This is a genomic window from Nonomuraea sp. NPDC002799 (genome assembly GCF_053592075.1).
In genome coordinates, this window is the sequence record NZ_JBSFVA010000030.1 from 56,074 (window position 1) to 113,744 (window position 57,671).

52 protein-coding genes (2 of these 52 only partly in view) are annotated in these 57,671 nt (G+C 69.8%); 38 read left to right on the plus strand and 14 right to left on the minus strand.

Features of this window, described 5'->3' with window-relative positions; translation table 11 throughout:
* On the minus strand, positions 1-415 hold the 5' portion of the coding sequence (locus ACWD0F_RS38415) for a TetR/AcrR family transcriptional regulator (RefSeq protein WP_449885289.1). The gene continues 269 nt to the left of window position 1, outside the view; 415 of the gene's 684 nt are visible here — the first part of the coding sequence; the start codon lies at positions 413-415; the stop codon falls past the left edge of the window.
* A gap of 100 nt (positions 416-515) precedes the next feature.
* Between ACWD0F_RS38415 and ACWD0F_RS38420 the strand changes: the two genes are divergently transcribed.
* Genes ACWD0F_RS38420 through ACWD0F_RS38430 form a run of 3 tightly spaced genes read left to right on the plus strand, consistent with a single transcriptional unit; the run spans position 516 to position 2,548 of the window.
* Positions 516-1,454: an NADP-dependent oxidoreductase gene (locus ACWD0F_RS38420; protein WP_449885291.1), complete on the plus strand. Its 939-nt coding sequence runs from the start codon at positions 516-518 to the stop codon at positions 1,452-1,454.
* Positions 1,455-1,468: 14 nt separating this feature from the next.
* Complete coding sequence (locus ACWD0F_RS38425) at positions 1,469-2,125, plus strand: SDR family NAD(P)-dependent oxidoreductase (protein WP_449885293.1); 657 nt, start codon at positions 1,469-1,471, stop codon at positions 2,123-2,125.
* 51 nt (positions 2,126-2,176) lie between these two features.
* A complete protein-coding gene (locus tag ACWD0F_RS38430; RefSeq protein WP_449885295.1) occupies positions 2,177-2,548 on the plus strand; it encodes a DoxX family protein in 372 nt (123 codons plus the stop codon).
* Between the two features lie 169 nt (positions 2,549-2,717).
* On the opposite strand, the gene ACWD0F_RS38435 is transcribed toward ACWD0F_RS38430, so the two are convergent.
* Positions 2,718-3,191: a MarR family winged helix-turn-helix transcriptional regulator gene (locus ACWD0F_RS38435; RefSeq protein WP_449885298.1), complete on the minus strand. Its 474-nt coding sequence runs from the start codon at positions 3,189-3,191 to the stop codon at positions 2,718-2,720.
* Entirely contained in the window at positions 3,170-4,405 is a 1,236-nt protein-coding gene (locus ACWD0F_RS38440) for a cytochrome P450 (protein ID WP_449885301.1), read from the minus strand. Before ACWD0F_RS38440 ends, ACWD0F_RS38435 begins: the two co-directional genes overlap by 22 nt.
* A gap of 196 nt (positions 4,406-4,601) precedes the next feature.
* Here ACWD0F_RS38440 and folP point away from each other — a divergent pair, with 196 nt between their 5' ends.
* From folP to ACWD0F_RS38480, 8 genes are all read left to right on the plus strand, one after another.
* Positions 4,602-5,462, plus strand: a complete 861-nt coding sequence (gene folP, locus ACWD0F_RS38445; RefSeq protein ID WP_449885303.1) for a dihydropteroate synthase — start codon at positions 4,602-4,604, stop codon at positions 5,460-5,462.
* The gene (locus tag ACWD0F_RS38450) at positions 5,459-6,160 is read left to right on the plus strand and encodes a hypothetical protein (RefSeq protein WP_449885305.1); all 702 of its coding nucleotides are present in this window, start codon (positions 5,459-5,461) and stop codon (positions 6,158-6,160) included. Before folP ends, ACWD0F_RS38450 begins: the two co-directional genes overlap by 4 nt.
* A 93-nt stretch (positions 6,161-6,253) precedes the next feature.
* Positions 6,254-6,940, plus strand: coding sequence for a TetR/AcrR family transcriptional regulator (locus tag ACWD0F_RS38455; RefSeq protein WP_449885308.1), 687 nt, complete (start codon positions 6,254-6,256; stop codon positions 6,938-6,940).
* A gap of 183 nt (positions 6,941-7,123) precedes the next feature.
* Positions 7,124-9,571, plus strand: coding sequence for a CaiB/BaiF CoA transferase family protein (locus ACWD0F_RS38460; protein ID WP_449885311.1), 2,448 nt, complete (start codon positions 7,124-7,126; stop codon positions 9,569-9,571).
* Positions 9,572-9,693: 122 nt separating this feature from the next.
* Entirely contained in the window at positions 9,694-10,683 is a 990-nt protein-coding gene (locus ACWD0F_RS38465; protein ID WP_449885314.1) for a DUF2889 domain-containing protein, read from the plus strand.
* Between the two features lie 28 nt (positions 10,684-10,711).
* A complete protein-coding gene (locus ACWD0F_RS38470; RefSeq protein ID WP_449885316.1) occupies positions 10,712-11,842 on the plus strand; it encodes an amidohydrolase family protein in 1,131 nt (376 codons plus the stop codon).
* A gap of 2 nt (positions 11,843-11,844) precedes the next feature.
* A complete protein-coding gene (locus ACWD0F_RS38475; RefSeq protein WP_449885319.1) occupies positions 11,845-12,090 on the plus strand; it encodes a hypothetical protein in 246 nt (81 codons plus the stop codon).
* Positions 12,091-12,103: 13 nt separating this feature from the next.
* Positions 12,104-14,152 (plus strand): tannase/feruloyl esterase family alpha/beta hydrolase, encoded by a 2,049-nt coding sequence (locus ACWD0F_RS38480; protein ID WP_449885322.1) that lies wholly within the window; start codon positions 12,104-12,106, stop codon positions 14,150-14,152.
* A gap of 103 nt (positions 14,153-14,255) precedes the next feature.
* Here ACWD0F_RS38480 and ACWD0F_RS38485 read toward each other — a convergent pair whose 3' ends face one another.
* Positions 14,256-15,053, minus strand: coding sequence for a thioesterase family protein (locus ACWD0F_RS38485; protein ID WP_449885325.1), 798 nt, complete (start codon positions 15,051-15,053; stop codon positions 14,256-14,258).
* 281 nt (positions 15,054-15,334) lie between these two features.
* Between ACWD0F_RS38485 and ACWD0F_RS38490 the strand changes: the two genes are divergently transcribed.
* Positions 15,335-17,491: an acyl-CoA dehydrogenase gene (locus ACWD0F_RS38490; RefSeq protein ID WP_449885327.1), complete on the plus strand. Its 2,157-nt coding sequence runs from the start codon at positions 15,335-15,337 to the stop codon at positions 17,489-17,491.
* A gap of 40 nt (positions 17,492-17,531) precedes the next feature.
* Here the strand turns inward: ACWD0F_RS38490 and ACWD0F_RS38495 are convergent, their stop codons facing one another.
* Positions 17,532-18,776 (minus strand): acyl-CoA dehydrogenase family protein, encoded by a 1,245-nt coding sequence (locus tag ACWD0F_RS38495; RefSeq protein ID WP_449885330.1) that lies wholly within the window; start codon positions 18,774-18,776, stop codon positions 17,532-17,534.
* 104 nt (positions 18,777-18,880) lie between these two features.
* Here ACWD0F_RS38495 and ACWD0F_RS38500 point away from each other — a divergent pair, with 104 nt between their 5' ends.
* Complete coding sequence (locus tag ACWD0F_RS38500) at positions 18,881-19,639, plus strand: SDR family oxidoreductase (RefSeq protein ID WP_449885333.1); 759 nt, start codon at positions 18,881-18,883, stop codon at positions 19,637-19,639.
* A gap of 9 nt (positions 19,640-19,648) precedes the next feature.
* Here ACWD0F_RS38500 and ACWD0F_RS38505 read toward each other — a convergent pair whose 3' ends face one another.
* A complete protein-coding gene (locus ACWD0F_RS38505) occupies positions 19,649-20,434 on the minus strand; it encodes a FadR/GntR family transcriptional regulator (protein WP_449885336.1) in 786 nt (261 codons plus the stop codon).
* Between the two features lie 91 nt (positions 20,435-20,525).
* On the opposite strand from ACWD0F_RS38505, the gene ACWD0F_RS38510 reads away from it, so the two are divergent.
* From ACWD0F_RS38510 to ACWD0F_RS38520, 3 genes are read left to right on the plus strand one after another with little or no spacing between them, the layout of a single operon-like run.
* Positions 20,526-22,064: an AMP-binding protein gene (locus ACWD0F_RS38510; protein ID WP_449885339.1), complete on the plus strand. Its 1,539-nt coding sequence runs from the start codon at positions 20,526-20,528 to the stop codon at positions 22,062-22,064.
* 44 nt (positions 22,065-22,108) lie between these two features.
* Entirely contained in the window at positions 22,109-23,203 is a 1,095-nt protein-coding gene (locus tag ACWD0F_RS38515) for an acyl-CoA dehydrogenase family protein (protein WP_449885341.1), read from the plus strand.
* Between the two features lie 10 nt (positions 23,204-23,213).
* A complete protein-coding gene (locus tag ACWD0F_RS38520; RefSeq protein ID WP_449885344.1) occupies positions 23,214-23,534 on the plus strand; it encodes a hypothetical protein in 321 nt (106 codons plus the stop codon).
* Position 23,535: 1 nt separating this feature from the next.
* Here the strand turns inward: ACWD0F_RS38520 and ACWD0F_RS38525 are convergent, their stop codons facing one another.
* The 3 genes from ACWD0F_RS38525 to ACWD0F_RS38535 are packed head-to-tail and all read right to left on the minus strand — an operon-like array spanning position 23,536 to position 27,539.
* A complete protein-coding gene (locus tag ACWD0F_RS38525; RefSeq protein WP_449885346.1) occupies positions 23,536-24,924 on the minus strand; it encodes an amidohydrolase family protein in 1,389 nt (462 codons plus the stop codon).
* Positions 24,918-25,982 carry an enoyl-CoA hydratase/isomerase family protein gene (locus tag ACWD0F_RS38530; protein ID WP_449885349.1) on the minus strand — a complete coding sequence of 355 codons (1,065 nt, stop codon included), beginning with the start codon at positions 25,980-25,982 and terminating at the stop codon, positions 24,918-24,920. Before ACWD0F_RS38530 ends, ACWD0F_RS38525 begins: the two co-directional genes overlap by 7 nt.
* A gap of 3 nt (positions 25,983-25,985) precedes the next feature.
* Entirely contained in the window at positions 25,986-27,539 is a 1,554-nt protein-coding gene (locus ACWD0F_RS38535; protein WP_449885352.1) for an AMP-binding protein, read from the minus strand.
* A 106-nt stretch (positions 27,540-27,645) separates the two neighbouring features.
* Here ACWD0F_RS38535 and ACWD0F_RS38540 point away from each other — a divergent pair, with 106 nt between their 5' ends.
* Genes ACWD0F_RS38540 through ACWD0F_RS38555 form a run of 4 tightly spaced genes read left to right on the plus strand, consistent with a single transcriptional unit; the run spans position 27,646 to position 32,541 of the window.
* The gene (locus tag ACWD0F_RS38540) at positions 27,646-28,899 is read left to right on the plus strand and encodes an FAS1-like dehydratase domain-containing protein (RefSeq protein ID WP_449885355.1); all 1,254 of its coding nucleotides are present in this window, start codon (positions 27,646-27,648) and stop codon (positions 28,897-28,899) included.
* A gap of 44 nt (positions 28,900-28,943) precedes the next feature.
* Positions 28,944-29,726, plus strand: coding sequence for an enoyl-CoA hydratase/isomerase family protein (locus ACWD0F_RS38545; protein WP_449885358.1), 783 nt, complete (start codon positions 28,944-28,946; stop codon positions 29,724-29,726).
* Positions 29,723-31,276 carry an AMP-binding protein gene (locus tag ACWD0F_RS38550; protein ID WP_449885361.1) on the plus strand — a complete coding sequence of 518 codons (1,554 nt, stop codon included), beginning with the start codon at positions 29,723-29,725 and terminating at the stop codon, positions 31,274-31,276. The genes ACWD0F_RS38545 and ACWD0F_RS38550 overlap by 4 nt, the downstream gene beginning before the upstream one ends.
* A complete protein-coding gene (locus tag ACWD0F_RS38555; RefSeq protein WP_449885363.1) occupies positions 31,273-32,541 on the plus strand; it encodes a CoA transferase in 1,269 nt (422 codons plus the stop codon). Before ACWD0F_RS38550 ends, ACWD0F_RS38555 begins: the two co-directional genes overlap by 4 nt.
* A gap of 24 nt (positions 32,542-32,565) precedes the next feature.
* On the opposite strand, the gene ACWD0F_RS38560 is transcribed toward ACWD0F_RS38555, so the two are convergent.
* Positions 32,566-33,408, minus strand: coding sequence for an enoyl-CoA hydratase/isomerase family protein (locus tag ACWD0F_RS38560; protein ID WP_449885366.1), 843 nt, complete (start codon positions 33,406-33,408; stop codon positions 32,566-32,568).
* Between the two features lie 97 nt (positions 33,409-33,505).
* Here ACWD0F_RS38560 and ACWD0F_RS38565 point away from each other — a divergent pair, with 97 nt between their 5' ends.
* The 15 genes from ACWD0F_RS38565 (at position 33,506) to ACWD0F_RS38635 (ending at position 49,801) form a co-directional block, all read left to right on the plus strand.
* A complete protein-coding gene (locus ACWD0F_RS38565) occupies positions 33,506-34,525 on the plus strand; it encodes an LLM class F420-dependent oxidoreductase (RefSeq protein WP_449885369.1) in 1,020 nt (339 codons plus the stop codon).
* Between the two features lie 145 nt (positions 34,526-34,670).
* The gene (locus ACWD0F_RS38570; RefSeq protein ID WP_449885371.1) at positions 34,671-36,143 is read left to right on the plus strand and encodes a class I adenylate-forming enzyme family protein; all 1,473 of its coding nucleotides are present in this window, start codon (positions 34,671-34,673) and stop codon (positions 36,141-36,143) included.
* Positions 36,144-36,308: 165 nt separating this feature from the next.
* Positions 36,309-36,839, plus strand: coding sequence for a DoxX family protein (locus ACWD0F_RS38575; protein ID WP_449885373.1), 531 nt, complete (start codon positions 36,309-36,311; stop codon positions 36,837-36,839).
* Positions 36,836-37,252, plus strand: coding sequence for a hypothetical protein (locus ACWD0F_RS38580; RefSeq protein ID WP_449885375.1), 417 nt, complete (start codon positions 36,836-36,838; stop codon positions 37,250-37,252). Before ACWD0F_RS38575 ends, ACWD0F_RS38580 begins: the two co-directional genes overlap by 4 nt.
* Positions 37,253-37,352: 100 nt before the next feature.
* The gene (locus tag ACWD0F_RS38585) at positions 37,353-38,498 is read left to right on the plus strand and encodes a thiolase family protein (RefSeq protein WP_449885377.1); all 1,146 of its coding nucleotides are present in this window, start codon (positions 37,353-37,355) and stop codon (positions 38,496-38,498) included.
* A gap of 212 nt (positions 38,499-38,710) precedes the next feature.
* On the plus strand, positions 38,711-39,898 hold the full coding sequence (locus ACWD0F_RS38590) for a thiolase C-terminal domain-containing protein (RefSeq protein ID WP_449885379.1): 1,188 nt from the start codon (positions 38,711-38,713) through the stop codon (positions 39,896-39,898).
* A complete protein-coding gene (locus ACWD0F_RS38595) occupies positions 39,895-40,344 on the plus strand; it encodes a Zn-ribbon domain-containing OB-fold protein (RefSeq protein WP_449885382.1) in 450 nt (149 codons plus the stop codon). The genes ACWD0F_RS38590 and ACWD0F_RS38595 overlap by 4 nt, the downstream gene beginning before the upstream one ends.
* A 381-nt stretch (positions 40,345-40,725) precedes the next feature.
* Positions 40,726-43,143, plus strand: a complete 2,418-nt coding sequence (locus ACWD0F_RS38600) for a CaiB/BaiF CoA transferase family protein (protein ID WP_449885385.1) — start codon at positions 40,726-40,728, stop codon at positions 43,141-43,143.
* Positions 43,144-43,297: 154 nt separating this feature from the next.
* Positions 43,298-44,047, plus strand: coding sequence for an enoyl-CoA hydratase-related protein (locus ACWD0F_RS38605; RefSeq protein ID WP_449885388.1), 750 nt, complete (start codon positions 43,298-43,300; stop codon positions 44,045-44,047).
* Positions 44,044-45,207, plus strand: a complete 1,164-nt coding sequence (locus ACWD0F_RS38610; protein WP_449885390.1) for a thiolase family protein — start codon at positions 44,044-44,046, stop codon at positions 45,205-45,207. The genes ACWD0F_RS38605 and ACWD0F_RS38610 overlap by 4 nt, the downstream gene beginning before the upstream one ends.
* 13 nt (positions 45,208-45,220) lie before the next feature.
* Positions 45,221-45,607 (plus strand): Zn-ribbon domain-containing OB-fold protein, encoded by a 387-nt coding sequence (locus tag ACWD0F_RS38615; protein ID WP_449885393.1) that lies wholly within the window; start codon positions 45,221-45,223, stop codon positions 45,605-45,607.
* A gap of 30 nt (positions 45,608-45,637) precedes the next feature.
* Entirely contained in the window at positions 45,638-46,549 is a 912-nt protein-coding gene (locus ACWD0F_RS38620; protein ID WP_449885396.1) for a LysR family transcriptional regulator, read from the plus strand.
* Between the two features lie 99 nt (positions 46,550-46,648).
* Positions 46,649-47,266: a TetR/AcrR family transcriptional regulator gene (locus ACWD0F_RS38625; RefSeq protein ID WP_449885398.1), complete on the plus strand. Its 618-nt coding sequence runs from the start codon at positions 46,649-46,651 to the stop codon at positions 47,264-47,266.
* Positions 47,267-47,318: 52 nt separating this feature from the next.
* Positions 47,319-49,430 carry an acyl-CoA dehydrogenase family protein gene (locus tag ACWD0F_RS38630; RefSeq protein WP_449885400.1) on the plus strand — a complete coding sequence of 704 codons (2,112 nt, stop codon included), beginning with the start codon at positions 47,319-47,321 and terminating at the stop codon, positions 49,428-49,430.
* 50 nt (positions 49,431-49,480) lie between these two features.
* A complete protein-coding gene (locus ACWD0F_RS38635; protein ID WP_449885464.1) occupies positions 49,481-49,801 on the plus strand; it encodes a restriction endonuclease in 321 nt (106 codons plus the stop codon).
* Positions 49,802-50,023: 222 nt separating this feature from the next.
* On the opposite strand, the gene ACWD0F_RS38640 is transcribed toward ACWD0F_RS38635, so the two are convergent.
* The 4 genes from ACWD0F_RS38640 to ACWD0F_RS38655 all read right to left on the minus strand — a co-directional run bounded on the left by ACWD0F_RS38640 (position 50,024) and on the right by ACWD0F_RS38655 (position 53,937).
* Complete coding sequence (locus ACWD0F_RS38640) at positions 50,024-50,617, minus strand: TetR/AcrR family transcriptional regulator (protein WP_449885403.1); 594 nt, start codon at positions 50,615-50,617, stop codon at positions 50,024-50,026.
* Between the two features lie 35 nt (positions 50,618-50,652).
* Positions 50,653-51,846 (minus strand): cytochrome P450, encoded by a 1,194-nt coding sequence (locus ACWD0F_RS38645; RefSeq protein WP_449885405.1) that lies wholly within the window; start codon positions 51,844-51,846, stop codon positions 50,653-50,655.
* Positions 51,847-51,998: 152 nt separating this feature from the next.
* Positions 51,999-52,436, minus strand: coding sequence for a hypothetical protein (locus tag ACWD0F_RS38650; RefSeq protein WP_449885408.1), 438 nt, complete (start codon positions 52,434-52,436; stop codon positions 51,999-52,001).
* A 172-nt stretch (positions 52,437-52,608) separates the two neighbouring features.
* Positions 52,609-53,937: a hypothetical protein gene (locus tag ACWD0F_RS38655; protein WP_449885410.1), complete on the minus strand. Its 1,329-nt coding sequence runs from the start codon at positions 53,935-53,937 to the stop codon at positions 52,609-52,611.
* A gap of 378 nt (positions 53,938-54,315) precedes the next feature.
* On the opposite strand from ACWD0F_RS38655, the gene ACWD0F_RS38660 reads away from it, so the two are divergent.
* The 3 genes from ACWD0F_RS38660 to alr all read left to right on the plus strand — a co-directional run.
* Positions 54,316-55,791, plus strand: a complete 1,476-nt coding sequence (locus ACWD0F_RS38660) for a UDP-N-acetylmuramoyl-L-alanyl-D-glutamate--2,6-diaminopimelate ligase (protein WP_449885413.1) — start codon at positions 54,316-54,318, stop codon at positions 55,789-55,791.
* Positions 55,792-55,861: 70 nt separating this feature from the next.
* Positions 55,862-57,256: a UDP-N-acetylmuramoyl-L-alanine--D-glutamate ligase gene (gene murD / locus ACWD0F_RS38665; RefSeq protein ID WP_449885416.1), complete on the plus strand. Its 1,395-nt coding sequence runs from the start codon at positions 55,862-55,864 to the stop codon at positions 57,254-57,256.
* A 6-nt stretch (positions 57,257-57,262) separates the two neighbouring features.
* Positions 57,263-57,671, plus strand: partial view of an alanine racemase gene (gene alr / locus ACWD0F_RS38670; RefSeq protein WP_449885418.1) — the 5' end (the start) only. Its footprint extends 716 nt past the window's final position; the window shows 409 of its 1,125 coding nt (coding positions 1-409); its start codon is at positions 57,263-57,265; the stop codon falls past the right edge of the window.

Consider the following 57,671-nt stretch of genomic DNA (forward strand, 5'->3'; position numbering starts at 1 on the left):
CGATGAATCCCTCGTACGCCCGACCACGCTTGTCCTCCAACGCCTTGGCGGTGGGGAAGGTCATGGTCAGCACGGCCGCGAAGCCGCGGTCGGCGGCCTGCATGGCGCAGACGGCCTCGATGTAGCCGGTGAAGGCGCGCCAGGGATCGGGGTCGGCCGCCGCGGTGGTGATCGCGCCCAGGTAGGCGTCCATGCGGTCGGCGAAGACCGCGTCGATGAGGTCCTCCCGCGTGGGGAACCGGCGGAACACGGTGGCGATGCCCACCCCGGCCCGGCGGGCGACCTCGGCCATCGACACCTCGAGACCGTCCTCGGCGTACGCCTGGCGGGCCGCCGCCAGGACGCGCTCGCGGTTGCGCTCGGCGTCCTTCCGCAGCGCGCCGACACCGTGTTCGGGGCCGTCATCGGAGGTCATGGCCCTCATCGTAACCCGTAAGTGGAAAGGCCTATCCAGTCGTGCTGCTAGAGTCCTGCATAGAATCGGAAAGACCTTTCCATTTATTCAGAGGACGCTCATGCGCGCCGTGACCTTGCCGTCGGTTCCCGCGACCCCGCAGGTGACCGACCTGGAAACCCCCACCCCGCAGCCTGGGGAGGTGCTGGTCCAGGTGACCGCCTCCTCGGTCAACGGCTTCGACGCCGCGACCGCCGCCGGCTACCTGCAGGGCATGATGGAGCACCGCTTCCCGCTGGTGATCGGCAAGGACTTCGCCGGCACCGTCACCGCGCTCGGCGACGGCGTCGCCGGCTACGCCATCGGAGACGCCGTCTTCGGGGTCGTGACGAAGCCGTCTCTAGGCGCCGGGTCGTTGGCCGAGTACGTCACGGTGCCCACCGCGGTCGGGCTCGCCCCGATCCCGCAGGGCCTGAGCGCCGCCGAGGCTGGCGCGCTGGGGCTGGCGGGCACGGCCGCGCTCACCGCGATCGAGGCCGTCGGCCCCGCCGAAGGCGAGAGCGTCCTGATCGTCGGCGCGACCGGCGGGGTCGGCCTGATCGCCCTGCAGTACGCCGTCGCGCGCGGCGCCCGCGTGATCGCCACCGCCCGGCCCGGCGCCGAGGCCGATCTGATCACCGAGCTGAGCGGCGGCAAGGCCGAACTGGTCGACCACAGCGGCGACCTGGCCGCCCAGGTCCGCGCCCTGGCCCCGGAAGGAGTGGCCGCGGCCCTGCACCTGGCGGGCGACGGCGAGCAGGTCGCCGGCCTGGTCGCCGACGGTGGCCGCCTGGCTTCCACCCTGGGCCTGAGCGCCGAGGCCGTGCCCGGCCGCGACCTGACTGTGGTGGCGGTGATGGCCCACCCGGACGAGGCCACCCTCACCCAGCTGGCCGCCGACGCCGCCTCCGGTGCGATCCGCGTCCCCATCACCACCACCTACCCGATCGAACAGACGCCGCAGGCGTTCGCCGACTTCGGCGCCGGCGCACTCGGCAAGCTCGCCATCACCGTCCGCTGAGGAGTTCACGAATCATGCCTGTCATCGCCATCGTCGGGGCCGGCCCCGGCATGGGCCTGTCCATCGCCAAGCTGTTCGGCGGCCACGGCTTCGAGGTCGCCCTCGTCGCCCGGGACGCCGCCAAACTCGCCACCCTCGTCACCCAGCTTGAGGAGCAGGGCGTGAGCGCGGCGGCCTTCACCGCCGACGTCACCGACCGGCCCTCACTGGTGGCCGCGTTCGAGGAGATCAACAAGCGCTTCGGCCGCGTCGACGTACTGGAGTACTCGCCCGCCACCCGCGAGGTAGAGATGGCCGGGCCGCTGGAGACCACGCCCGAGAACATTCAGCCACAGATCGAGTACTACCTGTACGGGGCGATCACCGCCGCCGCCCAGGTGCTGCCCGCGATGCGCGAAGCAGGCGCGGGCACGCTGCTGTTCACCACCGGCGGCGGCTCGATCACCCCGCACCCCGCGATGGGCAACATCAATGCCGCCGCCGCGGCGCTGCGCAACTGGGTGCTCAACCTCAACCAGGTCCTGGACGGCACCGGCGTGTACGCCGCGCACGTGGCCATCAGCGCCTGGATCGGCTCCGGCCCGCCCGAGGCCGAGCCCGACACCATCGCCGCCGCCTACTGGGACCTCCACCAGAGCCGCGACCGCGCCGAGATCAACTACATCGCCTGACCGGCCATCGGCCGCACCCCCCACCCCCGTGCATGAAGAGAGAACCAGACGATGAACGTGTTCCTGTGGATCCTGCAAGCAGTCCTGGCCGCGATGTTCGCCATGGCCGGGGTGATGAAGTCCACCCAGCCCAAGGAGAAGCTCGAACCCCGGCTGCCGTGGACGGCCGACTTCTCGGCCGGCACCGTCCGCTTCATCGGGATCGTCGAACTGGCGGGCGCGCTCGGGCTCATCCTGCCCGCCGCCACCGGCATCGCCCCGATCCTCACCCCGTTGGCCGCGTCCGGCCTGGCGATCGTCATGGTCCTGGCCGCGCTGACCCACGCCCGCCGCAAGGAGCCGTCAGCGATCGCGTTCAACGCCGTGCTCTTCGTCGCGGCGGCCGTGATCGCCTGGGGCCGTTTCGGACCGTACGCCCTGTAGCCCCGCGCCACACGGCCGGTCATCCCTCCGGTACTCGCTGCCTGCGGGCCATGCCGCCACGTCTTCGCACTGGGCGAGCACCGCAGGCGGTCACCTGGCTGGTTGCGGCGTGGATGGAGTCATCGACAGGCACAGAGCCCGAGGGGATGCCAAGTCGGATTCTGCGCTGTCAGACAATGTCGCTCTCACGGAGCTGCCGCAGTAACCGGGTCAGTTCGCGCAGGTCGGAGGTGCTCCAGCTGCTCAGCGCGGTCGTCCACATCTGACGCTGTTCGGCGAGGAGCGCTGTCACCCGGCTCCTGCCCTCCTCGGTGAGGCGCACCAGCCGGGCGCGCGCGTCGGCCGGGTCGGGCAGCCGTTCGACCAGGCCGAGCCGCGCTACCGCGTCGACCTGCCGGGTGGCCGTCGACTTGTCCAGCCACAACGCCTCGGCCAGCTCGGACATGCGCAGCGGCTCTCGGCGGGCCAGGACCAGCAGGACCGGCAGCGCCGTGGGGTCGAGATCCGGATGCAGGGCGCGCGCCTGGTCGCGGTGCACGCGCCGGGACCGGCGGGCGATGGCGGCCATCTCGTCCTGGACGGCCGAGTAGGCGTCCTCCTCCGGCCCGTGCGCGCCCAGGTTCAGCGGCTGGTCCGCGACCATGTGACGGGCAGGGAATGCACGCCGTAGACGACGTGGTGCGGCCGGAAGCGGATCTCGTCGGCGGGCACGGCCAGGGCCAGGTCGGGGAAGCGCCGCAGCAGGGCCGGGAACGCGATCCGCATCTCCGCCCTGGCCAGCGGGGCGCCGAGACAGTGGTGCGCGCCGTGCCCGAACGCGACGTGCGGGCCGGTGTCGCGGGCCAGGTCGAGCCGGTCGGGGTCGTCGATGAAGCGCGGGTCGCGGTTGGCCGGGGCCAGCGCGAACAGCACCTGCTCACCCGCGCGGATGGTCTGGCCGCCGATCTCGACGTCCCGGGTCGCGGTGCGCGGGATGCCGGAGTGGGCGACGCTGAGGAAGCGCAGCAGTTCTTCCATCGCGCGTTCCACCTGGGCGGGGTCGTCCAGGGCCGCGCGCAGCCGGGCCTCTTCCTCCGGATGGGTCAGCAGCGCGAAGGTGCCGACCGCGAGCATGTTCGCGGTCGTCTCGTGGCCGGCGGTGAGCAGCAGGCCGGCGATGTTGGTAAGGGCGTCGGCGTCGAGTTCGTCGCCGTGCTCCGTGATCAGCATGCCGAGGATGTCGTCGCCGGGTGCGGCCTGCGCGCGGGCGACCAGCTCGGCCATGTAGGCGTGGCTCTCCTGGCTGAGCTTGCTGCGTTCTTCGGCGGGCAGGGAAGTGTCGGTCATGCGCGAGGTGCGGTCCTGGAATTCGGCGCGGTCGTCGTACGGCACGCCCAGGAGTTCGCAGATGACCAGGGACGGGATGGGCAGCGCGAAGTTCTCCACCAGGTCGGCCCCTGGCCCGGTCTGCTCCACCAGGTCCAGGTGCTGCTCGACGATCTCGGCGATACGCGGGTCGAGCCGCCGCATCCGCCGCATCGTGAACTCCGGCGTCAGCATCCGCCGCAACTGGGTGTGCTCCGGCGGATCGAAGGCCAGAAGCTGCCCCTTACGCATCCGGGCCATCGCTTCCGCGCTGATCCCGGCCGCCTCGGCACGCTGCCTGGCCTCTGGGCCCATGACGTTGTTGCTGAAGGCGGCGGAGTCCGACAACACGGCGCGGACGTCGGCGTACCGGGTCACCAACCAGGCCTCGCCGCTGCCGAGCGTCACAGGAACCTTGGCCAGGCTGCCGCTCTCCCGCAACGCCACCACCTCGGGGGCAGGGTCCAGGCCCTGGCGCGCCATGTACAACGGCACCGCAGCTTGCTCCACCATCGCCACTACCTCCAAGATGAATTAATTGATACTTGCAACTTTATGCCTCCTATTTCGCAATCCGCAAACCCGAGAGTCAGGCTCCATGTGCCTGTCGGGCCGTCTTGACGCCGCTTCGGTCGCATAATATAGATGAATATTATTTCTGTATTATGGAGGTTCTTTCTATGCCGGAATACGCCACCCTGGTAAGCGGATGACGCTCGTGCTTGGCGCCCGGGCCTTCAACGAGGCGCCGCTCGTCATGGCGATCGTCAACCGGACCCCTGATTCCTTCTACGACAAGGGTGCGACCTTCGCTCGGGAGGAGGCGATGCGGCGGGTGGACCAGGTGGTCGCCGAGGGCGCGGACATCGTCGACATCGGCGGAGTCAAGGCCGCTCCCGGTGCCGAGGTGGACGTATGCGAGGAGATCGAGCGCACCGCGCCGTTCGTCGCCGAGGTCCGTGAGCGCCATCCGGGGCTGGTCATCAGCGTGGACACCTGGCGGCACGAGGTGGGCCGCGAGGTGTGCAAAGCGGGCGCCGACCTGCTCAACGACGCGTGGGGAGGCGCCGACCCGCGACTGGCCGAGGTCGCGGCCGAATACGGTGCCGGACTGGTGTGCACGCACGCCGGCGGGCTCGCGCCGCGCACCCGTCCCCACCGCGTCGAGTACGACGACGTGGTGGCCGACGTCATCGCCCGCACCACCGCACTGGCCGAGCGGGCGGTGGCGGCCGGGGTGGCGCGCGAGCGCATCCTGATCGATCCGGCCCACGACTTCGGCAAGAACACCTGGCACTCGCTGGAGGTGACCCGCCGCGTCGAAGAACTGGTGGCGACGGGCTGGCCGGTGCTGATGTCACTGTCCAACAAGGACTTCGTGGGCGAGTCGCTCGGCCTGCCCGTGGATCAGCGGGTGACGGGCACCCTCGCCGTCACCGCTCTGTGTGCCTGGCAGGGGGCGCTCGTGTTCCGCGCCCACAACGTCGCCGAGACGCGGCAGGTCCTGGACATGGTGGCGGTCGTCCGCGGCGTCCGGCCGCCCGCGCGCACCGTACGCGGGCTGGCATGATCGTCGCGGCGGCCACCGTGCCCGGGGCACCCCTGCTGCTGCCAGGACTCACCGGCCGGCCCGTCCCCGAGGCGGACAAGGCGCGGCAGGCGATGGCCGGAGCCGTGGCCACCCTGCTCGATCAGGGGGCCGAGGAGTTGATCGTGGTAGGGGGCGCGCCCACCACCATGACCTATCTCGACGATGCCCTGGGGCCGGAAGGTCGCCTGGCTCCCGGCGTGGCCCGTCGTCCCTCTGAGGGAGGGCGGCTGGTGTTGCCACTGTCGCTCGCCGTCGGCCGCTCACTCCTGGCAGGATGCGCGGTGCCGTGGGTGCTTCAAGGCGTCGGACGGGTGGCATCGCGCGATCACTGTCGCGGCCTCGGTGCCCGAATCGGGGCACGGGCACGTTCCACCGGGCTGCTGGTGGTCGCCGACGGCAGCGCCAGGCGTGGGGAGAAGGCTCCCGGCCACCTCGACCCCGGAGCCGTGCGTCTAGACACCGTGATCGCGGACGCACTCGGCTCGGCCGACCCGTGCCGTCTGCTGGATTTCGACGCCGACCAATGCGAGAGCGCCTTGGTCGCCGGACGGGCGGCCTGGCAGGTCATGGCAGGGGCCTGCGAAGGAGAGCGCTGGCTGGCGCATGTCCTGTACGAGGACGATCCGTTCGGTGTGGCCTACTGGGTGATCACGTGGACGCGACACGCGCTCCTCTAGCCACAAATCAGATCTATATATATTCTGATTTTCCGTAAGGCGGTAGGAGAGAGGTGGTCCCCATGACCGTCGCCGGCCGCCGTTATCCTGTTGGTGAACGCCAGCCGTGCGGTCGAGGTCCGCGGAGAGGGGGCCGGGCTCGTGCACGAGGGTGCCTCCGAGCGGGAGCGGATCATGACGGCCGCCTACCGGTGCCTGATCGCCCGCAACGGGGAGAGCGTGCCGGTCACCGAGATCCTGGCCAAAGCGGGGTTGTCGACGCGGGCGTTCTACCGTCACTTCGACTCCAAGGACAGCCTGTTCCTCGCGCTGTTCAGGCGCGACAGCGAGCGGGTGCTCGCCGAGCTGCAGTCGGCGTCGACCAGGGCGGCCTCGCCTGCCGACGCCCTGCGCGAATGGGTCGAGGGCTTCATGCGTCTGCCTGCGGAGCCCAGACGCCGCAGGCGAGTCCTGGCGCTGACGTCCCCCGAGGTCCAGCATGCCGGGGGATATGCGTCGGAGCTCGCCCGGTTCATGGCCGCCCAGGAGGCGGCGCTGGCGCAGATCCTGCACCGCGGTCTGGACGACGGCTCCTTCCCGTGGGCCGAGCCGGAGGCGGATGCCCGCGCCATCCGGGCGGTCCTCGGCCAGGCGTTCGACGAGCAGATGAGGAGGTCGGCCACCCGGAGCGCGGCCGACGCCGCCGCACACGTCGTCGCCTTCGCCTATCGCGCGCTCGGCATGCGGCGGCAGCAGCCTGCCACGCCGGACTCGTGTCAGACGGCCGGATCGGCCATCTGACACCCACCCTCACCGCTGAGCACCACCTGCACCGGTCGGTCGTGTCTCCACGTGCCGGATGACGCCGGTCCCCTTCGGTCCGGCCGGATGAGGCCGATGGCCGTCCCCGCCGTTCCAGCGAACGCCTGACGTGTCAGACGTTCCCGAATCGAAAATAGCGTTTTCGATCAGGAGGTAGTCGTGGTGAGTTCGACTCCGGATCCCGTTCAGCAGCAAGGGCCCTTGGCAGGGCTGTCGGTCGTCGATCTGTCGACCACCGCTCCAGGGGCGTTCGCGACGCAGTTCCTCGCCGACGCGGGGGCGGACGTCGTCCACGTGGAGCCGCCGGGAGGCAGCCCCATGCGTCGCACAGCGGGCTGGCCCGCTCTGGCTCGCGGCAGCCGCAGCGTGGTGCTCGACCTGCGGCAGGATCGCGCGACCCTCGATGGCCTGATCTCCGATGCCGACGTCTTGGTCACCACTCTGCGCCCACAGGCGGCGGAGGGACTCGGCCTGACGCCGGAGAACTTGGCGCGGCTGAACCCGCGGCTGGTGAGCGCCGCGATCACCGGCTGGGGTCCGGCGGGGCCGTGGAGCCGGCTCAAGGGCTACGAGGGCCTGGTGATGGCCAAGCTCGGCATGTTCGGAGTCAAGCGGCGCATCGCCCCGCGCCCTGGCCCCGCTTTCGTCTCGGTGCCCTTCGCCTCGTGGGGCGCGGCGCACACCGCCGTACACGGGATCCTGGCCGCACTGCTGGAGCGGGAGTCCAGCGGGGTCGGCCAGCATGTGGCGGCAGACCTGGTCAGGGGCGTGGGCGCCATGGACACCTGGAACTGGTTCATGGGCCTGGTCGGGCAGCGGTGGCCGGACGCCTTCGAGATCGTCCCCGCTTACACCGACGACGCCCAGCCCCTCGGCAAGCTGGTCTACGCCCTCCTGCTGGCTCCCACCAAGGACGACGTGTGGCTGCAGTTCGCCCAGGTCGAGCCCAGGTTGTTCATGGGGCTGCTGAAGGAGCTGGACCTGCTCAGCCTGCTGGCGGACCCCAAATGGAAGGGGTTCCCCGAGTTCGAGCGTCAGGAGCTCCGTACCGAGTTCTGGGAGATCATGCTCAAGAGAGTCGGCGAGCGGACGCTGGAGGAGTGGCAACGGGTCTTCGACACCAATCCCGACATCAGCGCCGAGGCGTTCGTCACGGCCGGGCAGGCGCTCGGCCACCCGCAGCTCCAGTACGACGGGCGCGTCGTCACCGGCGACGACCCGGATCTGGGACCGGTACGGCAGCCGTCCACGCTCGTGCACGCCGACGACGCGCCGCTGATGCCCCCGCGCCCCGCCCCGAGGCTCGACGAACACGGCGAGGAGATCAGGGCGCAGGCCCGCATGCCCGCAGTCCCGGATGCGGCCGAAGCCCCTTCGGGTGAACTGCCCCTGGCCGGGGTGACGATTCTTGAGCTCGGACTGATGTACGCCGCCCCGTACGGCGCGACCCTGCTCACCGACCTCGGCGCGCGCGTCATCAAGATCGAGAGCCTCACCGGCGACACCATCAGGGGTGTCGCGGAGTTCCCTGAGGCGGGCGGCGCCAAGGTCATGCAGGGCAAGGAGAGCATCGCGCTGGATCTGGGCACCGAGGAGGGCCTGCGGATCGTTCATGAGATCGCCCGCCGCGCCGATGTCGTCCTGCAGAGCTTCAGGGCCGGGGCTGCCGAGCGCGCCAAGGTCGACGCGGCGACGCTGAAGGCGCTTAATCCTCGTCTGGTCTACGTCCAGGCCCCCGGCTACGGCACCGCCGGTCCGTACGGCGCCAGGCCGGCCTACGCGCCGTCGATCGGTGCGGCCTCCGGCGTCGCGCTCACCGACGCCCCGCATGCCGCGTTCGGCACCGGGTCCATCGGGGAGATCAGGGCCTCCTCGGCGCGCCTGTTCGCCGCCGCCGCGGTCATCCCCCTTCAGGCCGACGGGATCGCCGCACTCGGCGTGGCCTCGACCATCCTGCTCGGGCTGCTCGCCATCCGGCGCGGGCGCCGGATGGGAACGCTGACCACCACGATGCTCGCCACCGCGTCGCACGCCCTGATCGACCGCGTCGTCGACTACGAGGGCTGCCCTGGCTCTCCCGCCGTCGATCCCGGCATCCACGGCTTCTGCGCGCTCTACCGGCTCTACCAGGCCGCCGACGGCTGGGTCTTCCTCGCCGCCCCGGCGGAGAAAGAATGGCAGGACCTGACCGCCGCGCTCAAGCCGTACTCCGCGCTGGCCGACGATGGGCGCTTCGCCAGCGCCGCGGGGCGGCGCGAGCACGATGAGGAACTGACGGCGGCGCTCGCGGAGATCTTCGCCGGGCTTCCCGCGGCTGAGTGGGAGGAACGGCTCACCGCGGCCGCGGTGGGCTGCGTCGCCGTGACCGAGGAGCCGCCCGAGCTTGTGCTGCAGAGCGATCTCAGCATGGAGGCCGGGTATTGCGCCGTCGCGCACAGCCCCATCTTCGACGAGCACCGCAGGCCGGCGCCGACCGTGAGCTTCTCCCGATCCGCCACCCAGGCCAAGGGCGGCTGCCTGTCGGGCGAGCACACCGACGCGATCCTGCGCGAGCTGGGCCACACCGAGGAGGAGATCGCGGGAATGCGCGAGCGCGGTGTCGTCGCCTGACCGTTGACAAAGCGGAACTTCCGCCACACGATGAAAACGACGTTTTCATAGGGAGAGGTTCTGAAACCCATGCCCCGCATTTCGGATGTGCCGCGGTTCGCGCCGCGAGGGCGTAGCCGGTCATGACGTCTCGGCTGCACCCCAGACATGGCATCCACGAACCGGTCGCGGGCACGCCGGCGCGACGTCCCGGCTCGCTGCGCCGTACCGCGACCGTGGACATGCTGCGGCCGGACGGGCTGTTCGGGCCGCTGATGCTGGCCGGGCGCGGGCGTGACCTGCTGACGGACGGCACGGGCGCGGGGCAGGTGGTCGCTCGCGCATTCTGTGAGGGGACGATCGACTACCTGAGCGGGCGCACGCTGACCACTCTGAAGACCGATCCCGAGCGGCCCGGTCTCCAGGAACTGCTGGGGGCACGGGTGGCGTCGGGGTTCCGCGCCGCGCTCGACGCCGCGGATCCGGATCTGATCGGTGACCACGACCTGCTCTATCTGCTCCTGGACGACTTCCCCGTCACTGCGCTGGTCTCAGGACACGCCATCGGAGCGGGCATCGACCGTGCCGGGCGGCCCGCCCTGCCGGTCATGGCAGGGCGGCCGCGGTTCTACGGCGGGCTCTGCGCCGGCTTCGCCGACGGAGGCACGATCATGACGGGCGTCGAGCGGGACGGATACCCGCCCACCGTCACCGGGCCGGACGCGCCGTCCCTGGCCGAGCCGTCCGACCCGCTCGCCTGGCACGACATGCCTTCCCTGCCCGCCCATGCCATGCGCAGGACCCGCCGCCTGGACGTCACGGACGGCGCCGTCGAGGCCGTCTTCCGCGATTCCTACGTGCGCCCGGACGGCGTCGAAACGATCATCCACGAGTACACCCTTGAGGCCGTGCTCGAGGGAGACGTGGTCGCCCGCTGTGAGGCCCGCCCGAGAGTGCTGCCCTGGGTCGAGTGCCCCGTCGCCGCCGCCAGCGCCGGGCGGCTGGCGGGGCAGCCGCTGGCCGGGCTGCGCAAGCACGTCAGAGACACCTTCACCGGGGTCCCCACCTGCACGCACCTGAACGACATGCTCAGAGCCCTGGAGGACGTTCCCTCCCTGCTCGCCGCACTGTGACATCCCTCTGTGAAAAAGGAGAGAAGAGATGGAAAAGATCTGGGCGAACTCGGGCGACTCCCACTTCCTGGAGCCCGAGTCGTTGTGGCGCGAGAACCTGCCCCCTCACCTGGCCGAACTGGTGCCGAGGTCGGAGCGGGACCCCGACGGCCAGTGGGAGACGGTCCACATCGACGGAATGTCCTTCCGTCGTAAGCTGCCCACCGGCAAGCAGCTGGAGTTCCTGGAGGCCTCCAACCGGGCGCCCGGCGCACGTGACATCGGCCTGCGCCTGAAGGATCTCGACAACGAGGGCATCTGGGCCGAGCTGGTCTTCCCGTCACTCGGCATGTGGAGCTCGTCCCTCCGCACGCCCGAGGTCATTCGCGAGGCGCTGCGCGTCAGCAACGACTGGGCCTGGGAGACGATCGAGAAGGCCTCACCCCGCCTGGTGACGACCGCGCAGGTCTCCACCCTCGTCATCGAGGACGCCGTGGCGGAGCTCGAGCGGGTCGCCGAGATCGGATACCGGGCCGTGTTCATGCCCGTCACCCCGCATCCCCTGCAGAAGGACTACAACCAGGACGTCTGGGAGCCGTTCTGGGCGGCGGCCGAGGCCGCGAACATCGTCATCGCCTTCCACATCGGCACCGACCCGATCAACCTGTCCTCCAAGGCCGGGCCCGGCATCATGTACCGGGGTCCCGGCGGCGCCGTGCTCAACTACACCGAGACGACCTTCGGCGGGCAGCGCGCGGTGATGAAGCTGGTGGCCTGCGGCGCGCTCGACCGGCACCCCGACCTCAAGGTCCTGGTCTCGGAGGGTGGTGCCACGTGGGTGCCGTTCGTCGCCGACCGCATGGAGGAGGGGTACCGGCAGCACGCGATGGCCGTCCGGCCCAAGCTGAGCCGCTCGCCGCGAGAGATCATCTACTCCCAGGTGTACGCCTCCTTCCAGCATGACGAGTCCGCCGTCGCCGCGTGCACGGCGATGGGCTTCAACAACGTGATGTGGGGGAGCGACTACCCGCACATGGAGGGCACCTTCGGGCACACCCAGGAGACCTTGCACCACCTGTTCGACGACGTCGACCCGGCCGTCAGGCACCGCATCACCGTGGGCTCGTTCACCGAGCTCTTCCCCGGTACCCCGTCACTGCCGCAAACGGCGGGTGTCTGAGCATGGCCGAGGAGAGTGTGCTGTACGACTCGCCGGTCGAGTTCATGCAGAACGTGGCGTCGGCGAACGGCGCCTGCGTGGCGCAGTCGGTGATGCCCGAAGAGGACGGTAGCTACGTGTGCGCCTGCTCGTGCGATGAGTGGCTGGTCACCGCCTCCACCAGAGACGAGGGTCTGCACCTCTGTCGTCTCCACACCGGCTCGGTCACCGGAGCCGACGGCTCGCGATCCGCCCTGATCTCTCACTGACTGTGAGCACATCATGAACGAAAAAGTGCTGCCCTCACCGCACGACTACGCCCCGGCACAGAAGGGGTTCGGCCGCGCGTTCATCGACGTCGACGAGTGGAGGGAGGGGCCTGAGCCGCACCGTTTCCTGCACGGAAGATTCGAGGGCACGCAGACGCTGTTCTCCCTCTACCTGCCGCCGGCCGCCTATTACCGCGGGCGGCTGCTGCAGTACCTGGAGGGCGGGGCGGGCGGCCATGAGAACGTTCTGCAGGCGCAGGTGTTCGGCCCCGCCTGGCAGTTCGGCTACGCCTTCGGCGAGCTCGGCGCGATCCTGGCGGAGTCGAACCAGGGACATCCCCCGAACGCCGGGCACACCGGCTTCCACGACGACGTCTACCTCTTCGGCGCCAGCGCGGAAACCGCCAGGTTCGCCAAGTGGCTGGCGGAGCAACTGTACGGCGAGCCCGTCCACCACACCTACGTCTTCGGCGCGAGCGGCGGCGGGCACCGGTCGTTCCAGTGCCTGATGCGGGCCCCCGACGTCTACGACGGGGCGGTGCCCGAGGTGTTCGGGGTCAACCCGGGAGCGCACTGGTCGGCGCTCGGCAACGCCGTCAGCCTGCTGGGCGAGGACGCGCGACCGGTCCGTGACGCCCTGGAACCCGGCGGTAGCGGCGACGCCTTCGCCGGTCTGACCTTCGGCCAGCGCGAGGCGCTGCGCGACCTGTTCCACATGGGCTTCCCGCGTGACGCGGCCACCCAGCTGGCCAATCTGCCCGTCTTCCCCTTCGCGCTCTACAACACACTGGAACACAACCCCCGGTACTTCACCGACTTCTGGCACACCCGCGGGTACATCGGCGCCGACCAACCGGAACGGCTCGCCGGCCGCCTGGTCCGCACGACCACGACCGTGCGCGAGGTCACCGCGGCCTCCGAGCTGTCCTCGGAGCTGATGGTCGCCATGCAACTGGCGACGGCGGGGGCATCGCCCCAGACGCCGTACGGTGCCGTGCTCGACCACGACGACCCCGGCAGCCTGTTCATGGCCACGCTCACGATCACCTCGGGCAAGGCGGCCGGGCGGCGCATGGTCGTCGCCAACGTCGTGCACGGCCGGGTGCTCCTGCCCTTCGGCGAGAAGTGCCCCGAACTGTTCGAGGGGGTGGAGCCCGGCGACGAGGTCGAGGTCGACAACTCCGACTGGCTCGCCTTCTGCCACCTGTACCAGCACAACGTCGAGTTCAACGTCCCCGGCCTGCACGGGCTGCCGGACCGCGTCCCCGCCGGCTACGGTCGCTTCGCCGTGCATGGCCACCCCGTGCACGCGCAGACCGGCACCGCGCTGTACGACCTGGACGTGGTGGAACCTTTCCCCGGCAAGATGATCTACATAGGCGCCACTCATGACGCCTTCATCTGGCCAACCAAAGTCACACTGTTCGACCGGTACGTCCGCTATGTGCTCGGCGACGCCGCCTCGGAGCACTACCGGATGTGGTGGGTGGAGAACAGCTCGCACGCACAAGCGGAGATCGGCCTCATGTTCACCGAGGACCAGGACCCGGCGCTGTGGCGGACCAGGCTCGTCGACTACGAAGCGGTCAGCGCCGCCGCGCTCAGTGCGCTGCGCGCCTGGGTGGAGGAGGGCACCGAGCCCCCCGCCGACTCCGCCTACGACCTGAGCGCGGACATGCGACTCCTGCTGACCGGCGACGCGGCCGCAAGGGGCGGAGTCCAACCCGTCGTCCGGTTGACGGTCAACGGCGGGGAGCGCGCGGACATCCGGGCCGGTGAGTCGGTCGTGTTCGAAGGCTCAGGGGAGGTCCCGCCCGGCGGTGGCTCCATCGTCGAGGTGGCGCTGGACGCCGAGAACGCCGACGCCTGGCCCTACGTCGATACGGCACTCGACGGTGGGCGCACCGCCGTCGCCTTCACCGCCTCCCACGTCTACACGACGCCCGGCACGTATTTCCCCGTGTTCAGGGTCGGCGCCCATCGGGATGGTCATGACCGGAAGGGCGAGGCGGTCCGCAATATCGCCCGGGTCCGGGTCGTGGTCGGTCCTTCAACTGAATGACTGACCTCGGCCACGTCGTCCACCCCGGCGGCGGACGGGTCCTGTGCTCCTGAGCCGGCCGGCGCGGTCCAGAACCGCGCCGGCCGGAGCCGGATGTCGCGGGTCACCCCTGCTTACGGCGCGGGTCGGTCAACAGACCCGCCGGGCTGGCCAGCGCGGTGACCGCGCATGAGCCGAGAACCCCTGCCTGGTCGTACATGGTCGCCTGTCCGGTGGAGATGCCGTCGGCGCTCTGGTGGTCCAGCGCCTCCAGGCCGAAGAACTCACCGACCGGCGGGCGGACGAGTGAGAGCGTGAAGTCGGTGTTGATGAACCGCAGCCCGGTGGAACCAGTGTTCGTGAGCGGGCTCGCCATGTCGGCGGCCAGTGCCGCGCGTACCAGTGGGGTCGGCTCCGTGTTCGCGACGAGTGGCCACAGTTCGCGGACCCAGCACCGATGACGGCCGGCCGGAGTCCACTCCGGGGAGCCGTCGGCGCTGGATTGCCGGATGTCCATGACCGGGTTGGCCGGGGAGAGTGAGGCGTCCGGTGGGGCCTCTTCCCAGCGGGGACCGTGCCAGATCTCGCCCGGTGGGTTGCGTGAGGGACGCAGGAACACGGCGACGGCGCGTGCGACCCCCTCCCCGCCCTGGCTGATCTCCGCGTCGGCGACGCGGATACGCCCTCCCTTGCGGACCAGCGTCGTCCGCACCGCCAGCGGAGCGAAGGCGACGGTCCTGAACAGGTCCACGGTGAGGCGCGCCAGGTGAAAGTCAGACTCGGGCTGCTCCTCCTGCAGGACCTGCACGGCCAGCGCGCCGAGCAGACGCCCGCTGACCGTGTTCGGGGCCCACCCGCCGGCGGCAAGGGGTTGAGGGGCGAACAGCCCGCTCTCCCGCCGGAAGTAGGCCTGGTCGCTCACTCGCCCCGCCACACGGGCGCGCGATTGTCCGCGCTACGCGCTCGATGGCGGCTCGTCGCGATGATCATGACTCCAGTGGCGAGATCGACGAGCACTTCGTCAGACATTCGCACCTCCCGGGTGGATATAAATTAGCTCTATATATACTCTGATTTAGGACGTTGAGAAAGGCCGAGTGGCCCTTGGCCACCGTGGTTCCGACGGTCGCACGTGGCCGACGTCGACCGCCGCATCCACGAGCGCTGGCCGGTCGCGGCCGCGCCCAACAGACCGGAGGACTCATGGCCATCGCCATCAGCGACGAACACCGCGAGCTGGCCGCCACGACGCGTTCGTTCCTGCAGTCGCACAAGGCCAGAGCGGCCAACCGTGCCCTGCTGGAGGCGGAGAAGGAGACGCTGCCCGACTTCTGGACCGAGTTCGCCGATCTCGGCCTGCTCGGTCTGCACCTCCCCGAGGAACACGGCGGTGGCGGGGCGGGACTCCCCGAGCTGGTGGTCGTGGTCGAGGAACTCGGCCGCGCGCTTGCTCCGGGGCCCTTCGTGCCCACGATGGCCGCCGCCGCGGTGATCGCCCGGCGGGGGAGTGAGGAGCAGCGTGCCCGGTTTTTACCCGGAATGGCGAGCGGTGCCAGCCCGGCCGCAGTCGGCCTGAGCGGCTCGCTGTCCCTGGAGAACGGGCGAGTCAGCGGCGACGGCGGCGTGGTGCTGGGAGCGGGCCTGGCCCGCCTGCTCGTCCTGGCCGCGGGCGAGGACCTCGTGGTGCTCGACGCGGCGGCGCCGGGCGTCTCCGTCGAGGTCCCGCCGAACCTCGACCCCTCGCGCAGGTCGGCGCGTGTCCGCTTGGACGACGTCGCCGTGCGCGGCGTGATCTCCGGCGCGCGTTCCCATGCCGAGGCCGTGGCCCGCACGCTGGTAGCCGCCGAGGCCGTGGGCGGCGCCCGCGAGTGTGTCGAGACGGCGAGCGGCTATGCCAAGGTGCGCGTGCAGTTCGGACGGCCGATCGGCACCTTCCAGGCGGTCAAGCACCACTGCGCCGACATGCTCGTCGCCGCAGAGCTCGGTACGGCGGCGGTGTGGGACGCTGCGCGGGCGGCCTCGGGGCCCGAGGACCAGTTCGAGCTGGCCGCGGCCGTCGCCCTGACGCTGTCGGTGCCCGCCTTCGCCGACAACGCGCAGCTCTGCATCCAGGTGCACGGTGGCATCGGTTTCACCTGGGAGCACGACGCGCACCTCCTGCTACGCAGGGCGACCACGCTTGCGGCGATCTTCGATGCCACCGCCGGGGCCGCGGCGGTCACCCGGCTCGGCGCGGCGGGCGTGTACAGGGAGGTCAGCCTCGATCTGCCCCCTGAGGCCGAGGCCGCGCGCCCGCAGGTGCGCGCCCTCGCGGTGGAACTGGCCGCGCTGCCCACCGCCGAGCAGCGGCGCAGGCTGATCGAGACCGGCTACGTGCAGCCGCACTGGCCGCGGCCCTGGGGGCTGGCGGCGGACGCGGGCCTGCAACTGGTCATCGACGAGGAGTTCCGGGCGGCCGGCGTCAAACGCCCGCAGTACGCCATCACCGGCTGGGTGATCCTCACCCTCATCCAGCACGGCACTCAGGATCAGATCGATCGATACGTGCGCGCGGCCCTGGCGCAGGAGGAGATCTGGTGCCAGCTCTTCAGCGAGCCGGACGCGGGATCCGACGCCGCCGGGATCAAGACCAGAGGCGTGCGTGCCGACGGCGGCTGGGTGGTCAACGGCCAGAAGGTATGGACCAGCGGCGCGCAGTACTGCAAGCGCGGCCTGGCCACCGTACGCACCGACCCCGACGCGCCCAAGCACGCGGGCGTGACGATGATGGTGATCGACATGAACGCGCCGGGAGTCGAGGTGCGTCCGCTGCGGCAGATCACCGGTGGTGCGGAGTTCAACGAGGTCTTCTTCACCGATGTGTTCGTGCCCGATGCCGACGTGGTGGGCGAGCCGAACAAGGGCTGGACGGTCGCGCGGGCCACACTGGGCAACGAACGGGTCAGCATCGGCGGCGGAGTGAGCGGAGGCTACGAGCTGAACGACGTCATCGCCCTGCTGGACAAGCACGGTGACCGGCTTCCGGGCGGGGCCGTGCGGGTGGGCCGCCACCTGGCCGAGCGGCAGGCCCTGCGCCTGCTCAACCTGCGGCGGGCGGAGCGCGCGGTGGCCGGTGGCGAGCCGGGCCCCGAGGGCAATGTCACCAAGCTGGTGCTGGCGGAGCACGGTCACGAGGCCGCCGCGTTGCTGGCCGCCTTCGCCGGGCCTGAGACCGCGTTCGCCGATGGGCTGGGCAGGGCGGCCGGACTGATGACCCTGGGCACCAGGGGCATGTCCATCGCGGGCGGCAGCTCGGAGATCACCCGCAACCAGATCGCCGAGCGCATTCTCGGCCTGCCCCGTGATCCGTTGATCAAGTAGCCGTGGAGAAGGGCGGTTCAGCGAACCGCCCTCTCCCTTGTCAGCGGCTCTGCGTGCCGATCCTCAGCTCGCGGTACGGAATATCCTTGCTCGGATCCGCGTCCCTCGGCAGCCCCAGGACCTGCTCGGCGATCACGTTGCGCTGAATCTCGTCCGTGCCGCCGCCGATCGTGCCCGCGAAGCTCCAGTAGAAGGCGGCGTGGACGCGGCCGTCCTCGGGCGCGTCGTCCCCAGCGAGCGCCGCCTCCGGCCCGAGGATCCGCAGCACGAGGTCGCGGTAGCGTCGCCCGTGCTCACTCATGGCCAGCTTCATCGTGGAGGCCTCGGGGCCCGGAGTGTGTCCCCCGGCCGCCTTCACGCGCAGGACCGTCAGCCGCAGCAGCTCGGCGTGCACGTAGAAGTCGGCCAGCTCCTGGCGCAGGGCCGCGTCGGAGGTCAGGCCGCGCTCCCTGACCAGACGAATCATCTGGTCGGGGGACAGGAAGAAGCCCGTCCGCTCGGCCGGGGCGGGGGCGGCGAGCAGGTCGCCGACCAGCCGGTCGAGGTTGCCGGTCCTGCGGCCGGCCTCCACCGTCCGCAGGCCTGGGACCGGCTCGCCGCCCAGGCCGCCGCGTTCAAGGGCCAGCGTCGTACGGGCGACCCGCCATCCGTCGTCCACCTGGCCCACCACGCAGTCGGCGGGGACCCTCGCCTCATTGAGGAACACCTCGCAAAAGTGCGCGTCGCCGCTCATCTGCCGCAGCGGGCGCACCTCCACACCGGGCTGGTCCATGTCGATGATGAAGTAGGTGATGCCGCGATGCTTGGGCACGTCCAGGTTGGTCCTGGCCAGGAGCATCCCGCGATCCGCCGTCATGGCTCCGGAGCTCCAAACCTTCTGGCCGGTCACCACCCACTCATCGCCCTGTGCGACGGCGCGGGTGGATAGGCCGGCCAGGTCGGACCCGGCTCCGGGTTCGCTGAAGAGCTGGACCCAGGCCTCTTCGCCACGGGCGAGCGGGGGCAGGAACCGCGCCTGCTGCTCGGCTGTCCCATGAGCGAGCAGCGTCCCGCCCCCCAGCGCCTGACCGACGCCCGCAGGCGCGCCGATGGCGGCCGCCACACCCAGTTCGCGCATGATCAGACGTGTGTCGTCCCGCGGCAGCCCCAGGCCGCCCATGCCCTCCGGCCACGAGGGGAAGGCATACCCGCGGGCGGACAGGCGGCGCCACCATTCGCCCAGCGTGATCGACTCGGCCCAGTTCTCGCGCAGCCACGCGCGGACCTGCTCGGGCGACGGGCTCATCAGGCTCCCTCGATTCGGTGGAGAATCGACCATAAATCCGGCTACTGATTCTACTCTTAAATGGCTAGAGTGTCTTGCAGCGGACCGAAAGGAGATGCATTCCCATGGAGATCGCGGGCAAGAAAGCCATGGTCGTCGGCGGGGCGTCGGGGATGGCTCGGGCGACGGCCGAGCTCCTGCGCGAGAAGGGGGCCGAGGTCGCGATCCTGGACCTGCCCACGTCGCAGGGGGCGAAGGTCGCGGCGGAGCTCGGTGGGAGCTTTCACGCCTGCGACATCACCGACGCGGCCGGCGTGGAAGCGGCGATCGACGAGGCCGCCGCCACTCTCGGGGCAATGCACATCGCGGTCAACACGGCGGGCGGAGGCATGGCCAAGCGGACGCTGACCAAGGAAGGGCCCCACCCGCTGGAGGAGTTCCGCAGGGTGGTCGAGCTCAACCTGATCGGCACCTTCAACCTCAACAGGCTGCAGGCGTGGAAGATGAAGGACAACGAGCCCGAGGACGGCGAGCGCGGCGTCATCGTCAACACCTCCTCCATCGCCGCCTTCGAAGGCCAGATCGGCCAGGTGGCTTACAGCGCGGCCAAGGGCGGCATCGCCGCGATGGCGTTGGCCATGGCGCGCGACTTGGGGAGCATGGGCATCAGGGTCGTCGCGATCGCGCCGAGCCTGTTCAGCACGGGCATCACGCACGGGATCCCGGAGGAGTTCGCCAAGGCGCTGACCCGCGACGCCGCCTTCCCCAAGCGGATGGGCAAGCCGGCGGAGTACGCCCGCCTCGCCTTGGCGATCATCGACAACCCGATGCTCAACGGCGGGACGGTGCGGCTGGACGGCGGTCAGCGCTTCGCTCCCAAGTAGGCCCACGCATCACGAATAGAGGTCCACGGGCTCCTGGCTGCTCGCGCCCTTGGCTGTGTAGGACATCTGGAGGCTCCAATGCGCCCGTGTGCCTTCGACGTCGCCGGCCTCCACCAGTTTGTAGAACTTGCGATAGGAGCGGACCGCTCGCTTGCGATCCTCGCTCTTGGCGAGCGCGCCGGTGCGGCGGTAGAACTGGGTGACGACCTCGTGCAGGAGTCTGGCGAAGATGGACAGCGAGGCGTTGCCCGCGTGCTCGGCTATCTTCTCGTGCACCTGGGCTGCCGCCTCGCCGAACGCCACCCCGTCGTCGGCGTTGGCGGCGTTGGCCGCCGCCTCGATGGCCGCCTTCAGGTCGGCCAGCGCCAGGTCGGTGCGGTTGGCGGCCAGCATGCCCGCGAGCTGCGGCTCGATGGCTGCACGGGCGTCGTAGACGTCACCCATGGTGACGCTCTCGATCTGCAGCAGCAGCGCGAACATCCGTGCGATGTGCTCCACCGTCGGCCGGGTCACCCGCGGGCCGCCATGCCGGCCGCGCACCACTGTGACCAGACCCTCGGACTCCAGGATGCGCAGGGCTTCACGCAGGGTGGTCCTGGCGATCCCGAAGACCTCCATCAGCTCGTCCTCGGCGGGGAAACGATCCCCGGGCTGCAGCTCGCCGCGGGCGATCTGGGACCTGATGGAGCTCGCGACCAGTTCGGAGGTTCGTGCGCTGCGTTCGACGGGCCGTGGAACCCGCATCGGCTCCACGGCGGGGGTGGAGCTGGAATTGCCGGCGGATCCCGATGTCATGCGGCCTCCTTGAGACACCGATACTTTCCTGTCAACTCCAGAATAACAGCGTAATCATTAGGTTATTTCTAGTGTAGATGAGGAGCCGCCGATGCATCCGGCAGCGTTCGCCGTGTCCGCCCCCGACCGCCCAGCCGTGATCATGGGAGGAAGCGGTGAGGTCGTCGTCTACGGTGAGATGATCGCACGGGCTAACCGCCTCGGCCGGCTTTTACGCAGCCTCGGGTTGCCCCGCGGCGGGGTGCTCGCCGTCCTCATGGAGAACCATCCGCGTTACCTGGAGATCCTCTGGGCCGCCCAGTCCTGCGGCCTGCGGTACACCACGGTCAACTCCCACCTCACCGTGGAGGAAGCGGCCTACATCGTCGACGACAGCGATGCCACCGTACTGATCTCCTCGCTGGCCTCCGCGGACGTCGCCGGGCAGCTCGACGCGCGCCGGGCGCCCAAGTTACGCGCGAGACTGCTGGTGGACGGCACCCTGCCCGGCTGGCAGTCGTACGAGAGCACGCTGGCCGGTCAGTCCGATGCCCCGGTCGCCGACGCATGCGAGGGCGCGTTCATGCTCTACTCCTCCGGAACGACCGGCCGCCCCAAGGGCATCGCCAGGCCGATGGGCTTCGAGCCGCTGGGTGAGGGGACGCCCGGGGTGGAGACGTTCCTGCGGATGCTCGGACTGACGGAGGGTGACGTCTACCTCTGCCCCGCGCCGCTCTATCACGCGGCCCCGCTCGGATGGTCCATGGCAGCGCACCGACTGGGCGCCACCGTCGTGGTGATGGAACGGTTCGACGCCGCCCACGCCCTGGAATTGATCGAATTGCACCGGGTGACGCACGCGCAGTTCGTACCCACCATGTTCGTCCGCATGACCAAGCTGCCCGAGCAGGTGCGTTCCCGGTTCGACCTGTCCAGCCTGCGCGCGGTCGTGCATGCCGCGGCGCCCTGCCCGGTGGAGGTCAAACGCGCCATGATCGAGTGGTGGGGGCCGATCGTGCACGAGTACTACTCCTCCACCGAGGCGGTCGGCTTTACCTTCATTACCGCGCAGGAGTGGCTGCGCCGGCCCGGATCCGTCGGAAAGGCCCTGGTCGGACAGCCGCACATCCTCGACGACGCGGGCAGGGAACTGCCGCCGGGCGAGGTCGGCACGGTGTGGTTCAGTGAGATCGCGGACTTCGCCTATCACAAGGACCCGGAAAAATCGGCGCAGGTTCGGCGTCCGGACGGGGCAGCCACCGTGGGCGACATCGGCTACCTCGACGATGAGGGGTACCTCTACCTGACCGACAGAAAGAACTACGTGATCATTTCTGGCGGCGTGAACCTCTATCCCAGGGAGATCGAGGACGTCCTCGTCACGCATCCGAAGGTGATCGACGTCGCCGTGCTCGGGGTGCCCGACGCCGATCTCGGCGAGACGGTGAAGGCGGTGGTGGAGCCCGTGAACTGGGCGGAGGCCGGTCCGGGGCTAGAGGCGGAACTGATCGCCTACTGCAGGCGGCGTCTGTCGCATCACAAATGTCCGCGCTCGGTCGACTTCGAGCGCCGGTTGCCGCGCTTGGACAACGGCAAGCTGTACAAGCGCGCCCTCGTCGAGCGCTATCGGGCCGCCCCTTCTCGCTCCTAGCAAATCCGACTATAGTTTACTCTATTAAGTGGGGAGGGTGGCGAATGGAGTTCGTCTTCACCGACGAGCAGCGCGAGCTGCGCGCCATGGTCCGCGCGTTCCTGCGCGACAGGGTGCCAGAGTCCGAGGTCAGGCGGTCGATGGAGACCCCCGAGGGGTACGACCGCGCCCTGTGGGAGCATCTCGCCCGCTTGGGCCTGACCGGGCTGGCCGTCCCCGAGGAGTACGGCGGAGCCGGCTACGGACCGGTGGAGGTCGGCATCGTGATGGAGGAGGCGGGGGCGGCGCTGCTGTGCGCGCCGTACCTGTCGACCGTGGTGCTGGCGACCACGGCCCTGCTGGAGTGCGACGACGAGGAGGTCCGTAAGGCGTACCTGCCCGGGATCGTCGAGGGATCGCTGACCGCCACCCTCGTCCTCGGCGACACGCCAGGCCCGTGCGGCCCCGGTGTGACGGCCATGCGCACGGCGCAGGGCTGGCGCCTGGACGGTGTCGTGGGTCAAGTGATCGACGGCCACACCGCCGACCTCGTCCTGGTGCTGGCGGGCTCCGCCGGGGAGCGCGCGGTGTTCGCGGTGGACGGGCAGGAGCAGAGTCTGGAGCGGGTCCCGCAGTCCACCATGGACCTCACGCGCAAGCAGGCCCGCCTGACCTTCGCGCAGACACCCGCCCGCCTGGTCCACGCCGGCGGCACGCTGAGAGCCCGGGTGCTGGCCACGGCCGGCGCTCAGCTCGCCGCCGAGCAACTGGGCGGCGCACAGCGAGCGATGGAGATGGCGGTGGAGTACGCCAAACTGCGCGTGCAGTTCGGCCGGCCGATCGGCTCGTTCCAAGCGATCAAGCACAAGTGCGCGACCATGCTGCTGAAGGTCGAGGGCGCAAGGTCGGCGGCTCACCACGCGCTGTGGACGGCCGCCGGCTCTCCGGCGGAACTGCCGCTTGCGGCCGCCGTGGCGCAGGTCGCCTGCTGGCAGGCCTTCTACCACTGTGCGGAGGAGAACATTCTCATCCACGGCGGCATCGGCTACACCTGGGAACACCCCGCCCACCTGTACTTCAAGCGCGCGGCCGCGGGCCGTTCGACGCTCGGCGACCCGGCCGCCCACCGCGAAGCGCTCGCCCATCTGCTCGGCATGTGAAGGAGACACTGTGGCACAGCCCAAGCTGAAGATCGGTTCCCGCTGGCGCAGCGTCGTCTCGGACACCGAAGTCGTGATCGTCCGCCCGCCCGCCGGGGAGGAGGTCCTGACCTGCGGGGGGACTCCCATGGTGCCTGTCGGCGACCCCGTCACGCCCGTCGCCGAGGCTCCCGGGCCGGCCGATGACGAGCCGACCCTGCTCGGCAAGCGCTACCACGACGGGTCTTCGGGGCTGCAGGTGCTGTGCAACAAGGGCGGGGAGGGGCGGCTCAGGGTGGGCGGTCGTGCGCTGGAGATGGCCGGGGCCAAGCCGCTGCCCTCGTCCGACTGAGTCACCCTGCGTAGACGACCTTCCCGTCGATCACGGTGAGCGCGACCGACACCGCGGACGGATCGGCCAGTGCCTCCGCCAGCGGTTGCCGCAGCAACACCAGGTCGGCGGGGCTGCCCAGCGTGACACGGATGGCGGGCCCGCCGGGGGAGAGCGGGTGCGAGAGCGCGCCGCCGAGGACGCGGCCCGGAGCGACCCGTTCGTCGGGGCCGAGCACGAACCCCGACGGCGTGCGGCGGTCGCGTGCGTCCGCCATCGCCTTCCACGGACTCAGCTCGCCGTAGGGGGCGTCGCTGCTCGGCGCCACGCGCACACCCGCCCGCAGCAGGCTTGCGTACCGCCACAGATCGGGCAGATCCGCCCTGTCACAGCGGTGACGATAGTCGTCGCCCCGGCGGGCGGGCAGGGTCGGCTGCGTGACAACCGTGACGCCATGGCGGGCGAGGAAGGCGACGGCGTCGTCGTCCGCGACCGCGCAGTGCTCGACCCGGTCACCGGCCAGCACCCCGGCCTCGCCGAGTGCGGCGATCGTCAGGGCGAGCGCCTCCCGCGTGACGCAGTGCAGAGCCACGGACCGCAGGGCCTGGTGAGACTCCCGCACGTCCTGGATCAGGTGATCGAGAGCCGGCAGATCGTGATCGCCGATCACGATCTTCCACGGGCCGAGTGCTGCCCGTGTGGCGCTCCCGGGCAGGTCGCGCACGCCCAGGAACGTCACATGCTGGGGCAGCCGCCCGTCGGACATGGCTCGCACGATGCGGTCGACGCCGCCTTCCCGTAATTCGGGGGTCGCCTCGGTGACGGAGGTGACGCCGTAGGAGGCCAGAGCCGCGCCGACCGCCGCCAGGTCGGGTTCGTGGGGTGGCAGGCGGTCGGCCAGCAGCGCGTCGGCCCGCCACAGCCGGCCGGTCGGGCGCCCCTCCTGGTCGCGTTCCACTCCCTCGACCAGGGGGCCGGTGTCCAGCCCGAGGCGGCGCAGACCGGCGGTGTTGACGACCCACAGCGAGCCGCCGCGGTGCTGCAGTCGCACGGGGACGTGTGGCTGCACGCGGTCGAGCGTCGCCCGGTCCACCGCGCCGTGTCTCACCTCGTCGTATCCGAGCGCCCTGATCCAGCCGTCGTGCCGTGCGGAGGCGCGGGCGATGGCACCGACGCCATGCCGCTCGTCCAGCTGTACGGACTCCAGCGCGGCCGCCGTGGCCAGCAGGTGCAGGTGGTGGTCGGTGAGGCCGGGCAGCAGGGCGCCGCCGCCGCCGTCGACCACCAGATCGCCGGCCCGGGAAGGCAATCGGGCGTGTACGGCCTGGACCTCGCGCCGCCGTATCCGGCAGTCACTTCGGCCGCGGCCCTCGATCTCGACGTCGCGCAGGACCAGGTCCGGCGTCACCACGCCGGCGTCCGTTCGACGGCGTCGACCAGGCCCCAGGCGAGGGCGCGGGAGGTGCCGACACGTGCTCCCGTCAGCGCCATCCACGCGGCCCGCCAGCGGCCTATGCGCTGGGGGACACTGACGGTGCCGCCCGCCCCCGGAACGAGACCCATCGCCACCTCGGGCAGCATGAAGAACGACTCCGGCGCTGCGCTGACGTGCTGGGCGAACAGCGGTATCTCCAGCCCGGCGCCGATGCAGGCGCCGTGCAGGCGGGCGTGGACACGGTCGCTCAGGAGGTGGACGAGCCAGCCGGGATTGCGTTCCAGGCGGACCAGGTAGGCGGCGACGTAGTCAGTGGCGGTCCCGAACTCGTCCAGGTCGCCGCCGCTGCAGAAGCCCGGCCCCACCCCTCTGAGTTCCACCTCCTTGATCCCGTCGTCGAGCAGGGCGACCTCCAGCGCCGCCACGAGATCCTCGCGCATCCGGGCGTCCATGGCGTTGCGCCGGTGCGGGCGGTCCAGGGTGATCATCAGTCGCTCGTGCTCGCGCGTGAGCCGTACTCGCTGCTCGTCCTGATCGGGGCGCGGGGTGCGGCGGACGCGCGCCGCCAGCAGCCGGGGGAACTCGGGACCGCCCAGGAGCATCGAGTAGACCGCGGCCTCGGCGGCCAGCCCGGATCGGACGTCCAATTGCGCCGTCTGTCTGAGCAGGCGGTTCAGCGCTAGAGCAGCGCCCGGTGCTTGGCGGATCGCGCAGTGGATCCGCCCGGCGGCCGCGGTGAGGTCGGGCACGCCGACGCACTCCCGGGGGAGCGCCTGTCGTTCATCCGCCACGACGAGCGACACCGTGAGCGCGCGCAGCAGGGACCGCAGCGGGTCTGGCGGCCGGGTCGTCGCCAGGCCCACCATCAGTGGGAGTCCCTGGCTCGCCGCCAGGGCCGCCGTCTCGATGACCGCGTGCGGGGCGTCCACACCGGAGTCGAGATCCACCAGCAGCAGCGGCCGGGCCGGCCGTCCCGCACCGTCGAGTTCGAGCTCGGCCCCGGGACGTCCGGCGAGGTCGGACACCGACAGCACGAGTCAGACCCGCCGGTCGGTGCCGGCCCACAGTTCGTCGCGGAGCAGACGTTTGTAGAGCTTGCCCGTCTCGGTCCGGGGCAGCGTGTCCCTGAACTCCACCACCCGGGGACACTTGAAGCTCGCCAGCCTGTCGCGACAGTAGGCGATGAGCTCGGAGGCCAGCTCGTCGGAGGGTTCGCCGCCGTTGGAGAGCTGGACGACCGCATGCACCCGCTCACCCCATTCGAGATCGGGAGCTCCGACGACGGCGGCGTCCTGGACGGCGGAGTGGCCGAGGATCACCGCCTCCACCTCGGCCGGATAGACGTTGACGCCCCCGGTGATGATCATGTCCTTGATGCGGTCGACGATGAACAGGTAGCCGTCCTCGTCGAGGTAGCCGACGTCGCCGATGGTGAAGGCCGATCCCTTGTAGACGGCCGCGGTCTGCTCGGGGTCGCGAAGGTAGGAGAACTTCGGGCCCGCCGATTCGAGGTAGACGCTGCCGATCTCACCCGGGCCCAGCTCGGCGCCGTCTTCGTCAAGAATCTTGATGGCCATGCCCCTGATGGGCCGGCCCACGGTGCCGGGCTTGGCCAGCCAGCGGTGTGGCTTGGCGATGGTGGCGGCTCCCTCGGTGCCGCCGTAGGTTTCCCAGATGACCGGCCCCCACCAGGCCATCATCTGCTTCTTGATCTCCATGGGGCAAGGCGCGGCGGAGTGTGCGACGGTCCGCAGGCTGGAGTGGTCGTAGCGGGCGCGGACCTCCTCCGGCAGCCGGAGCAGGCGGACGAACTGCGTGGGCACCATGTAGCCGGTGGTGATCCGATGCTTCTCGATGAGGCGGAGCGTCTCCTCGGGATCGAACTTGCGCATGATCACCAGGCCCTGGCCGACATGCAGAGCGCCCATGTAGAAGCTCTGGCAGCCGGCGTGGTGCATGCCGGCGGAGACGAGGTGCGCGCCGGTCAGCGGCTCGAACCTGAAGGCGTGCCCGAAAGTCTTCATGGCGTCCGCCACGTCGGAGGGATCGGCGTCCGGCATCGAACGCGCGATCGCCTTCGGTTTGCCGGTCGTGCCCGAGGTGTAGACCAGCGGCATGCCGTACCGCCGGTCCGGGGGAGCGGAGAAGGGGTGGCCGTCCAGCACCTCCTCCTGTGGAATGAACCCCGGTATCGGCCCACCGACGCTGACGCGGATCGGCGGACCGTCCGCGGCGCCGGCCCTCGCCGCGTACTCCACGTGGACGACGAGCGCGGCCGCCTCGGCGTGCGCGACGATCGCGGTCACCTCCTCGGCCGAGGACATGGGGCTGAGTGAGATGTGCCGCCAGCCTGCCTCGGAGGCCGCGAGCTGCCACAGCACGATGTCCACGTCGTTGGGCAGCGCCACTGCTATCGCGTCGCCGTGGGAGAGGCCGAGCGAGCGCATGGCATGGACGATCCGATGGGCTCTGCCGGCCAGTTCGGCGAAGGTGAGTGACTCGCCCGCCGGGCAGGCGATGATCGCCGCGAGGCCGGGATGCTCCTCCGCGATGCTCCACACACCCAGGCGTCTGTCCCACGGATGCTTCATCGACCGGCCCCCGTCTCGGGTCTGGCGGACGCGAATAAATTAGACATATATTTACTCTACTAATAGCTTCAGCGTCCACACCAGAGCACACGCATGAGGAGGCGCCGTGACGGAGACCGCGCGTGAGTTCGACTACGAGATCAAAGACGAGGACATCGAACGCTCCAAGCTGCTGATCGGCCTGGACCAGGCACACGGGGTGCGGGAGTTCTACTCGGTGGCGGGAGCCGACGGCCTGCGGAACTTCGCGCGTGGGTACGGCGACGACAACCCGCTGTTCTGCGATCCCGACTACGGACGCACCACCCGGTGGGGTGGCCAGATCGCGCCTCCGATGATCGGGATCGCCCTGGCCACGCCGCTGCTCGGCGACCGGTTGCCCGAGGACGTGAGAAAGGCGACCAAGGGCCTGTTCTCCGGCGTCCACCTGTTCGTCTCCGGCCAGTCCACCGAGTGGCACCGGCCGGTGTATCCGGGCGATGAGCTGTACTCCTTCGGCGGGCTGGAGTCCGTGCAGGAGAAGCGCTCGGAGTTCGCGGGCCGCTCGGTGATCCGGGTGTCCCGGCAGGTGCGGATGAACCAGCGCGCCGAGGTCGTCTCCGTCTCCAGGACCATCCTCATCGCGACCGAGCGCAAGAAGTCGCGCGAGCGCGGCAAGTACATGGCCATCGAGCCGGCCACGTACACTCCCGAGCAGATCGCCGAGCACGACGCCATCTACGCCGCAGAGAAGCCCAGAGGTACCGAGCCGCGCTACTTCGAGGACGTCGAGGTTGGCGAGGAACTGCCGAAGATGGCCAAGGGCCCACTGACGCTGACCGAGATCATCTGCTTCCACGCCGGAGGGTACGGCTTCGCGCCCTACAACATCTCCGCCTCCCGCCTCGGCTACCAGAACCGGCGGCGCATCCCGAAGTTCTACATCGACAACGCGGCCGGCATCCCCGACGTGGCACAGCGTCTGCACTGGGAGAACGACTGGGCACAGTCGATCGGCAACCCGATGGCCTACGACTACGCGGTCATGCGGGAGTGCTGGCTGACCCACTTCCTGACCGACTGGATCGGGGACGAGGGGTGGATCCTCAGGCAGCACGACGAGATGCGCAAGTTCAACTACGTCGGCGACGCGCACGTGATCAGCGGCGAGGTCGTGGCCATGCGGTTCACCGATGGCAGGGGCGAGGTCGACATCGAGTTCCGGGCGACCAACCAGCGGGGCCAGGTCACCGCGCCGGCCTCGGCCACCGTGCTGCTGCCCAGCCGTGAGCACGGCCCGGTGCCGCTGCCCGAGCCGCCGGACGAACTCCAGCGCAGGGCGCTGTCGATGATGGTGCGGCATCGCGAACTCAGCCGGTGATCGCTAAGTTCAGCAGTCCGGATTCTGCCGAGGGATGGGCCTGGATGGAGACCGAGACCATACTTTTCGAGGTCGGCGACGACCGCGTCGCGACCATCACACTCAACCGGCCCGAGGCTCTCAACAGCTTCACCGCCCGGATGGCCGAGGAGATGACCTGGGCGTGGCGGACCGTCCGTGACGACGACGGCGTCCACGTCGCCGTCCTGCGGGCCGCGGGCGAACGGGCCTTCAGCACCGGCATCGACATCAAGTCGGACGCGAGCTGGGTCTTGAGCTCCAACGTGTGGAACAGCGTCGACCCTGGGGCCGCCCTCTCGCCGAAGCAGCACCACAAGGTGTGGAAGCCGGTGGTCGCGGCGGTCCACGGTCTGTGCGCGGGCGGGGGACAGTACTTCATCAACGAGGCCGACATCGTCATCTGCTCCGACGACGCGGTCTTCTTCGACCCGCACATGAACGGCGGCATCACCTCGGCGCTGGAGCCGATCGGCATGCTGGCCCGGGGTGTGCCGCTCGGCGACGTGCTGCGCTGGGCGCTGATGGGCACCGAGGAACGCATCACCGCGCAGACGGCGCTGCGGCTCGGTCTGGTGACCGAGGTCGTTGCGCGGGAGGACCTGTGGGGGCGGGCGCAGGCCCTCGCCGCCTCGATCGCCGCCCGCCCCACCAAGCCGGTCCAGGGCACGGTCAGGGCGATCTGGGAGTCTCTGGACATGACCCGCCAGATGGCGTTGCAGAACGGCATGGCCTACACTCACCTCGGCAACGACTACCCCCGTGGTGCTCCTCAGCCGCGCGCCGGCAAGCCGCCGGAGTTCCGGTGATCACACCGGAGGAGCGAGAGGCGCTCCGCCGCCGCTGGTACGCCGAAGGCCGGTACGGCACCGCCGACCTGGCCGAGGAGCTGCGCCGCGGCACCGGCGGCCGCCTCGTCTTCGCCGCCCGTGACCGGCGCGTCACGATGGAGGCTGGTGACGTGGTGGCCGCGGCCACCAGGGCGGCCGGAGGTCTGACCAACCTCGGGATCGGTAAGGGTGACGTGGTGGCCATCCAGGCGCCGGCCTCACCCGACAGCGTGATCGTCATGGCGGCGGCCTGGTTGGCCGGCGCCGTCGTGCTGCCTTTGGTCACCTCGCTGGGACGGCACGAACTGGCGTTCATCCTGGCCGAGAGCCGGGCCCGGGTCCTGTGCGTGCCGGGGGAGTGGCGCGGCGTGGACTACGCCGCCCGGGCTCGCGGCCTCGGCGTGGAGCACGTGATCATGCTCGGCGAGCACGACGGCCCACTGGATCACGAGTCGCCGGCACGGCAGCCGGTAGCCGATCCCGACGAGGTGTGCCTGCTCGTCTACACCTCTGGCACGACCGCGAACCCCAAGGGCGTCCAGCACACCCACAACAGCCTGCTCGCCGCTCTGCGGCCGGGAGTCGCCGCGGGCCGAGCCCTGGCCACCTTCCCCGCCGGTCACATCGCCGGAGTGATCGGCGTGCTGCAGCCTCTCCTGCGTGGCGGCGTCACCGTGGTCATGGACAGGTGGAGCGCCGCGCACGCCGCCGAGCTGATCGAGGAGTACCGGCTGGAATCGAGCGCGGGCACGCCGTTCTTCCTGGCGACGCTCCTCGACGAGGCCGAGCGTTCCGGGCGCGACATCTCCACCCTGTCCCGCTTCCTCACCGGCGCGGCGAGTGTCCCGCCCAGCCTGATGGCGCGGGCGCGCGGCGCCGGCATCGTCTCGTGGCGATCGTACGGCTCCACGGAGCATCCGCTGATCAGCACGGGCGGCCCTGACGACCCCGAGGACAAACGGCACCACACGGACGGCCGCGTCGCCGACGGCAACCTGGTCAGGCTTGTCGACGAGAGCGGCGCCGACGTGGCGCCCGGCGCGCACGGTGAGATCGTCACCCGGGGGCCCCGCCAATTCACCGGCTACCGTGACCCGGCGCTCGACACGGACGCGTACCTGCCGGGCGGCTGGTTCCGTACGGGAGACATCGGCAGGGTGGACGACGACGGCTATCTCATCATCACCGATCGCAAGAAGGACATCATCATCCGCGGCGGGGAGAACATCGCCTCCCGCGAGGTCGAGGACCTCCTCGCCCGTCACCCCGCCGTGGCTGAGGCCGCCGTCTGCGCCGAGCCCGATCCGCTCCTGGGCGAGCGGGTCTGCGCCTTCGTGATCCCCAAGCCGGGTGGCGAGATCGACCTGCCCGGAGTCAGAGATCATTTCGCGCGTCTCGGCGTCGCCCGGCACAAGGTCCCGGAACGTCTGGAGGTCGTCGACGACCTGCCCCGCACCGCCATGGGAAAAGTGCGCAAGACGGAGCTCCGCGGCCTGCTGGTGGACGGGGCGGGCGAGGCGGGCGCGTGACCGAGGCGGTGGAGGCGTGGGCGCGAAGCGGTGCGATGGCGCTCACCGGCCTGCCGGACGGTCCGCCGCTGGTCGGCCCGCTGAGCCTGCCGCCCTTCGTCGTGGGTCTTCAGGAGGCCGTCGAACGTCTCACGTCCGGCCTCGGTGTCACCGTCTCGCTGGACGCCATGGCGCTGCTGGGGGAGCGAGCGGCGATCACCGGCCGCACCCGGGCGGGCCGGACCAGTTGCGGGGGCGCCACGCGGTTGCTGCGGGCGGCCGACGGATGGGTCGCGGTCACCCTCGCCCGCCCTGACGACCTGGACGTCGTGCCCGCCTGGCTCGGACTGGACGGTCCGCCAGCCGGCGACGTGTGGGAGCGGGTGAGGACCGAGGTGGCCCGCGGCCGCGCCGGCGAACTCGTCGCCTGGGGAAGGACGCTGGGCCTACCGGTGGCACGACTCGGCGAGACCACGCCGCCCGGGACACCCATGCTGGGGCAAGGCGACTCACGGGTCGCCCTGCCGGTGCGCCCAGCCTGGATCGGCCCGGCGCGGCCGGTGCGGGCACTCGGTGAACTCGTGGTGGCGGACCTGTCCTCGCTGTGGGCGGGCCCGTTGTGCGGACAGGTCCTCACCGAGGCCGGCGCCCGCGTCGTGAAGGTCGAGGACACCTCTCGGCCGGACGGAGCCCGCCGAGGACCCCGGGCCTTCTTCGACCTCATGAACGGCGGCAAGGAGAGCGTCCGGCTCGACCTGCGCTCCGGCGTGGGGAAGGAAGCGCTGCGCCGCCTCGTCTCCCGGGCCGACGTGGTGATCGAGGCCTCGCGGCCGCGAGCGCTGCGCCAGCTCGGCATTCACGCTGAGGACGTGCTCCGGACCGGCTCGCCGAAGATCTGGATCTCCATCACCGGGTACGGCAGGCGCGAGCCGTACGGCGAGCGGGTCGCCTTCGGTGACGACGCCGCCGTGTCCGGCGGGCTGGTCGCCTGGACCGGAGACGTCCCCTTCTTCTGCGCGGACGCAGTGGCGGATCCGCTCACCGGCCTGGTGGCCGCCACCGCCTGCCTGACCCTGCTCGGCGGTCCGGGGCGTTGGCTGGTGGACATCGCGATGGCAGAGGTCGCGGCGCGCGCGGCGACCGCCGAGGACATGACCGGACACGCATGCGGCGATCCCGGCGGGTGGCCATGTGCGGCCGCGCCGCGAGCGCGGCGCCCCCGCGCGCGGGGACCCGCGCCGGGCAGCCACACGCGCCGTGTCCTGGGCGATCTGGGACTGGCATGAAAACCAGCAGTCGAGGACTCCAGGTCACCCGGTGTCCGGACCTGATGCCTGGGAGCCCTTCGCAGATCGGGTGTTCATCTCGGCCAGCCACCGCTTGACGGCCCGGCGGTGCTCATCGGTCTGGGCCGAACGCGCCATCCGTGCGCTTTCCAGGGGTAGCGCCCGGTCAAGGTCCAGTCGCTGGGCGTCCCTGACATTCTCCTTCATCAGGCCGAACGCCTCTCTCGGGCCGGCGGCGATCTCCTTCGCCCACGCGAGAGCCGCGGCAGGTAGGTCCGCAGCAGGCACCACCCGGTTGAACAGGCCGAGCCGGGTGGCGGCCTCGGCGTCGATAGGCGTGTCGCCGAGGAGGAACTCCAGCGCGCGGGCGTGACCGAGCATCCTCGTGAGAAACCAGGTGCCGCCGAAGTCGCCACTGAAGGCGAGCCGACCCCAGCCGCCGATCAACCTGGCCGAATGCGCGGCGATCCGCAGATCGGCTGCCAAGGCCAGGCCCACGCCCGCCCCGACGGCCGGGCCGGGTAGCGCCGCGATGGAGATCTTGGGGCTGTCGCGGAGCATGAGCACCATCCGCGCGAAGTGTCGAGGATCCTGATCGCCGTCCTGGGACCCGCTTTCAGGCGGGCGGCGCCGTTCGGCTCCACCGCGCACGTCGCCTCCCGCGCAGAAGGCGGAGCCCGCGCCGGTTAGCAGGATGCAGCCGACTTCCGTGGCCGCGTCGAACCGGTCGATCAAGCGGGGGATGGCGTCGTACATGTCGGGGTGCAGCGCGTTGCGGCGCTCAGGGCGGTTCAGAACTATGAGGCCGACGCCATCGGTGATCTCGGCCTCGACCGTGCCGGTACCACTGTCGATCTTCGTGTTCACCGAGCCTCCGCTCACTTGTTGCCTCTGGAAGCTGTCGAAAAAAAGCTATAACATTAGTCTGTATTAAGCCAGGCATGGCCACCAAAGGAGCGGCATCTTGAATGCTCGGATGCGCCTGGGCGCAGCTGTTGGCGGTGTGGTGGGCAAGGCCGCCGCGCACACCCTCGTGACACGCGCCAAGCTCGCGGAGTCCCTCGGATACGACTCCCTGTGGGCAGGGGAGGCGTACGGCGGCGACGCGGTCACCGCGCTGGCCTGGGCCGCAGCCCATACCGAGCGGATCAGGATCGGATCGTCGATCCTGCAGATCCCCGGCCGCACCCCCGCCATGACGGCGATGACCGCCGCCTCGCTCGCCCAACTCTCCGGCGGCAGATTCGTTCTCGGCCTAGGCGTCTCAGGCCCCCAGGTGGTCGAGGGCTGGCACGGGCGGCCGTTCACCGACCCGATCGGCCTGGCCGAGGAGTACATCACACTCGTCCGCCGCTTCCTGACCGCAGGCGAACCGGTCGGCTTCGCGGGGAAGCACTTCCGCCTGCCCTACGACGGGGAGGGGGCGAGCGGCCTGGGCAAGGCCATCAAGCCTGGCTTCGGACGGGTTGATGTGCCGATCCATCTGGCGGCGATCGGGCCGCGTAACGTCGAGATGGCCGTGCGGGTGGCCGACGGGCTGCTGCCCTACCTGTGGAACCCGCACCGCTCCAGAGATGTCTACGGCAAGGCCCTCGACGCCGTCCGGCCGGAGTTCGAGATCATGCCGATGGTCTTCGTGGCGATGGGCGACGACGTCGCGGCCTGCAGGGACAAGATTCGCCCCACCCTCGCGTTCTACGTCGGCGGCATGGGTGCGCGTGGCCGCAACTTCTACAACCGGCTCGTCCGGCGCTACGGCTACGAGGCCGAGGCGGAGAAGATCCAGGACCTGTTCCTGGCCGGCCGGCGCGAGGAGGCCGTGGCCGCGGTGCCCGACACGCTGGTGGACGAACTGGCCCTGGTCGGCCCGCGCGAGAAGATCGCAGAGCAGCTCGAAGTCTGGAAGGCCTCAGGGGTGACCGGGCTCATCCTCGGCGCCTCGGGGGAGAAGATCCTGCGCACCGTCGCTGAGCTGGTGCTATGACCCACGTCAGCGACAATGAAAGCGATTATTTATTACTCTAATTTCAGAGTATGCCCATGAGCACCGGTGTGGCGGGCGAGCGGGCCTCTCTGTCGAGGGCGGAAGAGAGGGCGCTGCTTCCCGGCGAGGCAGGAGGAGTCGCATAGTGGATCTCGGACTTTTGCTCGACATGGCCGCCGAAGGGGATCCTGGGCGTGTGCTGGTCGGCCCGCGTGCCGGTGGCATGAGCGCGGACGAGCTCAGGCGGCGCGCGCTCGCCGGCGCCGAACTGATCCGTGGGCGGGGTTCCTCCTGCCTGATCTACGTCGCTACGACCGGCCCGGCGTTTCCCGTGGCGTTGTTCGCCGCGGCCAAGGCCGGGGTGCCGTTCGTGCCGCTCAACTATCGTCTGCCCCAAGATCGGCTGACACGGATGCTGGAGTCGAACGCGCCGGCGCTGGTGATGGCCGATGATCCGTTCCCCGCGGACCATCTCACCCCTGGCGAGTGGCTCGAAACGACGGCGGCGATGGCCGGCCGGGAATGCGAGCCGGTCGATCCGGATGCCGTCGCCGTCCTGCTCTACACCAGCGGCACCACGGCCGAGCCCAAGGCCGCGATCCTGCGTCACCGCCACCTGGTCTCCTACGTGATCGCCACGGTCGAGTATGCCGGCGCGGACCCGTCGCAGGCGACGTTGGTGAGCGTGCCGCCGTACCACATCGCCGGAGTCGCCAACGTGACGAGCAACCTCTACTCGGGGCGACGGGTCTTGTATCTGCCTGACTTCGAACCGCGCGAATGGCTGGAGGCCGTACGCCACGAGGAGATCACGCACGCACTGGTGGTCCCCACGATGCTGGCCAGGATCGTCGAGCATCTCGGCCGGACCGCCACGGCCGACGTGCCGAGCCTGCGCACCCTGGCCTACGGCGGTTCCCGCATCCCGCAGACCGTGATCGAGCGCGCGCTGGAACTCTTCCCCGACACCGGCTTCGTCAACGCCTACGGGCTCACTGAGACCAGCTCCACCATCGCACTGCTCGACCCGGCCACGCACCGGGAGGCGGTGTCCCACGACGACCCGGCTGTTCGCGCCCGCCTCTCCTCGGCTGGTCGTCCGGTGCCCGGTGTCGAGATCGAGATTCGTGACGCCGACGGCAGGCCCTGCCCCCCATACGCGCGGGGAGGCCTGTGGGTGCGCGGCGAGCAGGTGTCGGGCGAGTATCGCGGACGTCCCGCCAGCCTGGACGGCTGGTTCGACACCCGCGACCGGGCCTGGCTCGACTCGGAGGGCTTCCTGTTCATCGAGGGCCGCGTGGACGACACGATCATCAGAGGAGGGGAGAACATTGCTCCCGCCGAGATCGAGGACGTTCTCATTCGCCACCCCGACATTGATGAGTGCGCGGTCGTCGGGCTGGCCGACGACGAGTGGGGCCACCGCATCGCTGCGGCGATCGTGCCGGTCGCCGGGCGCGAGCTGGACGTAGAGGAGGTCCGCCGCTGGGCGCGCGAACGCCTGCGCGGCTCTCGGATGCCGGACCTGCTGGCGACCATGGCGGATCTGCCCCGGACCGAGACGGGCAAGCTCATCCGCCGCCGCGTGGCCGAGGAACTGTGGCGCCTCACCGCCTGATACCGGAAACAGGCTGCACGGCCCGATGTACCCCATCTGGCCCCGCCATCCGACCGGCCCTCCGAAGAATAGGACAGATGTGATGACGATCCAGGCAGCGGACCGGACTCGTCCTCGTCGTACACCTACGGATCGGTGCCGAGCCCGTGCGAGGAGGATGTCATCGTGAGTGTAGATCTCGCCTCATTGATCCTGCGGTTGGCGATCGGCATGACCGTGCTGGCACACGGGTGGAACCACGCCTTCGGAGGAGGCCGGATCTCCGGGACCGCCGAGTGGTTCGAGTCGATCGGGCTCCGGCCGGGGAGGCTGCACGCCCTCATGGCCACGGGAACGGAATTGGGTGCGGGGGTACTCCTGGTGCTGGGAGTGCTGACGCCCCTGGCTGCGGCGGGAGTCGTCGGGACGATGGTCGTGGCGATGGTGACCAATCACGTGAGGAACGGCTTCTTCATCTTCCGGCCCGGCGAGGGCTACGAGTACGTGTTGATGATCGTCATGGCGGCCTGCGCACTGGGAGCCCTGGGTGCAGGCTCGATCTCGGTGGACGGTGCGCTCGGCTGTGCCGGGACACTGGACGGCTGGATGGGGCTTGTTCTGACTGCCGGCCTCGGTGGTGTCGGTGGGGCGGTGCTTCTGGCCGCGTTCTGGCGTCCCGGACGGACGCGCGACCGCGACGGCGTGACCGGGCGGTGATCGCCGACGATAGGGAGATCTGGTTCTTCGATGTGGACGCCTGCCTGGTGGATTCCCTCACCGGAACTTCGCTGCGGCCGCTGGCCCGCCCGATCCTGGAGTCCTTGAGGAGCCGGGGTGCGCTCGTGGTCTGGTGGAGCGCGGGCGGGGCAGCTCACGCCCGGCGCCTCGCCGAAGCGCTCGGCGTGGACGGTCTGGTCGGTGAGTTCCGCACCAAGGAGCATCGGGGGCCCGACGGCAGATGGTCGTTCCCGCTGGGCCTGCGACCGCAGGTCTGTGTCGACGACCGGCCGGAGGAGGCGCCGGCGTGCGCGCTCAATGTCGCTGTGTCTCCCTATCTCGCACCGGACCCGCATGACCGCGGACTGCGCCCCCTTCACCAGATGCTGGCACGTCTGGTAGACATATATTAAGTTAATTATATGTCGGATTTACGGAAGCTCTTGCGCCTCGAGAGTGAGCTGATCGATAGGAGCGGGCCGAGGCCGATCCGATCCATCCGAGGAGTGGGAAATGCGTGACGCCGTCATCGTCGAGGCCGTGCGGACCCCGATCGGCAAGAGGTCCGGCGGGCTGGCCGAGGTGCACCCCGTCGACCTGTCCGCCCTCGTCCTGGAGACCCTCGTCGGACGGGCCGGGATCGATCCCGCGCTGGTCGACGACGTCGTGTGGGGATGCGTGGGCCAGGTCGGCGACCAGGCGATCAACATCGCCCGCAACGCCCTGCTGTCAGCCGGTTGGCCCGAGACGGTACCCGGCACGACCGTGGACCGCCAGTGTGGCTCGTCCCAGCAGTCAGTGCACTTCGCGGCGGCCGGCCTGATCGCCGGGCAGTATGACATCGTTGTCGCGGGCGGCGTGGAGAGCATGTCGCGGGTTCCGATGGGCAGCAGTATTCATGGGGGCAACCCCATGGGCCCGAGGTTCAAAGAGCGCTTCGGCGTTTCCATGGCACATCAGGGCATCGGTGCCGAGCGCATCGCCGCGAAGTGGGGCCTCTCGCGGGCTCAGTTGGACGACTTCTCCCTCCGCTCACACGCCAAGGCGGGCGATGCGGCAGACGCCGGACACTTCGACGCCCAGATTGTCACGGTCGCCACCCCGGAGGGGACGGTCGTCGCCAGGGACGAGGGCATTCGCCGCGGTGGCACCATGGAGAAGATGGCCGGGCTGAAGCCGGCGTTCAGCGAGCAGGGTGTGATCCACGCGGGCAACAGCTCCCAGATCAGCGATGGCTCCGCGGGCCTGCTGATGATGACGTCGGAGAAGGCCCGCGAAATGGCTCTCACCCCGCTCGCCCGGATTCATACCGCAGTCGTCGTCGGCGATGACCCCGTCATCATGCTGACGGCGCCGATTCCCGCCACCAAGAAGGTGCTGGAGCGCAGCGGGCTCAAGATCGACGATATCGGCGCCTTCGAAGTCAACGAGGCCTTCGCGCCCGTGCCGCTGGCCTGGCTGGCCGACATCGGCGCCGACGAGAAGAACCTCAACGTCAACGGCGGCGCCATCGCGCTGGGTCATCCGCTCGGCGGCAGCGGCGCACGGCTGATGACCACCCTCGTCCACCACATGCGCGACAACGGGGTGCGTTACGGCCTGCAAACGATGTGCGAGGGCGGTGGCCTGGCCAATGCCACCATCCTGGAACTGCTGTGATGCCGGTACTGGGGCGAGGCCCCTCGCGATGCACGTGATCGGGAGCGTATGGTCCAGCTCTTGTCTTCACCTTAAAACAGACTACTATTTAGTCTAGTTTAATCGGTGAAACGCCAGTAGCTGGTAGCAGTCGCTCCATACCGGCCGGCCCGAGTGAAGATCGGCGAAGGATCGAACATGGGAGTTCATGCGATGATGCCCGGGAGCCGTAGATGAGCCCGGCAGAGGTGGCGGTCGCCGGCGTGGGCGCGACACCCTACTACCGGCGCGGCGAGTCCATGCCGCAGACCATCACCGAGCTGGCGGGCAAGGCGATCCTCGCCGCCTGCGAGGACGCCGGTCTCTCGGTGAAGGAGATCGACGGTTTCGCCTACTACTCCGGCGCGGGCGCGGGATATGGCGCGATGATGGACACCGCCGAGTTCATGGAGACTCTCGGCATCCCCGAGGTGACCTTCAGTGCGGCGCTGACCTCGGGTGGCGGCGGCTCGGCTGGAGCCTTAGGCCTGGCTCGGGCGGCGATCCTGGCCGGCGACGCGAACGTGGTCGTCACGGTCATGGCCCTGCAACAGGACAGGCAGCGGCTCGGGAAGGTGTTCGCGGCCGTCCCGCCGCATCCCCTCGGCTCGTTTCTGCAGCCGTCCGGCCTAGCTGGGCCCGGCCACCTGATGTCGGTCCTCACCCGCAGGCACATGCACAATTACGGGACGCGGCGGGAAGCCTTCGCCGAGGTCGCGCTGTCCCAGCGGGAGAACGCGGCGAACCGTCCGACGGCTCTGCACCGTGAGCCGCTGACGCTCGACGACTACTTCAACGCGCGCATGATCGCCGAGCCGCTGTGCCTGTTCGACTTCTGCCTGGAGACCGACGGCGCCGTCGCGGTCATCACCACCAGCCTGGAGCGCGCCCGTGATCTGCGGCAGAAGCCCGTCCGGGTCGTCGCGGCCGCGCATGGTGGCAGTCGTGACTGGGGTCGCGCGTTCGCCTGGATGGGGATGCCGGACGAGACGTTCGCCTCCGCGGGGCATGCCTCGGTGGCCAAGCACCTGTACCGGCGCGCCGGGGTCGGCCCGTCTGACATCGACGTCGCCCTGATCTACGACCACTTCTCGCCGATGGTCATCATGCAGTTGGAGGAGTACGGATTCTGCGCCAAGGGCGAGGGCGGCCCGTTCGTGGAGAGCGGCGCCATCCGGTACAAGGGCGGCTCGATCCCGGTCAACACGCACGGCGGGCAGCTGTCCGAGGCGTACATCATCGGCATGACGCACGTGCGTGAAGGTGTCGAGCAGTTGCGTGGCACGGCGGTCAATCAGGTCGAGGGCGCTGAACTGGCCCTGGTGACCGGAGGACCGGCGGCGCTGCCCGTCAGCGGGCTCATTCTCGGGAGGGACTCATGAACGCGGTGAAGGCACAGGTCCTGCCCGGAGACTTCGTGCGGCTCGGCATGAGCGCCGTCACCGAGCCGTTCTGGCAGGCCGCCAAGGAGGAGCGGCTGAGCGCGCCGAAGTGTGGCGCGTGCGGTGTGTTCCGCTTGCCGCCCACGCCGTTCTGCCCGAACTGCCAGTCCACCGACGTGAACTGGGTGGAGCTGTCCGGCCAGGCCACCGTGTTCAGCTACTCGATCGTCCGCGGTTTTCCCGGACTGCCGGACATCGTTTTGGTCCCGGTCGTGGTCGACCTGCCCGACGCGCCCGGCGCGCGGCTGGTCAGCAACGTCATCGACATCGATCCGGCCGATGTACACATCGGTATGGAACTTCAGGTGCTCTTCTCTCCGGTGCGGGACGGCTGGCGCGTGCCGATCTTCCGGCCCGTCGCGAACGGGCATGTAGCCAGGGCATAACGCAGCCAAGGGATCTCGGAGGAGTTGCCGAGCCGGACCTGCGCCGCTGCCGGCGTCAGTGACCCGCGTCGGTCGGTTTTGGTGTGCGCCGCTGGGCCGGCCATGCCCCTTTCCCGCGAGGCCGCCATCGGGCTGTGTCTCTGAGCGCGCTCATACGGGGGTGAACCAAGTCGCCTGAGCTCACGTTGCTCCGTGGGACGCGTACTACGTTGCTGATTCGGACGTTTTCAGACCGGAAGTGCCCATGGCATGCTCCGAATATTGAAACCTGTCAGTAACAATCCAGGCGCGACGCGTTAACCGCTCTTCGCCCCGACCACTGCCTCGCAGGACAGGTCCGTCTGGCGTACTCACGCTCTTCACACAGTGAGGTGACCAACCATGCCCGCAACCAGGGGTCTTCCGCTCGCCGGCCTCCGCGTCATCGACCTGGCCGACGGAAAGGCCGAGATGTGCGGCCGGTTCCTCGCAGACCTCGGAGCGGACGTCCTACGCGTTGAGCCTCCCGGTGGCTCGCCGACTCGTCACCGCGAGCCGATCCACGACGGCGTGAGCCTTTACTTCGCGACGCACAACGCCAACAAACGCGGCGTCACCCTGGACGTGCACGACTCCGTGGACCGCGACCGCCTCATTGACCTGGTCGCCGGGGCGGACTTCCTCATAGAGACCGAGCGGCCCGGCACCCTCGACGAGCTTGGACTCGGCGCGGACGCGCTGCTCGCGCACAATCCCGCGCTCGTCGTCATCTCGATCACCGACTTCGGCCAGACCGGCCCTTACCGAGACTGGATCGGGACCGACTGGACGCACATGGCACTCGGCGGCGTGCTTTCACGTTCCGGCATCCCGGGTCGAAAGCCCATCATGCCGCCCGGTCCGCTGGCCTACGAGTCGGCGGCCATCCAAGCCGCGTGGGCGGGACTGCTGGCGTACCTGAACCGGCTCGACACGGGGCGCGGCGACCATGTCGACTGCTCGGTCTACGAGATGACCGCCCAGGTCCTAGACCCCGGGTTCGGCATCGGAGGTTCCGCCACTGGTGGCGTACCGGCGACCGACCTGCCCCGTGGTCGCCCGTATGCGGGCAACCTCTATCCGATCTTCCCGTGCTCCGACGGATACGTGCGGATCTGTGTGCTCGCCAAACGGCAGTGGCGGGGGATGTTCGGCTGGCTGGGCGAGCCCAAGGAGTTCTCCGACCCCAGATACGACACGCTGGCCGCCAGGTTCGGTGACTCCGACCGGCTGCACGCCCTGATCGGGGCACTGTTCAAGGACAAGACCAGGGACGAGCTCGTCGCCCAGGGTCAGGAGCGCGGCGTCCCGATCGCGGCGTTGCTCGACCCCGGTGAGGTGCTCGACAGCCTGCACTTCCTCGCCCGCGGCAGCCTGCTCGACGCCGAGGTGGCACCCGGGCTCACCGGACGTGTGCCGTCCGGGTACGTCGAACTGAACGGGGTACGGGCCGGCTTCCGGCACCGGGCCCCCGAGGCAGGGGAGCACAACAAGGAGGTCTTCGCCGAGAAGCCGCGGCCCGTGCCCGCCGTTGCCATGAGGGCAGAGGCCACTCCCGCTCGCCCCCTGAAGGGCTTGCGCGTGCTCGACCTCGGCGTCATCGTGGTCGGCGCGGAACTCGGCCGGCTGCTCGCCGACCAGGGCGCCGAAGTGATCAAAATCGAGAGCCGCGCCTACCCGGACGGCAGCCGCCAGTCGCTGACCAAGGAGACCATCGGCGTCAGCTTCACCCGGGGCCATCGCAACAAGCTCAGCGCGGGCATCAACCTGCGTTCTCCTGAGGGCCTGGAGATCTTCAAACAGCTGGCCAAGGACTGCGACGTCATCCTGTCCAACTTCAAGCCTGGCACGCTGGAGTCGCTGGGCCTCGGATACGACGTGATCAGCGAGCTGAACCCGCGGATCATCATGGCCGACAGCAGTGCATTGGGCTCGACCGGGCCATGGAGCAGGCGCATGGGCTACGGCCCGCTCGTCCGCGCCTCCACCGGACTGACCGGGCTCTGGCGTGACACCGACGTCGAGGCCGGTTTCTGCGACGCCATCACCATCTATCCCGACCACGTCGCGGCGCGGGTCGGCGCGGCCGCCGTGGTGGCCGCGTTGATCGAGCGCCGCCGCACCGGAGAAGGGGGAACGGTCAGCGTCGCCCAGGCCGAGACCATTCTCACCCAGTTGTCCACGAGCTTCCTGCGCGAGTCGCTGGAACCAGGCTCGTTCACCGTCCACGGCAACAGCGGCGAAGGGGATGCCCCCCAGGGTGTCTACCCGTGTGCGGGCGACGACGAGTGGTGCGTCGTCAGCGTCGACGGTGACGAGCAGTGGCACAACCTGTGTGAGGTCATCGGTCGCGCCGACCTGATCTCCGACGCACGGCTGACCACGTCCGAGGGGCGTCGTGCCCACCGTGAGCTCGTGGACGCCGCGGTGACCGCGTGGACGACGTCCGTCCCGCCTCGGGAGTGCATGGAACGCCTCCAGGCGGCGGGCGCGCCGGCCGGGATGATGCAACGCGTTATCGAGTACCTGGAGGACCCCCAGCTCATCGCCCGGGGGTTCCTGCGGGAGATGCGCCAGCCGTACATCGAGCACACGCTGCGCACGGAGAACGGTCCTGCGACTTTCCGCGGGATCGCCGATCCCGAACTGCGACCGGCTCCCCTCGCCTGCGAGCACACCCGGCTGGTGGGCGCCAAGCTGCTCGGCTTGGCCGAGTCAGAGGTGCAGCGCCTCATCGAGGCGGGCGTCCTCGAGGAGGCGACCGTCGAGGCCGGAGCGTGAGCTTTCCGGTCTCGACACCGCCGCTTGTCCCGCTGGACGACGTCCAGATGTGGCAGCCCAGCGTTGAGCGGGATCACGACATTGACCCACGAACCATTTGAAGGAGACATTTATGGGTGAGCCCGCCGCACTGGTCGAGCGCCGCGATCACATTATGTTGATCACATTGAACCGACCCGAGGTACGCAACGCCGTGAACGCGGAGCTGACCCGCGCCGTGGGTGAGGCCCTCGATGAAGCCGACGCCGACGCCGCGATCCGGGCTGTGATCCTGACGGGCGCCGGGGACAAGGCGTTCTGCGCCGGCGCCGACCTCAAGGCCGTGGCCCGCGGCGAGTTCACCGCTCCCGAGGGCGTCAAGCCGCATTGGGGCTTCGCCGGATGCGTGACGCATCCGATTGGCAAGCCAGTCATCGCCGCCGTCAACGGCTTCGCCCTCGGCGGTGGCACCGAGATCGCGCTCTGGGCCGACCTGGTGGTGGCCGCCGACAGCGCCCAGTTCGGGCTGCCCGAGGTCAAGCGCGGCATCATCGCGGGCGCGGGCGGGGCGTTCCGGCTGGCCGCGCACCTGCCGACCAAGGTCGCCATGGAGATCCTGCTGACCGGCGAGCCGGTGCCCGCCGCCCGAGCCCTGGAACTGGGCCTGATCAACCGCGTGGTACCGCGGCACGAGCTGCTGACCGCCGCGTTCGAGCTGGCCGGGAAGATCTGCGTGAACGCGCCGCTGGCCGTGCAGGCCAGCAAGCGGATCGCGCGCGGTGTCTCCGACGGCACGATTCCGTCGGAGCAGGCCGCCTGGGAGCGGACCGCCGCCGAAACGGCGGCGGTCATGCGGTCGGCGGACGCCAAGGAAGGGCCGCGCGCCTTCGCCGAGAAGCGCGTCCCCGTGTGGGAGGGCCGATGAACCGAGCGCCTGTGATCGCCGGACTTGGCATCACCGAGATGGGCAAGGTCTACGGCCGCACCGCCCCCGAGTTCGCCGCCGACGCCGTACGACGCGCCGTCACCGACGCCGGGCTCGCCCTGCACGACGTGGACGGCCTGTTGACCAACACCGGCTTGACCGGCGATGTCGGCCTCGGCCTCCAGCGCGACCTCGGGCTGCGCCACCTGCGCCTGCTGTCGGAGGTGCAGGCGTACGGCTCGTCGGCCGGCGCCATGGTGCAGTACGCCGCCATGGCCGTGCAGTCCGGCATGGCCGACGTCGTGGCCTGCGTCTTCGCCGACGCGCCGTTGAAGGACAAGGCGGCCGGCGGCGGTTCGGCCTACGCCGGCGCAGGCCGCCGGCTCACCGGCTGGCAGGGCCTGGCCGCGGCCTCGGGCATCTACAGCGCCAACACGATGTACGCGCTGGCCGCCCGCCGCCACATGCAGCACTACGGCACGACGAGCGAGCAATTGGGCCACATCGCCGTCGCGCAGCGTGCCTGGGCCGCCAGGAACCCTCTCGCCCAGATGCGCGACCCGATCACGCTGGATGACCACCAGAACTCCCGGTGGATCGCCGAGCCGTTCCACCTGCTCGACTGCTGCTTGGTCAGCAACGGCGGCGTCGCCGTCGTCGTCACCTCCGCCGACCGGGCCGCCGACCTCGCGCAGCCCGCCGTGCACATCCGCGGCTGGGGTCAGGCGCACCCGGGCTACGTCATGGGCCGGGACAGCGAGTTCGGCCTGGTCAGCGGCGCCGCCCTGTCGGGGCCCACGGCGCTGAAGATGGCCGGGGTGACGATCGCCGACATCGACGTCGCCGAGCTGTACGACTGCTACACCTACACCGCGCTCATCTCCCTGGAGGACTACGGCTTCTGCGCCAAGGGCGAGGGCGGCCCCTTCGTCGCCAGCGGGGTGCTTGGGCCGGAGGGAAGCCTGGCCGTCAACACCGGCGGCGGCCAGCTCTCCTCCTACTACATGTGGGGGATGACCCCGCTGTCGGAGGCCGTCATCCAGGCTCGTGGCCAGGGCGGCGAGCGCCAGGCCCCGCGTAACGACATGGTGCTGGTCAGCGGCAACGGCGGCGTGCTCGACCATCACTCCACCCTCATCCTCAGCCCGCACGCGCGATAGGAGCACACCCGACATGCCCGTGGGAATCGTCCACCGTGACGCGGCCACCGCCGAATTCTTCGACGGCACTGCGCGCGGGGAACTGCTGATCCGGCACTGCGGCCAGTGCGGTGCCTTCTCCGCGCCGCAGGCGCGCACGTGCCTCCACTGCGCCTCGGCGGAGCTGTCCTGGGCGCCCGCAGCCGGGGCGGGACTGGTGGTGAGCTGGTCTGTGGTGCACGCCAAGGGCCTGCGGCCCACCGTGGTCGCCGTCGTCGAGCTTGACGAGCAGCCTTGGGTCCAGGCCCAGATCACCGATGTCGCGCCCGAGGACGTGTACGGCGGCATGCGGGTAAGCGTGGCCTTCGTACAGCCTGAGGGGGGTGAAGCGGTCCCCGTGTTCCGCCCGGCGACCTCATGATCGCCTGATCCCGCCGTTACCCTGAGCGGGATGGACATCCAGCAGCTCAGGTACTTCGTGGCGGTCGCCGAAGAGCTCCACTTCGGCCGTGCCGCCGAGCGGCTGCACGTGACGTCCTCCCCGCTCAGCAGGCGCATCCGCGACCTGGAGAAGGAACTCGGCAGAGACCTGTTCGACCGCCGCTACCACCAGGTCGAGCTCACCTCCTTCGGACGGACGTTGCTCGGCCCCACCCGTGACGTCCTGGCTCGCTTCGACGCGCTGTCCCACCTGGAGGACGGGCCCTGTTCGGAGCCGGTGGCCGTGCGGGTGGGGGCTACGCCGCTCGCCCCCAGCCAGATCCTGGATCTGGTGCTACAGACGTTCGAGAAGGTGAGCCCCGAGAGCGAGCTGCCGTTGACGCTGGAACCATCCGCGGGACTGCTCTCTCTCCTGGCGGCGAACAAGCTCGACATCGCCGTTGTACACCTTCCGGTGGACGCCCCCGATCTGGACTCGCTCGCACTGGCGGAGTACCGCTTCGCCATCGTCATGCGTGCCGACGATCAGCTCGCCGGCCGTTCACACCTCACGCTCGGAGATCTCGCCGACCGGCAGATGCTCCTCACCTCACCCAAGGTCCACCCGCTGGTGATGAGAGGGCTCCGCGATCACCTGCGCAAGGGTGGAGTCACCCAGATCCGCGAGCTGCCGCACAGCGATGTCGTCCAGCTGGCAGTGCACCTCACGCACTCGCGCGTCCTGTCACTGGTCACGCCGAGCACTCTGTCGGGCCGCATCATGGAGGAGATGGGTCTCGTGCTCGTGCCCCTCAACGATCCGGACCTGCATTTTCAGCTCGGCGTCGTCTGGCCCGGAGAGGCCGAGACGCGTGGCGGACCCGTCGCAGAAGTCGTCGCTGCCCTACGCGAGCATAACGGCGGCGCGCCCGTCATTCTCTGAAGCCTCCGCCGCGAGAACGCCGCCACCAGGCCTCTCGCCCACCATACGTCCCGGCTATATTGGACGGGATGCGTTCAGGAATATGAGGAGGCGAGGCGGATGGGGGCCACTGCAGGCCGTCGCCGTGATCCCGGCGTCGATCGCAAGGTTACGGATGCCGCCATCGCGCTTTTCGGCGAGTCCGGCTGGGCGGGGTTCAGTATCGAGGCCGTGGCGCGGGCCTCGGGCACCGGTAAGGCGTCGATTTACCTGCGCTGGCCGAGTCGCGAGGCGCTGCTGCTGGACGCGCTGACGTCACGGATCAAGCCGGTTACCGAGGTCGACACCGGCAACGTGCGCGACGACCTCCTCGGCCTCGCTCGGCAGATCCTCGGCCTCTATCTCGGCGACGCGGGCCGCGCGGCCCTGCGCATCGGCCTCGAGGCGGAAGGCATCCCCGCCGTCGGTGGTCCCTGGCAGGCGCTGCGCGCGTCGCAGGGATCCGCCGCGCGTGCCCTGGTCAGAAGGGCCATCGACCGGGGTGAGCTGCCTGCGGACACTGCGGTGACGATGCTGCTCGACACGCTCTGCGGCGGGGCCATGATGCATGTCATGGCCACTCCAGCGGACCTGCGCGGGCGGCTGGCCGCCGATCCCGGCGAGTTCGCCGCTCGCCTGGTCGACTTCCTGCTCACCGCAGTGAATGGGGTGGCCCGACCCGCTATTGCGGAACGCTAACCGTCCGATATGGTGAAAGAGACGGACATCGTTCAGTAATAGGGAAGTCGCCATGATCAAGACCGTGCCGGCAGGTGAAGCGGACGTTTCCGCATTCGCCGAAGCCGTACGTGGCACACTGGCCCGCTCCTGGCCGGACGCCCGCGCCGCGAGCGGTGCAGGACTCGCCGAGCTCTGGCCCGCCGCAGCCGACCAAGGCTGGTTCGATCTCGGAGCCGAGGGCGCGCTCGCCGCAGCCGTCGCGGCGGTCCGCGAGCTGGGCCGCGTGGCCTGCCCCTTCCCCCTGCTGGACGCCTATCTGGCCACCTGGCTGTTCCAGCACGACGAACGGGTGATCGAGGAGATCACCGCCGGGCGGATGCGGGTCATCGCCGCGGTGCCGGGGGAGAACGGCCGTGCCAGGCACCTCGACGCCGCCGCCGAGGCCAGCCACTTGCTCGCCATCCCGCCTGCGGGTGGGGTCGCGACACTGAGTCGTCTAACCGAGGTGCGGGCGACTCCCGGATTGGCGGCCCCCGACTGGTCGGACGTGACGACGGGCGAGATCGAGGCGCGTGCGGACGTCGCGGCTGAGGACGCCGACGAGGCGATCGTGCTGCTGCGCTTGCAACTCGCGGTCCGCGCCCTGGCCGCCGCGAGCCGCGCGCACGATCTAGCGTTGGAGCACACCAAGCAGCGCCGGCAGTTCGGCAAGGTCATCGGCTCCTTCGGCGCCGTCCAGCAACGCAGCGCCGTCTGCCAGATCGACGTGAGCGCGGGCGACCTGCTGATCGCCGACGCCCTGCGCAGCTTCGAGCGGGGCGGTCACGATCGCCTTCTCGCCGCTGAGATCGCCGTGGAACACGCACGCGCGGCTGCGCCCCGTGTCCAGCTCGGCGCCCACCACACGCTGGCCGCCATCGGCTACTTCGAGGAGCACGAGGCCCCATGGCTCTTCCGCCGCGTGCACGGTGACGTTGCCCGGCTGGGAACGTTCGGACGAGTGGCGGGCGACGTCGCGGACGTGCTCGCCGAGGGCACAGGCACCCTGCCCGCCAAGGAGCAGGACGAAGCGTCCGAGGCCTTTCGCGCAGAGGTCAGGCGGCTCTTCGAGGGCAGCTCCGGGACGGGCACGATGGCCGTGGACAAGGAGCTGACCAGGGAGGTCGCCGAGCGCGGCTGGCTCGGCATGGCGTGGCCGCCGGAGGCAGGCGGACGTGGCGCGCCTCTTGCCGAGGAGGTCATCCTGAACGAGGAGGCCACCTACCATCGCGCCCCCGTGGCCAAGGCTCTGGGCGCCGTGATGCTGCTTGGCACGTCGATCCTGAAGCACGGAACCCAGGCGCAGACGGACACCTTCCTCCCGCTCATCCGCCGCGGCGAGCTCGACTTCTGCCTCGGTTACAGCGAGCCGGAGGCGGGCTCCGACCTGGCCTCGCTGCGTACCAGCGCCGTGCGTGACGGCGACGACTGGGTCATCAACGGTCAGAAGTTGTGGACCACCGGCGGGCACACCGCCGGCTGGGTCTGGCTGGCCACCCGTACCGACCCGGAGGCTCAGCCCCGGCACGCCGGGATCACTGTCTTCCTGATCCCCATGGACACCCCGGGTATCACCGTCCAGCAACACCGGGCCCTGTCCGGCGAGATCTCCTGCACCGTCTTCTACGACGATGTTCGCGTGCCCGACGGCATGCGCGTCGGCGAGGTCAACGGCGGCTGGCGGGTCATCACGGACGCCCTGGCGGGGGAGCGCATCACGATGGGCAACATCGCCGCCGCACTGCACCGGCAGCTCGACGATCTCCTGGACGTCGTCCGCACTGATCCGGAGCAGGTCGTGGGACTCCGCGGCTCGGCCCGGCGCGCCCGGTTGCGCGATCTGGCCGTAGGCGTGCAGGCCTGCCGCGCCCTGGTCGCCTCGGCCATCCAGGCGAGCGGTGACGGCTCCCGTCTGCACGCGCCGATGGCCGGGGTCATGGGCGGCGAGCTGGCCGAGGAGTTCGGTGAGGCGGTGCTGGACATCCTCGGCCCACAGGCCGCGCTCTCCGCCGACGTTCCCGGGGTTCCGGGCGGCGGGGCCTTCGAGTATGGCCTCCGGCTGTCGGTGATGTACGTCGTCGGCGGCGGCACCAACGACATCCAACGAGGGTTGATCGCCCGAGGTCTCGGCCTGCCCCGCTGACACCCGCGTCACGCCGATGCCCAGACCTCCCGCTCCATTTCGACACCAAGCTGTATCAGGCGAGCGGCGACGGTGGCGTGGACTGCGTGGCTTACGACACGCGACCCATCGCGAGCGCCAAGATCATTGTTCAGGCCAAGCTCTACACCAAGACAGTCCAACCCACACATGTGCGCGACTTGTACGGAACCGTGCAACACGAGGGCGCCAGCAAAGGAATCATGATCACAACATCGGGCTACGGACCCGACAGCTATAAGTTCGCCAGCGGCAAACAGCTAGAACTGATCGACGGTGCAGGACTGCTCTCCTTGTGTCACGAATACAACATCCCCGCCCGCATCCTCAATCGAGGAAAGAAGAAGCCCTGAGCGCCTCCTCCCATCTCGTCACCTCGCCTGCCGAGAACCTTATCCATGCAGTTCAAGCGGTATGTGCACTCGTGGAGGACGCCGACGAGCCAGTCTCGTCGGCGTACCCTTCGGAGGTCACCGCTCCACCATGTCCTTGCGGCGGCAGGTAGAACAACCCCCGGCGGTCGCCTCCGCCCGGCTCGGTCAGCGCGGCCAGGTCCACTGCGCGTGCATTCGGCTTCAGTATGCGGTGCTGGAGGGCGCGGGCAGGTCGTCATCCGACGGCCGCAGGCTTGTCAGCAGCAGGGCCAGGTAGCGGCGGGGATCCAGGTGAGCGGGATCGGCGGGGTGGGCGGTGGCCAGCGCCATGACGATGATCGCGGCCAGGTCCCGGACGGACAGGTCGGGCCGCACCTGGCCTGCCTGCTGGGCTCGTGCCAGCACGGCGCCGAGCGGCCCCATGAACCGCGCCGCGAGGTCGACGGTGAGCGCGCCCGACTGCCGGGCCGCCTTCAGCAGCCCATGGTGGGCGGCCAGGGTGTCGACAGCAGCGGTCAGCGCGTGGGCCAGCGCGTTTCCGGCGTCGGCCGCGTCGCGGGCGTCCAGAGCCAGCGGCTCGACCTCCTCGGCGAAGTAGGTCTGGAAGGCGGCTCTGATCACCCCGTCGCGGTCGCCGAAGCGCCGGTAGACGGTGGCGCTGCCGATGCCCGCCTGCCGGGCGATCTCCTCCAGGGAGACCTCGGGGCCGCGTTCGCGCACGACGGCGATCGCGGCCCGGATGATCTTGTCGGCGTTGCGCAGCGCGTCGGCTCGCTGTCGCTGCTGCTCGTGCACGGGCGAACGCTAGCAGCCGGGCCGGAAAAGGGCGTTCACCAAGCGACTTCGAAGACCGACAGGCCGTAGACGACGTTGAAGGAGCGGAACTCCGGCCGGGTGCCGGTCTCGCGCAGGTCCGGGAAGCGCTCGAACAGCGCAGGGAAGGCGATGCGCATCTCCATCCTGGCCAGCGGCGCGCCCAGGCAGTGGTGCACGCCGTGGCCGAAGGCGACGTGGCCGAGGTCGCCGCGGGCGATGTCGAGCCGGTCGGGGTCGGAGATGAACGCGGGGTCGCGGTTGGCGGCCGGCAGCGCGCACATCACCAGCTCACCGGCCGGGATGCGGGTGCCGGACAGCTCGACCTCGGTGGTGGTGAGCTTGCTCGTGCCCGAATGCACGATGCTGAGCCAGCGCAGCAGCTCCTCCACCGCCGGGCCGATCCGCTCGGGCTCCTTCCTGAGCAGCTCGAGCTGGTCGGGGTGACGCAGCAGGGCCAGGGTGCCCAGACCGAGCATGTTGGAGGTGGTCTCGTGGCCGGCCACCAGCAGCAGTCCGGCGATGCCCACCAACTCGTCGGTGGACACCTCCTCGCCGTGCTCGCGCACCAGCATGCCGAGCATGTCCTCGCCCGGCTCGGCCTGGGCACGGGCGACGAGCTCGGCCATGTAGGCGCGCTGTTCCAGGCTCGCGGCCTGCCGCTCCGCGATCGGCAGCGAGATGTCCAGCAGCTTGCCGGTACGCCGCTGGAAGTCGCCGCGATCGGCATAGGGCACGCCCAGCAGCTCGCAGATGACCAGCGAGGGGATCGGCAGGGCGAAGGCGGAGACCAGGTCGGCCGGCGCTCCCGCGCGCTCCATCGCGTCCAGGTGCTCGGTGACGATCGTGTGGACGCGCGGCTCCAGGCGGCGCATCCGCCGCATGGTGAACTCCGGCGTCAGGAGGCGGCGCAGCCGGGTGTGCTCGGGCGGGTCGAACGCGAGCAGGTTGCCCGCCCGCATCTGCTGGAGCTCCTCCTCGCTGTAGTGGCGACCGACCAACTGGAACCTCATGGTCTGCGCGTTGCTGAAGCGGGTGGCGTCCCCGAGCACCTCCCGCACGTCGGCATGGCGGCTGACGAGCCACGCGTTGACGCCGAACGGCGTGGGCACCTGGCGGACGCCTTCGCCGTCGCGCAGCGCCGACAGCTCGGGGTGGGGGTCGAAACCGTTGCGCCGCATGTACAGGGGCAACGTCACAGATTCACTCATGATCATCTCCCGGGAAGGGGCGACCTGACGGCCGCGACTGACCATCTGTCACAAAAACGACAGTAACCCATCACTTCGCCGCGGTGCCACATAGAGAAATGGAGCAGCAACCGAACGGTAAGCGGGACCACAGGGGCCCGTAGGAGGCGCCTTCACTGTCGCCACTGGCCGCTCAGCGTAGGTGAGCGTGCCTGCGCGCAGCCTGGGGCGGAACGGCCGGCGACGCCGGCGAGCACCAGGTCGGGCTCGGCCAGCGAGTCCTCCAGCGCGGCCCGCTGGTCTGTGGCGCGCGCGATGTCCAGGGCGCTCTCGCAGAGGCCGCCGTGCAGCAGCGAGGTGGCCGGGCCCAGTGGCCGGTCGGGGATGTACCCGACCTCGACCGCGATGGCCAGCCCGCGCGATACCCGGGCGGAGGAGAAGCCGCAGCCGGCGCAGGACCCTCGGGGCAGCGATGTCAGCAGTGCGGCGAGATAGGCTCGATCCTCTGGGGCGAATCTCACGCTGCTGGTGTCGGCGCCGAGCGGCCGCTTCAGCACGGTGATCTGACGACGTAGGACAAGTATCTCGACGTCCTTGTCCCGATCGCCCATCGGCAGCCGGAGCGCGGCAAAGCGTTCGTGATGGTCAAGTAGGCCAGACGAAGCAGCACAGCTGATCATGCCGCACACGTCTCCCTTCCCTGACGGCTGGAGCTCGCACAGCCTAGGGGAAGCCCGAGGAGGCCATGACCTGAGCGGATGTGATTGGCGGCCGGCGCAGCGTTCAGCGGCCTCCAGCTGTCTTGGATCGCCTGCTCAGGATTGATTGCGCCATAGTGTGGCGGAACTCGGCCACTACGGCGGCCTTGGGGTGAGCGCGTTCCAAGCTGTGGCGCAGGGCGCTGCTGCGGGTGGTGATGACGGCCGCGTGTCGTGAGGTGGACAGCGCGATCAGCCCGTGGGCGACCGCTTGTTCCGGGTTTCCGAGCCGGGCGTAGGCCAGGCCGGCGTCCAGGGCGGTGAGCGCTCGTCTGGTCGGGGACGCGTTCGGGTCTTGGTCGTAGATCTGCATGGCCTGTGCAGCCAGTTCCTGGGCTTGGTGGTTGTCTCCCAGCCAGAGGCTGGATGTCGCGGCGACGGACCATGTGCGGACGGCATCGGCCGTGAAGAGCCCCTTGGCGTGGGCTGGGTGTTGTTCGGCCTGGTGACGGAGGCTGGTGAGGGCTTCCCGGGCGGGTGCCTCGTCGCCCAGGCGGGCAAGTGTGCGGGTGAGTTGGCCGGTCAGTCGTGTGTGAGCCGCGCTCTGCGCGGGGGCGAGAAGCAGGCCGCGCTGGGCAGCGCTGAGGGCGTGTTCGGGGTGGTCTTGGTAGAGCCAGGTTGTGGCTTCTACGTCCCAGGACCAGGCGGTTGCCTCGGCGTGGTCGGCCTGTTCGGCGTGGTGGCGGGCGTCGGCGGCGTACGCGAGCGCGCCACGTGGGTCACCTCGGTCGTGGGCGGCCCAGGCCAGCACGAGGGAGAGCCACGCCGCGGTGATGTAGAGCTCTCGGCGCAGCTTGAGGGTCATGCGTCCTTCGAGGAGGTGCGCGACGTAGTGGCGGTTGCGGCCGGCGTCTCGCCAGAGATCATCGGCACTGTAATTGGCGTAGTTGAGCCCGTAGCCGTTGATGGCTTGGTGCACCTGGGCGAGGCTGGCCGGTACGAGATCGGTATGTGCGCTACGGCGGGTCAGTTCTCGTGCCTCGCCTTCGGCGCTGGGCAGCACGCCGCTGGCGACCAGGGCGGTGGCGCCCAGCCGTAGAGCGTCACGGCGGTTCGTACGATCACCTCCTGGCAGGTGTGGGTGCGGTGTGTGATCCACAGCGAACCCGAGTTGAACCGGCCCGGTCTGGAACAACCGACACAGCCGGTCTTGATAGTCGGGGTCGGGAGGCTGGCCGGCTTCCCAGCGTCGCCAGCGCCGCTCGTCGGCTCCACGTTCGGGGAGTTCAGCGGCGGCGCCGGCGGCGGCGAGTTCGTTCACCGCTTGAGGCACGCTCCATCCCCGGGCCAGCCGGGCGCTTTTGACGCCGCGGTGACCGCAGCAGCCACGGAGCGCCTCGGCGATCTCCTCCATGATGGGCAACGGCAGGGGCTCGCCGTGTTCGGCCAGCGCGAGAGCGCGGAGTTCAGCGGCGTGGCCCGTATGAGCTGCCGGCACTGAGGCCTCCGGGTGATGTTCGGCCAATCGGCCCTTCCAGGGTTGCGTGGTTTCACTGGCTCGCACAAGGGCGTCGCGCGCCCGGCTTTTGTAGCGCTTGAAGCCCGCGATCAGGGCTCGAGATGCCACTGGCGACGCCGCGCACGCAAGCGCACAGTGATCCTATCGGGGCGCTGAGTGATCTCGTCGCCGGAGTAGCACGGCCGCGGCCCTGGGCCGGACGTCTCGGCGCGTTTCTCGTGCTCCGGAACCCGTCTGCAAGGCAAGCTGGCATCAAAAGGGAGAGCAGCGGCGATGAACCTGAGTGATCTTCTGGCCGGACACGACTATCAGGTCCTGTGCGGTGACCCGGACAAGGCCGACGTCAGTGCGGGTATCGCCTATGACTCGCGGCGGATGAGCGCGGGATCGATGTACATCGCCATGCGCGGCTCGCGGGCGGACGGTCACCAGTTCGTGCCCGACGCCGTCGAGCGCGGGGCGGCGGCGATCCTCGTCGAGCGCCCGACACTTGGCGATCTTCCGCCCTCGCAGGCGTGCGTGGCACGGGTGGCCGACACCCGCGCGGTAGCGCCGCTGGTGGCCTCGCGCTACTTCGGTGAGCCCTCCCGGGAGATGCACGTGGTGGCTGTCACGGGCACCAACGGCAAGAGCTCTGTCTCCTACATGATCGAGTCCGTGTTGCGCAGGGGAGCGCGGGCGCGGGTCGGTGTGATCGGCACTGATGGGAGTCGCATCGCGGACGAGCCGATCAGGATCGACCAGACGACTCCGACCACTCCGGAGGCGGTGGAACTCCAGCACATCCTGCGTACCATGCGTGATCGCGGAGCGGGCGGGGTGGTCCTGGAAGCGTCGTCGATGGCGTTGGCCCTGCATCGGGTGGACCACACCGACATTGATGTCGGTGTGTTCACCAACCTCAGCCCCGATCACCTGGACAATCACGGCAGCATGGAGGCATACAAGCAGGCCAAGCTGTTGTTGTTCAGCGGATTGTGCCGGCATGCGGTGGCCAACGCCGACGACCCGGTCAGCGCCGACATCGTCGCGCTGATGCCAGACGCGGTGACGACGTACGGCCTGGACGACATGAGCGCTCAAGTACGGGCGACGGACTTGCGGGTGGACGCCACTGGCACTCAGTTCGTCCTGCACCACGCCGGCCGCGCCAGGCCGGCCCGGGTGCCGATTCCGGGGCGGTTCGCCGTCTACAACGCGCTGGCCACGCTCGCCGCCGGTCACCTGCTGGGGCACGACATGGACGCCATGGTCGGGGCGCTGGGGGATCTGCCCGCGATTCCCGGCCGATTTCAGACTTATCAGACCCCGTCCGGAGTGTCGGTGATCGTGGACTACGCCCACTCTTCCGACTCGCTGCAGCAGGTACTCACCACCATCCGTGGATTCGCCGGTCGTCGGGTGATCACGGTGTTCGGATGTGGCGGGGATCGGGATCCCAGCAAGCGCGTCCCGATGGGGGAGATCGCCGGCACCTACTCCGACGTCGTGGTGGTCACCAGCGACAACCCGCGCAGCGAGGACCCTGACGCGATCATTGGCGTGATCATGCTGGGTACGAGCGGCACCACTGCCCGGGTGGAGCGGATCACCGACCGGAAGCAGGCCATCGCCCGGGCGCTGGAGCTCGCAGATCCCGGCGATGTCGTCTTGGTCGCGGGCAAGGGCGCGGAGCCGTACCAGATCATCGGAGACCGCAAGCTGCCGTTCGACGACATGCGCACGGTGCGGAGCCTGGCCAGCGCCTAACGCCACTGCCCGCATATCCCAGCACTCGCGCGACCTCTGTACAGCTTCCCCCACTCCGTTGGAAGTCATCGTGTCTCTTCACCATGCCCGCATTCTGATCGTCGGGCTCGGCGTCAGCGGCGAAGCCGCCGCGGCCCTGTGCGCTTCACGCGGCGTGTCGGTGACAGTCACCGACACGCGCGGCCGTGATGATCTGGCTCCGGCCATCGAGCGGCTCGCCCACCTGCCGATCTCCTACCACCTAGGCACGGAAGCACCGCGCTGCACCGACGACACTCTGATCATCCGCAGCCCGGGAGTACCTCGTGAACTGCCTGTCTTCCTCGACGCCCATCGGCGGGGAGTGCCGGTGTGGAGTGAGATCGAGCTCGGCGCGGCCGTCTGCCCGGCTCCGATCACGACGGCCATCACCGGCACGAACGGAAAGTCGACCACCACCATCCTGATCGGTGATCTGATGAGAGCCGCAGGTCGCACGGTGCATGCCGCGGGAAACATCGGCCACCCGTTCACCGCGTCGGTCCAGCACATGACGCCCGCAGACGCCGTGGTGCTCGAGGTCAGCTCCGCCCAGTTGCAGGACTGCCACCGCTTCGCCCCGCGCATCGCGGTGCTCACCAACGTGCGCCGTGAGCACATGAACCGCTACACCTGGGATCAGTACGTCGCCGCCAAGGCACGCATCGTGCGCAACCACACCGACACGCATGCCACCGTCGCCAATCACGACGACGAGGTGTGCCGCCAGATCGCAGACTCCGTCCCCGGCCGGATTCTGTACTTCAGCACGCGGGAGCCTCTGCCCTCTGGGCTGGAAGGCGTGTTCTGCGAACGCGGCCAGGTGGTGGCGCTGGTCAACGACACCCGAACCATCATGTGCCAGCAGCGTGAAGTGGACGTGCCAGGGGTCCTTCCCAACGTCATGGCCATGATGGCGGTGGGCCTGCTCGAAGGCATCTCCATGGACGTCATCCGTGAGGTCGCCACCAACTACGCCGGGCGCGAGCACGTCATCGAGTACGTCACGACCGGAGCCGGCGTCGACTACTACAACGACAGCAAGGCCACCAACCCGTGGTCCACGATCCACGCCCTGGACGCTCTCAGCGAGCGCCCCATCGTCCTGATCACCGGCGGCAAGGACGACAAAAAAGCCGACATCAGCCCCCTGGCCGCAGCCCTTCCCGATCGAGTACGACATCTCATCACCCTGGGACAAACCGGGCCGCGCACCGCTGCAGCAGCGGCCGTACATGGCCTGACCGCCATCACCGGGACGACCAGTCTGGCCGAGGCGGTCGCCTGCGCCGCCGAACTCGCCAGGCCGGGCGACGTCGTGCTGTTCAGCCCCGGCGCGAACAGCAAGGACATGTTTCCCGACCACCGCACCCGAGGAAGGCTGTTCAAGCAGCAGGTGCATGGGCTCCTCGCCTCCGCGCCCGAGCCGAGCCCCACAGGTGGGTGACGCGAGATGGAGCGTCTGCAGGTACACCTGGATGAGGCCGCACTACGCGACAACCTGCGCACCATCCGCCGGCTCACCGGCCCGGGACCATCGGTGATGGGCGTGGTGAAAGCCAACGCCTACGGGAACGGCCTGATCGCGGCCTCGAAGTTGCTGGCCCGCCACGGCGTCCAGCAACTGGCCGTGGCCACTCTGGACGAAGCCTGTCACCTACGCGCCGCAGGTCTGCTCCTGCCGATCACCCTTCTGGCCCCCGCTCCTTCGGACGCCACCCGCGAGGTCGTCGCGCGCCGCCTGCGGGTCTCGCTGTCCGATCTGGCCGCAGCCCGGCACCTGCACCGGGTCGCAGCTCAGCTCGGCCGGCGGGTGCCGGTCCACATCGAGATCGACACCGGGCTCGGCCGGTACGGGTGGC

Coding starts and splice junctions, on each gene's coding strand:
- ACWD0F_RS38420 (WP_449885291.1), top strand. CDS start 516: ATGCGCGCCGTGACCTTGCCGTCGGTTCCCGCGACCCCGCAGGTGACC.
- ACWD0F_RS38425 (WP_449885293.1), top strand. CDS start 1,469: ATGCCTGTCATCGCCATCGTCGGGGCCGGCCCCGGCATGGGCCTGTCC.
- ACWD0F_RS38430 (WP_449885295.1), top strand. CDS start 2,177: ATGAACGTGTTCCTGTGGATCCTGCAAGCAGTCCTGGCCGCGATGTTC.
- ACWD0F_RS38435 (WP_449885298.1), bottom strand. CDS start 3,191: ATGGTCGCGGACCAGCCGCTGAACCTGGGCGCGCACGGGCCGGAGGAG.
- ACWD0F_RS38440 (WP_449885301.1), bottom strand. CDS start 4,405: ATGGTGGAGCAAGCTGCGGTGCCGTTGTACATGGCGCGCCAGGGCCTG.
- folP (WP_449885303.1), top strand. CDS start 4,602: ATGACGCTCGTGCTTGGCGCCCGGGCCTTCAACGAGGCGCCGCTCGTC.
- ACWD0F_RS38450 (WP_449885305.1), top strand. CDS start 5,459: ATGATCGTCGCGGCGGCCACCGTGCCCGGGGCACCCCTGCTGCTGCCA.
- ACWD0F_RS38465 (WP_449885314.1), top strand. CDS start 9,694: ATGACGTCTCGGCTGCACCCCAGACATGGCATCCACGAACCGGTCGCG.
- ACWD0F_RS38470 (WP_449885316.1), top strand. CDS start 10,712: ATGGAAAAGATCTGGGCGAACTCGGGCGACTCCCACTTCCTGGAGCCC.
- ACWD0F_RS38475 (WP_449885319.1), top strand. CDS start 11,845: ATGGCCGAGGAGAGTGTGCTGTACGACTCGCCGGTCGAGTTCATGCAG.
- ACWD0F_RS38480 (WP_449885322.1), top strand. CDS start 12,104: ATGAACGAAAAAGTGCTGCCCTCACCGCACGACTACGCCCCGGCACAG.
- ACWD0F_RS38490 (WP_449885327.1), top strand. CDS start 15,335: ATGGCCATCGCCATCAGCGACGAACACCGCGAGCTGGCCGCCACGACG.
- ACWD0F_RS38495 (WP_449885330.1), bottom strand. CDS start 18,776: ATGAGCCCGTCGCCCGAGCAGGTCCGCGCGTGGCTGCGCGAGAACTGG.
- ACWD0F_RS38500 (WP_449885333.1), top strand. CDS start 18,881: ATGGAGATCGCGGGCAAGAAAGCCATGGTCGTCGGCGGGGCGTCGGGG.
- ACWD0F_RS38505 (WP_449885336.1), bottom strand. CDS start 20,434: ATGACATCGGGATCCGCCGGCAATTCCAGCTCCACCCCCGCCGTGGAG.
- ACWD0F_RS38510 (WP_449885339.1), top strand. CDS start 20,526: ATGCATCCGGCAGCGTTCGCCGTGTCCGCCCCCGACCGCCCAGCCGTG.
- ACWD0F_RS38515 (WP_449885341.1), top strand. CDS start 22,109: ATGGAGTTCGTCTTCACCGACGAGCAGCGCGAGCTGCGCGCCATGGTC.
- ACWD0F_RS38535 (WP_449885352.1), bottom strand. CDS start 27,539: ATGAAGCATCCGTGGGACAGACGCCTGGGTGTGTGGAGCATCGCGGAG.
- ACWD0F_RS38545 (WP_449885358.1), top strand. CDS start 28,944: ATGGAGACCGAGACCATACTTTTCGAGGTCGGCGACGACCGCGTCGCG.
- ACWD0F_RS38585 (WP_449885377.1), top strand. CDS start 37,353: ATGCGTGACGCCGTCATCGTCGAGGCCGTGCGGACCCCGATCGGCAAG.
- ACWD0F_RS38590 (WP_449885379.1), top strand. CDS start 38,711: ATGAGCCCGGCAGAGGTGGCGGTCGCCGGCGTGGGCGCGACACCCTAC.
- ACWD0F_RS38595 (WP_449885382.1), top strand. CDS start 39,895: ATGAACGCGGTGAAGGCACAGGTCCTGCCCGGAGACTTCGTGCGGCTC.
- ACWD0F_RS38600 (WP_449885385.1), top strand. CDS start 40,726: ATGCCCGCAACCAGGGGTCTTCCGCTCGCCGGCCTCCGCGTCATCGAC.
- ACWD0F_RS38605 (WP_449885388.1), top strand. CDS start 43,298: ATGTTGATCACATTGAACCGACCCGAGGTACGCAACGCCGTGAACGCG.
- ACWD0F_RS38610 (WP_449885390.1), top strand. CDS start 44,044: ATGAACCGAGCGCCTGTGATCGCCGGACTTGGCATCACCGAGATGGGC.
- ACWD0F_RS38615 (WP_449885393.1), top strand. CDS start 45,221: ATGCCCGTGGGAATCGTCCACCGTGACGCGGCCACCGCCGAATTCTTC.
- ACWD0F_RS38620 (WP_449885396.1), top strand. CDS start 45,638: ATGGACATCCAGCAGCTCAGGTACTTCGTGGCGGTCGCCGAAGAGCTC.
- ACWD0F_RS38625 (WP_449885398.1), top strand. CDS start 46,649: ATGGGGGCCACTGCAGGCCGTCGCCGTGATCCCGGCGTCGATCGCAAG.
- ACWD0F_RS38630 (WP_449885400.1), top strand. CDS start 47,319: ATGATCAAGACCGTGCCGGCAGGTGAAGCGGACGTTTCCGCATTCGCC.
- ACWD0F_RS38645 (WP_449885405.1), bottom strand. CDS start 51,846: ATGAGTGAATCTGTGACGTTGCCCCTGTACATGCGGCGCAACGGTTTC.
- ACWD0F_RS38650 (WP_449885408.1), bottom strand. CDS start 52,436: ATGGGCGATCGGGACAAGGACGTCGAGATACTTGTCCTACGTCGTCAG.
- ACWD0F_RS38655 (WP_449885410.1), bottom strand. CDS start 53,937: ATGGAGGAGATCGCCGAGGCGCTCCGTGGCTGCTGCGGTCACCGCGGC.
- ACWD0F_RS38660 (WP_449885413.1), top strand. CDS start 54,316: ATGAACCTGAGTGATCTTCTGGCCGGACACGACTATCAGGTCCTGTGC.